This is a genomic window from Nonomuraea salmonea (assembly GCF_042428605.1).
Taxonomy (GTDB): Bacteria; Actinomycetota; Actinomycetes; order Streptosporangiales; family Streptosporangiaceae; genus Nonomuraea; species Nonomuraea salmonea.
Map to the genome: position 1 here is coordinate 55805 of NZ_JBHMCF010000066.1, position 42176 is coordinate 97980.

A 42176-nucleotide genomic window follows, 5' to 3' on the forward strand; every position below is an offset into this window, starting at 1 on the left:
ACGCACGACACCGCCCTGCCGCCGTCGGCACGCGCCTTGACCACCACGTCCGCACCGCCGGCCAGCCGCAGGCCGAACACCATCGAGGTCTGCTGCAACCGGAACAACACGCCCTCGGGCTCGCTGCCGAGCCGGCGCAGACACCAGGCCGGCAACCAGTCCGGCAGATCGTTCATAGACACGGGGAAGACTCTGCCAAATGCGCTGTCCCCCGTGCGAGCTACCCCAGAATGTCCTCCGTACGGTGACGATCGCCGCTTCCTCGATCTCTAGCGTTTTCCTCGTGGCCACAGCGGCCGCTCGGATCTCGGCAGGGAGTCATCATGCGACTGGTCAAGCAGCTCGTGGCCGTGGCGGCCGTGGCCTTCGCGGCCAACGCGCTCGTCGGAGCGGTGTCGGGGAACGCGTTCTTCACGCTGGTCTTCGGGCTGGGCACGGCGGTGCTCGCCGTGTACGTGTACGGCCGGGTGGTGCGCTGGACCGAGAAGCGGGAGCCGGCCGAGGTCGCGCTGGAGGGAGCCCGGGGCCCGCTCGGCCGGGGGCTGCTGATCGGCGTCGCCATCGGGGCGGGCGGCATGCTGGCCGCCGCGTACGCCGCCACCCGCACCCTGTGGCCGCCCATCGGGCTGCACTTCGGCTGGAACTTCGCCGCCGGCATCCTCAGCACCGAGGTCTCCGGCAACGGCGCCTCCGAGGGGCTGCTGCAGGGTGTGACGTCCGGCGCGGCCCTGCTCACCGGTGGCGGCTTCGGTCCCGAGGGCAGCCCGTACGCGGTGGTGTTCGGGCTGCTGCTGACCGGCGTGTTCCTGTACGTGGCGCGCCAGCGCGGCAACCTGGTCCCACGCCGCCGGCGTACCGACGCGACCCTTGTGCGGACCCCGTGAGCGAGGTCCGGCGCAGTCGCTCACCGTGGCGCGAGAAGGAGATCGTGGTGCTCTGCCTGATGCTGGCCGGCGCATGGGGGCTCAGGGGCTGGCTCCGCCCCGACCGCCCCACCGCCGCCCGCCCTACCAACGACAGGCCCGCCAACGACAGGCCCGCCAACGACAGGCCCACCAACGACAGGCCCACCAACGACAAGCCCACCGCCGACCGCCCCACCATCCCCGCCCAGCACCGCCCTGACACCGACGAGCACACCGCGAACGCTCGATGCGCCGGCTCCGACACACTCCGCCCTGCCCAAGGGGCTGCAGCCGGCGGTGAAGGGAAGCCTGAGGCCGTTCCCGCCGCCGAGCGGGCCCGCATCGTCCGCGACCTGCACGACGTCGTGACCCACAACGTGGCGGCGATGATCGTGCAGGCGGAGGCGGCCCGCTACCTGACCGGCGCCCCCGACCGCCTCGACGCCACCCTGACCACCGTCACCGACACCGGCAGGCGCGCCATCGCCGACCTCCGCCACCTGCTCCACCTCCTCACCCCCGTCCCCGGCGACCCCCTGGACGCCGCCAGGACCGCCGCCACGGAGACGCCCTGCGCCGGTGACCTGCACGCGCTGGTCGAGGAGATGCGGCTGGCGGGGCAGCCGGTGGAGTTCGCGGAGGCGGGGCAGGCGGAGCCGGCGTCCAGGGCCGCCGAGATCGTCGCGTACCGGGTCGTCCAGGCGGCCCTGACCGACGCACTGCGGCACGCGCCGGGCAGCCGTACCGTGGTCGAGGTGCGGCACGCCGCGAGCGGGATCACCGTGCAGGTGCGCACCGACGGCGCGGTCTTCCACGCCGCCACCGGCCGCGACCTGGCGGAGGTGCGGGCGCGGGTGGAGGCGCTGGGCGGCGAGTTCCACCAGGAACGCCACCAGGAACGCCACCAGGACGGCACCTTCCTCATCCGCACCCTCATCCCGGCGGGCGCCCTGCGCGACCGGAGCGACCCGGCCGGCGAGTGACGCGAATGCGGCGGTGCGGTAGTGCGGACCCGCACCGCGTGGCGCTTCATCGCACAATCACGCGATGGTGCCCCTCTGATACCGCACCCTGAACTGGATGGGGCCGTCGGTGTTGTCGTCATTCAGATCGGTCCAGGTACGGGACGGGAACCCGTTGGCGCCCTTGATGTAGCTGGTGAAACCGCCGACCCGGCGCCTGTGGCGGTGCTCGCGGCCGCCGGCCGCCACCGCGCCGGGCGGGTCGTACTGGCCGCACCGGTGACGGGGGCCGCCCTGGGGTGACGGCCCTGTCGTCGGGTCAGCAGGGGCTCTCGTAGAAGTCGATGTAGCCGCTGCGGACGCCCCACATGTCCACCGCTCCGTTGCAGTCCTCGTACTTCTCCCCGACCACGGTGGTGCGGGTGGAGTCGCCGTAGTAGATGGTGGCGCACGCGTGGTTGATCTTGCAGGCGCGGGCTTCGGCGGGACTCGCGGTGACGACGGTGACGGCGGCCACGGCGAGCACGGTGGCGGGCAGCAGACGGCGGATCATGGTGCCTCCGGAGGGGGTGGGGGGACGCTGCTTCGATGGTCGGCTCCCACAGCCGCTCGATCAAGAGCCCCCGTCCCGGCAAGCCCTGACAGGCCCCACCGCGCCCAACCCCGCCCAACCCCGCCCAACCCCGCCCGACCAGGCCCGACCGGGCCCGCCCGACCAGGCCCGCCCGACCAGGCCCGCCCGACCAACCCGGCCGACCAACCCGGCCGACCAACCCGGCCGACCAACCCGGCCGACCAACCCGGCCGACCAACCCCGCCCGATCAGGCCCGCCCGCCCCTGCCCGGTTTGGGTCGGGGGGTTAGTAGGGCAGAGGGCCGCAGAAGACCCCCGCCCTGCTGAAGCCGCCCGGTCCGTCCGGGCCGGGCGGCTTGTTCGGTCAGGTGATGGGTTGGAGCCAGATGTTGCGGAAGCGGGGGTTCTCGCCCGGGTCGCCGTGGTCCTGGAGGCGGATGCCGGCGGTGGCCGCGTTCTCCGGGATGCTGTCGCCGGTGCCGCCGTCCACGGCGACGTCGTCGTGCACCACCGTGCCGTTCCAGACGACCGTCACCCGCGCGTCGTCCACCTTGACGCCCGCGCCGGTGAACCGGGCCGCGCGGAACGTGATGTCGTACGTCTGCCACGTGCCGGGCGCGGTCGCCATGTTGCGGTCGGGCGCCCGCTTGGAGTAGATCGAGCCGGCTCCGTCGGCGGCCGGCGTGGTGTCGCCGTACGACTCCAGCACCTGCACCTCGTACCGCTCCTGGAGGTAGACGCCGCTGTTGCCGCGCTGCTGCCCGGTCACCTCGGGCGGATAATCCGGCTCGTACCACTCGACGTGCAGCGTGAAGTCGCCGAACGCGCGCCGGGTGCGGATGTCGCCCCCGTACGACTCCATCGACCCGCCGGCGACCGGCCACGTCGCAGCGCCACCTGACCGGCGCTCCCACGCCGCCAGGCTCGACCCGTCGAACAGCGTGATCCGCTCGGCCTTCGCGACCGTGACGTGGTCAAGACCGAAACCGCCGCCGTCGCCGGCGTCGTAGCGGTAGGTGACGGTGTTCGCGCCGCGCCGGAGGGGCAGCGCGTCGGTCTGCACCTCCCAGGCGTCCCGCCCGCCGGTGGCCGCCAGCCGTACCTGACGGATCTTCCTGCCGTTGACGTGCACGCTCACCGATGTGCCCGCCTCGGCCGCATAGCGCAGCCCGACGTTGTACGTGCCCGCCGTCTCGGCCCGCACGGAGAACGACGTCCTCGCGCCGGGTGCGGTGTACCCGTCGACGTAGCCGGTGCCGGTGAAGCCCTGGCGGGCGGTGCCGACGGTGGCGCCGCCGCGCAGCGTGGCCCGCTCCGCCTCCAGCACCGGCCGGGCGGCCACGGTGATCGCGTCGAGGTTGACGTTGCCGAGGTCGCCGGAGTCGTACCGGTAGGCGATGGTGTTGACGCCCGCCTTGAGCGCCAGCGGCTCCACCCGGGTCGCCCACAGGTCCCACGTGCCCGTGGTCGGCAGCGGCACCTGCCTGACCTTGGTCCCGTTGACGTACACGCTGAGCGACTTGGTCCCGGGCGCGGGGTCGGGGCCGTTGGAGTAGCGCAGCCCCACGTGGTACGTGCCCGCCGCGCCCACCTGCACCGCGAAGCGCGTCGTGGCGCCCTGGGTCCAGTAGCCGTCCACGAACCCGGCTCCCGAGGAGGAGGGGTGGTCGGTGTTCAGCATCGCGCCGCCGCTCTGGGCCGCGCTCTCCGCCTCGTACACCGTCTCGGAGGAGGCGCCGCCGGGCAGCGAGTTGAGCGTGTACCAGGCTTCGGTGCTCCACAAAGGCTCCCCTGACGCCGAGGCGAACGGGCGCGGCGAGCGCAGGTGCACCACCCGGCCCGGCTTCAGCCCCGCGACCTTCAGCGTGACCTTCTTGCCCTTCACCGTGGCCGAGGTGACGGTCAGCGGCTCCTCGTCCACCTTGGGCCCGCCGTAGGTGACGGCGGGGACGTAACGCCATTGGGTGAGCTGGTACCGGCCCTCAAGGGAGCCGGCCGGCAGCGGCTGGGTGTACTCCAGCTCGAAGCCGCCCTCGATCGCCTTCATCTTGAGGAGGTCGAACGCCTTCTCCGCGCCCGGCGTCAGTTTCTGCAGCCCGTACGTGAGCTTGCCCGGCTGCCCCCAGTTGCCGCCCGCGCCCAGACCGCCGGCGTAGACGGCGCCGTCAGGCCCGAGACTGATCCGGTTGACCCCCGCCTCAAGCCCCTGCGTGAACCGGAACACCGCGCCCTGGTAGGCCCCGTTCACCTTCTCCAGGTACGCCCGCTGGATCCCGCCGTACGTGACGTCGCCGAACAGCAGCTGCCCCGCGTACCTGCCGTGCTTCATCAGCAGCGGCGTGCTGGGGGAGTTGGCGATCTCGTTGTGCGGCAGCCACAGCACCGGCGGGCTCACCACGCCCGCGTCGAACGGCCCCTCCGGCGTCGTGTAATGGTTGAAGAAGCGGCCCTTCTCGACGTGCACCAGCTTCGAGGCGGGCAGCCAGCCGCCCTGGTTGTCCAGCACGAACAGGTCGTCGCCCGGCCCCCACCCGATGCCGTTCGGGGTGCGCAGGCCGCCCGCGAGATAGTCGAGTTTCCCCGTCCTCTTGTCGATCTTGACGGTGACGCCACGGCCGGGGGCCGGCTGCGGGACGGTGGTGGCGCCGCCGTAGTCGATGGCCACCGACAGGTTGAGGTAGAAGTGGCCGCCCCGGTAGAGCAGGCCGAAGGCGAACTCGTGGAAGTTCCCGCCGAACGGCCAGGTCGCCACCGTCCTGAGGTCGTCGGCGACGTCGTCCCCGTTCGTGTCGTTCAGCTCCACCAGGCGGGACTTCTCCGACACGTACAGCTTGCCGTCCGCGTACGCGAGGCCCATGGGCTCCTGCAGCCCTTCGGCGATCTTCTTGTACGTCACCCGCGCCGGCGACGTCGCGCCGGTCACGCCGCTCAGCAGGTACACCTCGCCGAGCCTGGTCTCCGAGCCGCCCCAGGTGGTGATCGCCAGCCGGTCATCGGGCAGCCACGCCATCGCGGTCACCTGCGGCTCGAACCCGGCGGGGCGCAGGTCGGTGAGCGTGTGGTCGGGGTGCACGCCCTGCAGCGGCAGCCCGTCGCCGGGCGAGTCGGCGCCGCTCTCGCACTCCTTGCGGCCGGGCGAGGTGACCCGGACGACGTCGGCGTCCGTGCTCAGCGCCTCGGCCGGCACCAGCGTGAACGCCTGCGCGCCCGGAGGCTTCCACTCCAGCCTGAGCTGCTGGCCGTACAGGTGCTCGAAGTGGTCGATGCGCAGCGGGTGGTGCCCGGCGGTGAGCGTGATCGTGCCGTCCACCGGCGTGGGCGCGTGCCGGCCGTCGTTGACGATCACGACGGTGTCGCCGATGCGCAGCCGGGAGCCGTCGTCGCTGGTCAGCCGGAACTCGTACGTGCCCGCGGCCGGGGCCGACAGGTTGCCGGTGACCTCGGTGACGAACATGTCGGTGAGCCCGAAGTCGGCGTCGGACGTCCAGTCGACGGTCGGCATCAGCTTGTCCACATTGGGCGTCTGGCCGGGCTTGAGCGTGCACAGCTTCGACAGCTCGATCTGGACGTCGTAGGTGCGCAGGGTGACGCCGGGCACCTGCGGTGGCAGGTCGGCCCGCGCACCCGCGGGGACGGCCAGGAAGGAGAGCGCGATGATCAGGACAGCGGATAAGAGGGGTAACCTCCGCATGACTCATCCCATCTCGAGAGGGCGCGCCCTGGTGCGGCGCTGGTGGGGGTGCGGCACCGCCGGGCCGGCCGTCGGCGGATGCCGGGTCTCGTGAGCTGGTAAGTACGGGGGGATAACGCCGTTCTGCGCCGTAATATAAGGCGAGATTTTCGACTTGCCCATACTCTTCCGCCGAAAATCGATAGAAGTCGGCACACGGCTCGTTCGAACGGCTAGGCGCTGGGGTCGTCGAGCTGCCCGCCCCGCCCTGGAGGCCACCTCGACCTCGGTGAGCAGACGGTCAGCCGCCGCTGCGCGTGGTCGAGCGCCTCCTCATGCACCCGTAGCCCACGCGGAGCCGCTCGCAGACCCGCGTGACCCGCGCCTCACTGGCCTCGCTCACCATGTGGACGAAGGTCATCACCGGCAGCAGGTCGAAGTCGCGCTGGAAGGAGCCGGCCGTCTCGACCGGACCGAGGCCGAGCAGGAATCGGCGTCAGTTCGCGCCCGGGTCCGGCAGGTCGTGCTGGGTGAACATGTCGATGAGCACGCGCACCGGCAGGCCGGCCTCCGTCGGGTAGCGGAAGTGCGCATCGAGGTTGAGCTTGTACTGGTTGCGCCGGCCCACGCGCTCGATGGTGACGTATCCGGACTGGTGCAGGTCGGAGACGATGCCCTGCACGGCGCGCTCGGTGATGCCGATCCCGGTCGCGATGTCGCGTACCCGGGCCTGGGGATCGCGGGCGATCTCCAGCAGCACGCGGGCGTGATGGGTCAGGAAGGTCCACTGGCGGTTGGACGTGTTCAAGAAGCTTCCCTTCTGCCGGTGTGAGCCGCTCCTGGCGCGGTGCGACCGAGAGCCTCCACTCATGATCACACGAATGATGCTTCCGGTATTGTATTTCGGGCAATATACTTCAGAGAAGAGGAAGCGAACCAGCCCCCGTCGATGTCCCTGAGGAAGTCATGCACGTACACATCGCTTGCCTGTCTGGCGGCGGTCTGAAGTCCGCCGCATCGCCCCTGACCTTGGGATGGCACACATTGGATGACGGCGTGCTGATCAGCGCGAGTGGCGAGGTGGACATCACCAACGCCGCCCGGCTAGAGACCTATGTGCGCCGCCGGATGCTCTCGGGCAGACCGGTGGTGCTCGACCTGACCCTGCTGACGTTCATGGACAGCAACGGCCTGCGCGTCATCGAGCGCCTGCACGCCGCCTGCGCCGAGACGGGCTCCACCTTCCACCTCGCGGGCGTGCGCGGCATCCCGGCCCGGTTGCTGCAGATCACCGGCCTGTGGGACGTGCTCGACATCCACGCCGGCGCCGCCGACGCCGTATCCGCCGCGCAGGCCGGCCGGCTGACCGCGCAACCCTGGGCCTCCGGGGCGGCCAACTGATCATCGTCGCCCTTCTTCCGGCCGCTCCATGGTCGTCCGCCTAACGCGGATGCGCCGGTGACGCTTACACCGTTACGGTGAAGGCCGCGGTATCGAGGGACCCGCGCACACGGGCACCGCGGAAGAGGAGACGACGATGACGAGCACGACCAGACCGGCCACCCTGGCCACCGTCGCCGCCGCGGCAGGTGTGTCCGTGGCGACGGTGTCGAAGGTGCTCAACGACCGCGGTGACGTCGCCCCGGCCACCCGCGCCATGGTGCGGCGGCTGCTGGCCGAGCACGGCTACGTGCCGCGCCAGGCCCGCGCCCGGCGGGGCGCCACGGTGGAGCTGCAGCTCGAAGGCGCGTTGTGCGCGTACTCCGCCGAGATCGTCATGGGGGCCATGCAGGAGGCGGCCGCGTCCGGCGCGGCGCTCGTCGTGACCAGCACCGACCACATGGCCGACGGCCTGTCCTGGGCCCGCGGCCTGGTCGACGCCGGCCGGCACGCCGTCATCACCCTCGTCGCCGAGCCCAGCCCCGCCCAGCTCGACGTGCTGCTGCGCGCCGGACTGCCGGTCATCGTGATCGACCCCATGAACGTGCCCGCCAGCCCCGTCACCAGCGTCGGCCCGACCAACTTCGCCGGGGGCATGTCCGCCACCCAGCACCTGCTCTCCCTCGGCCACCGCCGCATCGCCTACCTCGGCGGGCCCGCGGGCGCCGCGTCCAACCAGGCCCGCATGCACGGCTACCGTGCCGCCATGGAGGCAGCGGGCGTGCCCGTGCCGCCCGACTACGTGCGCACGGCCGGCTTCTGCTACGCCGACGGGCTGCGCGAGGGCGCCGCGCTGCTCGACCTGCCCGAGCCGCCGACCGCCGTGTTCGCCGCCAGCGACGAGAGCGCGCTCGGCGCCATCCAGGTCGCCAGGGGCAGGGGGCTGCGCATCCCCGAAGACCTGAGCGTGGTCGGCTTCGACGACACGCAGATCGCCGCCATGCACGCCCCGGCGCTGACCACCGTACGCCAGCCGCTGCGCGAGATGGGCGCCGTCGCGCTGCGCACGGCCCTGCGGCTGGCGGCCGGCGAGCGCATCGACTCCCGCCACCTCGAACTCGCCACCGAACTGATCGTCCGCGACTCCAGCCGGGCCGCCTGACCCCTCTCGTTCAGCCGCCCTTGACCGAGCAGGCCGCCGCGCCGATCACCGTGGCGACCGCCTCCGGGTGGGAGATGAGGGTCAGGTGCGAGCCGCCGGAGAACGTGGTCACCTTCGACTTGGCCCGCTCGGCCATGGCCTGCTGCGACTGCGGGGTGATGATCTTGTCGCCGGCGCTCACGAAGTACCAGGACGGGATCTTCTTCCACGCCGCCGCCTTCGACGGGGTCTGGAAGGCGTTCGTCGAGGCGGCCCGCTGGGTGGCCCACAGCCGCGTCGCGACGTCCTTGGGCAGGTCGGAGGCGAACGAGCGGACGAACACGTCCTGCTTCAGATACAGATCCTTGGCTCCCTGGGGCGCGCCCGGGTAGGCCGCCATGTCGTAGAGCGACTCCGGAGCGGCGCCGAGCGCGGAGCCCGCTCCGCTGAGCTGCGCGGTCGTCTCGCCGACGTCGGGCATGGCGGCGTCCACGTACACGAGGGCCTTGACGTTCGGCGCCGACGCGGCGGCGTTCGTGATGACCGAGCCGCCGTAGGAGTGGCCCACCAGCACGACGGGGCCGCGCACGGTCTTCAGGAAGTCCGCGACGGTGGCGGCGTCGCCGTCCAGGCCGCGCAGCGGGTTCGCGATCGCGCGGGCGACATGTCCGGCCTTGCGCAGCGCGTCCACCTCGCCGCTCCAGCTTGAGGTGTCGGCCCACGCGCCGTGCACGAGGACGACGGTCGGCTTGGGTCCGGCCTGGGACGGGCAAGGCGCGGGAGAGCTCGCCCGCGCCTCCGCAGGCAGGAGCACGGTCGCGGCCAGCGCCGCCAGGACCGTGGTCCGGATGGTCGTGCCGTTCATCGTCCGTCCCCCTGACCTCGTCCTCTGCAGTGTCGTACGCAGTGGGGGAGTCCTTGCCAGCTACCTCGGACGCGCCGCCGCTAACCTCGGGACCATGACACGTTCGGTGTACGTCGCGGCGGGCGAGGCGGAGAGCAACAAGGGGACCGTCGCCCTGGGCCTGGTCGAGCTGCTGTCGCGGCAGGTGGGCGCCGTGGGGGTGTTCAGGCCGGTGGTGCGGGCGGGCCGCGAGGACGGCCTGATCGCGACCGTGCGCAGCAGGTTCCAGCTCGCGATCCCGTACGAGGCGTGCGCCGGCGTCACCTACGACGAGGTGCACGCCGACGCCGACCGCGCGGCCGGCGACATCGTGGCCCGCTACCGCGCGCTCGCCGGGCAGTGCGACGCGATCGTGGTGATCGGCACCGACTACACCGACGTGGGGGCGCCGACGGAGTTCGGGTTCAACGCCCGGCTGGCCGCCGACCTCGGCACGCCGGTGATCAACGTGGTGAGCGGCAGAGGCCGTACGGCCGCGCAGGTCTCGGCCGCCGTCGAGCTGTCGTCCAGGGAGCTGGCCCACCACCACGCGCGCGAGCTGGCCGTCGTGGTCACCCGCGCCGAGCCGGGCGCGCTCACACCGGCGGGAGCGCCTTCGCCCGCCCCGCCGACGGCGGCGGAGGGGCTCGTGCCGGACCACCCCACGCCGGTGTTCCTGCTGCCCGAGGAGCCGTCGCTGCGCGCGCCGACCGTGGCCGACCTGATGGACGCCTGCGACGGCCGGTTCTTCCTCGGCGAGCGCGACGGCCTGGGCCGCGAGGCCAACGCGCTCATGGTGGGCGCCATGTCGCTGCCCAACATCCTGCTGCGCTGCACCGAGGGCGTCGCCGTGATCATCCCGTCCGACCGGGCCGCCGCGCTGCTGCCCGGCCTCGTCGCCGCGCACACCGCGCCCAGCTTCCCCGCGCTGTCGGCGGTGGTGCTCACCGGCGGCACCGACCTGCCCGCGCCGGTCGACCGGCTGCTGCACGACATGGCGGTCCCGCTGCCGGTGATCGCCACCGACCACGACACCTTCGACACCGCGACCCGGCTGTCGGCGGTGGAGGGCCGCTTCACGCCCGAGGCCACCGGGAAGATCGACACCGCGCTGCGGCTGTTCGCCGCGCACGTGGACGGCCGGCTGCTGCTGGAGCGGCTCGACATCGCCAAGACCGACGTCGTCACGCCGCTCATGTTCGAGTACGAGCTGCTCGACCGGGCCCGCGCCCGCCGCCGGCACATCGTGCTGCCGGAAGGAGAAGAGCCGCGCATCCTGCGCGCCGCCGACATCCTGCTGCGGCGCGGCGTGGCCGACCTGACCCTGCTCGGCGACGCCGAACGCATCCGTACGCAGGCCGCCCAGCTCGGGCTCGACCTCGACGCGGCCCGCGTGCTCAGCCCGTTCGACGCCGAGCTGCGCGAGCGCCTCGCCCGCGAGTACGCCGCCGTGCGCGCCCACCGCGGCATGACCGTCGAGCTGGCCCGCGACACCGTCACCGACGTGTCCTACTTCGGCACGCTGATGGTGCACACCGGCATGGCCGACGGCATGGTGTCGGGCGCCGCGCACACCACCGCCCACACCATCAGACCGGCGTTCGAGATCCTCCGCCTCGGGCTGGTGTCGAGCGTGTTCTTCATGTGCCTGGCCGACCGGGTGCTGGTCTACGGCGACTGCGCGGTCAACCCCGACCCGACCGCCGAGCAGCTCGCCGACATCGCGATCTCCTCGGCGGGCACGGCGGCGATGTTCGGGGTCGATCCGCGGATCGCCATGCTGTCGTACTCGACCGGCGTCTCCGGCGCCGGCGCCGACGTGGACAAGGTGCGCGCCGCCACCGAGCTGGTCCGCGAGCGGCGCCCCGACCTGGAGGTGGAGGGCCCGATCCAGTACGACGCCGCCGTGGACCCCGCGGTGGCGCTGGCCAAGATGCCCGGCAGCACGGTCGCCGGTCGCGCCACCGTCTTCGTCGTGCCCGACCTCAACACCGGCAACAACCTCTACAAGGCGGTGCAGCGCAGCGCGGGCGCGGTCGCGGTGGGCCCGGTGCTGCAGGGGCTGCGCAAGCCGGTCAACGACCTGTCACGCGGCGCCACGGTCGCCGACATCGTCACGACGGTCGCGGTCACGGCAGCCCAGGCCGAGGACGACCCCACTCCCCAGAACCAGGCACCACAGAAGGCAGCGGCCCGCTCATGAGTCGCCGGCCACGCCGACCTCGGCTCCTGGGCCTTCGCATCATGAGGCGGTCACCAGGGCCAGGGTCTGGTGGGCGATCTCGCCTTCCTCGTCCGTCGGGATGACCAGTACCGCGACCTCGGCTCCGTCGGGTGAGACGGCGCGTTCCTCGTGGGAGGCGGCCTCGTTGCGGGCCGGGTCCAGGGTGATGCCGAGGCGGGTGAGGCCGGTCAGGGATTCGGCGCGGGTGGCGGGGTCGTTCTCGCCGACGCCGCCGGTGAAGACGACGGCGTCCACCCGGCCGAGGAGCGCGTAGTAGGCGCCGACGTACTTGCGGATGCGGCGGGTGTAGACGGCGAGGGCCAGGCGGGCGTCGTCGTCGCCGGACCTGGCGCGTACCTCGCGCATGTCGCTGGACCCGGCGAGGGCGAGCAGGCCGCCGCGGTGGCTGAGGGCGTGCTCCACCTGCTCGGCGTCCAGCCCCTCCGCGCGGGCGAGATAACCGGCCAGGGCGGGGTCCACGTCGCCCGAGCGGGTGCCCATCACCAGGCCCTCCAGCGGGGTCAGGCCCATGGAGGTGTCGACGCTGCGCCCGCCCTCGACGGCCGTGGCGCCGGCGCCGTTGCCGAGGTGCAGCACGATGAGGTTCGGATCGTCGCGGCCGAGCAGGGCGGCGGCGCGGCGGGAGACGTACGCGCAGGAAGTGCCGTGGAAGCCGAAGCGCCGCACGCCCCACTCCCGCGGCACCGCGTACGTGTACGCCTCAGGCGGCAACGTCCGGTGGAACGCCGTGTCGAACACCGCCACCTGCGGCACCTCGGGGAACACCTTCTGGGCGAGCCGGATCCCGGTCAGGTTGACCGGGTTGTGCAGCGGCGCGAGCGGCGCCAGCTCCTCGATGGCCGCGATCACCTCGTCGTCGACCAGCACGGCATCGCCGAACCGGGTGCCGCCGTGCACCACCCGATGCCCGACCGCGACGGGATCCAGCTCAGGCCCGGCCGAGGAGAACGCGGCCAGCACCGCCGCCAGCCCTTCGCCGTGGTCGGGAAAGGGCTGCTCACGCACGTAGGGAGGCCCGTCGCCGGCGCGGTGCGTCAGCCGCCCCCGCTCCTGCCCGATGCGCTCGACCAGCCCCCGCGCCGAGCGGGCACGGGTGCGCGGGTTGATCAGCTCGTACTTGATGGACGATGAGCCGGTGTTGAGGACGAGAACGGGTTCGGACATGCCCACGAGCCTCTCACCCCTTCAACCCCGACCGCGAGATGCCCTCGATCACCCACCGCTGCGCCACGAAGTACAGCACCAGCACAGGCACGCTGGCGATCACCGCGCCGGTCATCAGCAGGTCGTACCTGATGCTGTTGGCGCCCTGGAAGTTGCCCAGCCCGGCGGGCAGCGTCAGCGACTCGGGGCTGAGCAGCACGTAGATCGGCCACAGGAAGTCGTTCCAGTTGGTCAGGAACGACAGCAGGAACAGCGTGGCCAGGGCGGGCCGCGACAGCGGCAGCGCGATCGAGGTGAAGATCTGCCACCGGTTGCAGCCGTCCAGCTCGGCCGCCTCCTCCAGCTCGCCCGGCAGCGTGAGGAAGAACTGCCGCAGGAAGAACACCCCGAACGCGCCGGCCGCGCCCGGCACGATGACGGCGGGCAGGCTGTCCACCCAGGCCAGCTCGTTCACGATGAGGAAGTTGGGGATCAGCAGCACCACGGGCGGCACGAACAGCGTGGCCACCACCACGGAGAAGATCGGCGTGCGCAGGCGGAAGCGCAGCCGCGCCAGCGCGTACGCCGCAGGAGCCGCCGTCACCAGCACCAGCGCGGCGTGCCCGGTGGCGGCGAGCAGGCTGTTCAGGAACCAGGTCAGCACGGGGCTGTCGGTGCTGGTCAGCACCTCGCGGTAGGCGTCGAGCGTGAACGGGTCGGGGATCCACTGCGGCGTGGTGGACTGCGCGGCCTCCCGCGTCTTGAACGAGGTGACCAGCATGTAGAGCAGCGGGCTGAGGTAGAGCGCGGCGATCACCGCCAGCACCAGGTGCAGCAGCGTCCGCCTGAGCTTGCGCAGGTCCCCGTTCATCGCGCCCGCCTGTTCCTGAACGCGCCGAACACCAGCCCGCTGGCCACCATGAGGAAGGCCGCGAGGATGAAGCTCATCGCTGAGGCCGTTCCCATGTCGAACTGGCGCAGGCCGGTCTCGGCGATGAGGTAGATGGCGGTCTTCGTCTGGTCGGCGGGCGCGCCCGAGGTGATGAGGTACGCCTGCCCGAACATGTTCGCCGAGGCCAGGATCGTCGCGTTCACCACGAACACCATGACGGGCCGCAGCCCCGGCAGCGTCACCGCGAGCAGCCGCCGCCAGGGGCCGGCCCCGTCCACCATGGCGGCCTCGTGCAGCTCGCGCGGGATGTCCTGCAGCCCGGCCAGGAAGATGACCGCGTTGAGTCCCAGCGTCCACCACACGGTCACGCCGACCAGCGCGATCCACGCCGGCGGCACGTCCGTGGTCCACTGCACCTCGAGGCCCAGGTAACGGTTGACCAGGCCGATGTTGCCGTCCAGCAGGAAACGCCAGAGCAGGCCGACCACGGCGACGCCGAGCACGTACGGGGCGAAGTAGACGGCCCGGTAGACCGTGCGGCCCTTGAAGCGGCCGTTCATCAGCAGCGCCACCAGCAGCGGCAGCACGATGAGGAGCGGTACCGAGGCCCCCGTGAAGATGCCGGTGGCCCGCATCGCCGTCCAGAACCGGCCGCCGTCCACGCTCGCCGGGTCGAACAGCTCGGCGTAGTGCGCCAGGCCGACGAACGGCTTGGCCGGCAGGTTGATGTCCCACTCGTGCAGCGACGTCCACAGGCCGAACCCGATGGGCAGCACCATGAACACCGCGAACAGCACCAGGTACGGCGCCAGGAACGCGTACGGCGTCCACCACCGCATCCGCCGGGCGTGGCTCACTGGGCGTACTTCCGCTTGTTGTCGGCCAGCAGCTGGTCGGCCGTCGCCACGCCCTCCTTCAGCGCCTCGGCCGGGCCGCTCTGCTTCAGCACGGCCTTGGCCACGGCCAGCTCCAGTGCCTTGCTCTGCACGTCGCCGACGCCCGCCAGGGCGGGCAGGAAGTGGAAGGCGGTGAGGTCGCGCGCCAGCCCCACCTGCGGCAGCCCGGCGACCTCGGGGGCCTGCCTGGCGGAGTTGCGGGCGGGGATCATGCCGGCCTTGGCCCACTCGGTGGACTGGCGGCTCAGCGTGTCGATGAAGACCTTGGCGGCCTGCACCTTGTTCGGGTCGCGGCCGGCCTGGGAGGTGAGCACGAAGTTGTGCGAGGCGCTCCAGACGGCCGGGGTGCCGCCGATGTTCGGGATGGGAGCGAGGCCCCACTTCAGCGAAGGCGCGTTGGTCTTGAGGTCGTTGATCTGCCAGATGCCGTCCCAGGTGAGGCTCACCTTGTCGTTCTTGAAGGCGGCGTACTGGCTGTCGAGGGCGACCTTGGCGGGGCTGAAGCCCTTGTCGATCTGCTCCACCATCCAGCTCAGGGCCTGCACGCCCGGCTCGGAGCCCCACAGCGCCTTCGTGCCGTCCGCGTCGTAGAGCTCGCCGCCGAACTGCCACAGCAGGCTCATGAACATCAGGTGCGCCGGCCACTTGCTGGGCATCCAGAACGGGGTGCTCGTCCCGGCCTTCTTCAGCTCGGTGAGCGCGTCCTCGTACGCGGCCCGCTCGGTCGGCGCCTCCTTGAGCCCGATCTTCTCCAGGTGCGCGGTGTTGTAGTAGTCGCCCAGGCAGTGCACGTCGAGGGGGACGCTGTAGCGCTTGCCGCCGTACAGGCCCGCCTGCCACACGGCCGGGATGAAGTCGCCCTCGGTGAGCCCCAGCGCGCCCACGACGTCGTCGATCGGGATGAGCACCTTCCTGACGGCGAACGTGCCGATCCAGTCGTTGTGGATCACCGCCACGTCGGGGCCCTTGCCCGCGCTGATGGCGGTGGGCATGGCGGGATAGAGGTCCTCCCAGCGGCGGGTGACGTTGCGCACCTCGATGCGGCCGGCGAACTGCTGGTTGAACGCGTCGAGCATGGCCCGCATGTGGGGGCCGTCGCCGCCGGTGAAGCCGTTCCAGTACTCCAGGGTGACCTTGGGGCCGGTGTAGTCGCTGCCGGTGAACGTCGGCGCGGCGGTGGCCGGGGCGTCCGAGCCCGCGCCCAGCCGGGTGCCGCCGCCGCAGGCGGTGAGCGCGGTCAGTCCGGCCGCTCCGGCGAGGCCGAGGAACGTCCGGCGGGACGGTGGATGACTCATGGCGTACTCCTTTGCCGCGAATCGGACGACTCTTCGGCGGTTGTACAACGCTGTTCCAACGTTGTAAACCAGGAGAAAGCGCCGGTACGGGGCCGAGACCGGGGCGTTACCATCGTGTCCGGCGAAGGAGAGGGGCACGGCCATGGGCGTGCGGCTGCGTGATGTGGCGCAACTGGCCGGGGTGTCGGTCAAGACCGTCTCCAACGTCGTCAACGGCTACGCCCACGTCTCCGCGGCCACCCGCGCCAAGGTGGAGCAGGCGCTGGCGCAGCTCGGCTACCAGCCCAACCTGTCGGCCCGCAACCTGCGCCGGGGCCGTACGGGGGTGATCGCGCTCGCGCTGCCCGAGCTCGACGCGCCCTACTTCGCCGAGCTGTCCAGGTTCGTCATCAGGGCCGCCGCCGAGCACCGCTGGCTGGTCGTCATCGAGCAGACCGACGGCAGCCTCGAACGCGAGCGCGCGATCCTCGACGGCGTCAGGGACCACCGGGTGGACGGGCTGCTGCTCAGCCCCATCTCCATCGGCGCCGACGAGCTGGCCGCCCGCACCGACGCCACCTCGCTCGTCCTGCTCGGCGAGCGCATCTACGACGGGCCCGCCGACCACGTGGCCATCGACAACGTACGCGCGGCCCGCGACGTCACCGAGCACCTCATCGGGCTCGGCCGCCGCCGGGTCGCCGCCTTGGGCGTGCAGCAATACTCGATCAGCGGCACCTCGCCGCTGCGGCTGGCCGGCTACCGCCAGGCGCTCGCCGCGCACGGGCTGCCCGAGCTGACCGCCGAGGTCGAGCGCTACCACCGCGCCGAGGGCGCCGCCGCCATGGCCCGGCTGCTCGACTCGCCTGCCCCGCCTGACGCCGTCTTCTGCTTCAACGACCTGCTGGCCCTCGGCGCCATGCGCACGATCCTGTCCTCGGGGCTGCGCGTCCCCGAGGACATCGCGGTCGCCGGCCTCGACGACATCGAGGACGGCCGCTTCAGCACCCCCACCCTGACCACGGTCGCCCCCGACAAAGCCCAGCTCGCCCGCGTGGCAGTGGACCTTCTGCGGCTCCGCATGGACGGCCCCGACCGCCCACCGCGCGAGGTGAAAGCCGACTACCGCCTCATGCCCCGCGAAAGCACCCTCGGCCGCACGACCTGACGAAACCCGCGCCCCGCGCCCGTCCGCGTCTTGGGCGCCGCCACGAACCCGCCTCCTCCTCGGAACGCCTGCCCTCGCTCGCTCGAACCCCCAGCTCAGGGGGTTTTCTGGGATTTGGGCCTTGTGTGAGGGAGGGTGTCAACCTATGCTGCGCCGCAAGTTAAGAAACTTTCCTAACCTGAACGGAGTCGTTCGTGAGGAGAAGCGCACGTGCGGGCATCGTCGCGGTCCTGGCCGCGCTGACGCTGCCGCTCTCAGCGCCGTCGGGCGCGGCGACGGCGGCCGATCCCCTGGTGTCGCAGGGCAAGACCGCGACGGCCTCCTCCGTCGAGGCCACCGGCCTGGAGCCGGGCAGGGCGGTGGACGGCAGCACCGGCACGCGGTGGGCCAGCGCCGAGGGCGCGGACCCCCAGTGGATCCGGGTCGATCTCGGTCAGGCGCACACCGTCTCCCGGGTACGCCTGGTCTGGGAGACCGCCCACGCCACCGCGTACCGGATCCAGACCTCGCCCGACGGATCCAGCTGGAGCGACGTCTACGCCACCACGACGGGCGACGGCGGAACCGACGACCTCACGGTCAGCGGCACCGGCCGCTACGTCCGCGTCTACGGCACGCAACGCGGCACCCCCTGGGGTTACTCGCTGTGGGAGCTGGAGGTGTACGGCGCGCCCACGGGCGGCGGAGGCGGCGGCACCCCGGTCCAGGCCAACGGCCAGCTGCACGTGTGCGGCATCAAGCTCTGCAACGAGCACGGCAAGCAGATCCAGCTGCGCGGCATGAGCAGCCACGGCATCCAGTGGTACCCGCAGTGCCTCAACGACGCCTCGCTCGACGCGCTGGCCGGCGACTGGAAGGCCGACGTGCTGCGCATCTCGATGTACATCCAGGAGGACGGGTACGAGACCAACCCCCGCCTGTTCACCGACCGGGTGCATGCACTGATCGAGGCGGCCACGGCCCGCGGCATGTACGCGATCGTCGACTGGCACATGCTCGACCCCGGCGACCCCATGTACAACCTGGGCCGCGCGAAGACGTTCTTCACGGAGATCGCCCAGCGCCACAACGGCAAGAAGAACGTGCTCTACGAGATCGCGAACGAGCCGAACGGCGACGCCGTCACCTGGAACGTCATCCGTGACTACGCCCACCAGCTCATCCCGGTGATCAGGCAGCAGGACCCGGACGCCCCGATCCTGGTCGGCACCCGCGCGTGGTCGTCGCTCGGCGTCTCCGCAGGCGCGAACGAGAGCGAGATCGTCAGCAACCCGGTGAACGCGTCCAACATCATGTACACGTTCCACTTCTACGCGGCCACGCACGGCACCGACTACCTGAACACCCTGTCCCGCGCCGCCGACCGCCTGCCCGTCTTCGTGACGGAGTTCGGCACGCAGAGCGCCTCCGGCGACGGGGCGAACAACTTCTCCAGGTCCCAGCAGTACCTCGACCTGCTGGCCCAGAAGAAGATCAGCTGGGTGAACTGGAACTTCTCCGACGACTTCCGTACGGGCGCGGTCTTCACCACCGGCACCTGCCCGAACGGCCCGTTCGCCGGGACGAGCAGGCTCAAGGAGGCCGGCGTCTGGATCCGCGACCGCATCCGCACCCCCGACGACTTCTGATCGGCCCTCGACCGCGGGCCGTTGGGTCCTGTCATCCCAGGCGTTATTGAGGTGCGATGGGAGGTGACCGAAGGAGGACGAATGATCATCGTTGGTGTGGACGGCTCGGTCGCCTCCCGCGCGGCCGTCGAATGGGCCGCGGACGACGCCTCCCGCAGGGGCTCACCGCTGCGGCTCGTGCACGCGGCCGACACCTCGTGGTACCTCGTCGGCGCCCGCCCCGGCAAGGCGCTGTCCGAGACGGTGCTGCGTGAGGGGCGGCGGGTGCTGGAGGAGGCGGCGGCCCTGGCCCGCGAGCGCCGGCCGTCCGTCGAGGTGGACACGCGGGCGGCGGAGGGCAGGCCAACCGCCGTCCTGCGCGACGCGGCCGAGGACGCAGCCGAGGACGCAGCCGAGGACGCGGCCGCGCTGGTCGTCGGCAGCCGCGGCCTCGGCGGGTTCTCCGGCGCGCTGCTCGGCTCGGTCAGCGACGGCCTCGCCGGGCACGTCCGCTGCCCCGTCGTCGTGGTACGCGCGCGGGATCAGCAGGAGCACGGCGAGGTCGTCGCCGGGGTGGACGACTCGCCGGAGTGCGAGCCCGGCCTCGCCTACGCCTTCGAGCAGGCCGCCCTGCGCGGCGCCACGCTCAGAGCCGTCCACGCCTGGCAGCTGCCCGGGCACCTCCTCGCCCCCGAGGCCACGTACGACCTGGATGAGGTGCGTACCGCGCAGCACCAGGTCGTGCGGGACCGGTTGAAGCGGCTCAAGGACGCCCACCCGCAGGTGACGGTCGTCGAGGACGTGCGCAGCGCGCATCCGGTGGACGCGCTCGTCGCCGCGTCCCGGCAGGCGGACCTGCTGGTCGTCGGCTCACAGGGCCGCGGCGCCCTCGGCTCGGCGCTGCTCGGCTCGGTCAGCAGGAGCGTGCTGCACCACGCGTCCTGCCCGGTCGCCGTCGTCCGCTCCTGACCCCGGCGTTCAGCCGGTCGAGGGGCCGTCCTCGTCGAGCGGCGCGGGGTCGTCGACGAGCGTGCAGGGCTGGACGGGGGAGCCCGCCTCGGCCCGCCAGGCGCCGAGCTGCCACGGCCGCCGCGACGCCGGCCGCCGCGAGCAGTCGCGGCGCGGTGAAGACCGGCCTGGAACCGCCGAAGGCGCGCCGGCGGGCGGCCGGGGCCTCGATGCCGCGCATCAGCCTCAGCTTCAGCAGGGCGCCCGCCGGCGGCCGGTTGACGGCCAGGGTTTCGACGCCGTCCTCGACGAGCGCTCCCGACACCTCGCCGGGGTGCACGCCGGTGCGGACGTAGGCCCGGTAGAGGCTCGTCTCGGTGCGCCGGTGGCGGCCGATGACGTTGGAGGCGATGCCGAACAGCCAGGGGGCGGCGTCGGGGCGGGCGCGGTCGTGGTCGCCGCGCCGCTGGAAGGCGATCAGGAAGGTCGTGGCCGTCTACTGTTGCCGCGCCGGAGCGACATGGTTCGCGGCTTTTCTCACTGATGTGAAGAAGTGTCGAGTACGCCGCGCAGGGGGCGCAGGCCGTCCTCGACGTACGCGGCGATGGGGCGCTCGCCGCCGTCGAGGTACCACTGCTCCAGCGCGGCGAAGTAGCCGAACGCGAGGGCGTTGGCGATCACCCTGGCCTGCGTCTCGTTGACCCCGCCTCGCTCGGCGATGACCGGGGTGAGGCGCTGCCCGGCCCGGTCGAGGGTGGCGCAGACGGCCATGCGGACGGACGGCTCGGCGAAGAAGTAGCGCACCCGCCGCCACGGGCCCTTGCCGGCCTGCGGGCCGTCGCCCGGCGGTCCGTCTCCCTGTGGGGCCTCGTACGCGCGCACGGCCTGCACCAGGCTGCCGACCGGGTCGGCCGGGTCGAAGATCCCGGCGAGCGCCTCGGGGCTCATCGCGTCGAACTCGATGTCGGTGACCACGATGCCCTCCTTCGTGCCGAAGATCCGGTAGACCGACGACGGCGAGACCTCGGCGGCAGCGGCGACCTCCTCGATGGTGACGGCGGCGAAACCACGCTCGTCGAACAGGTCGAGGGCACGTTCCTGGATGGCGCGCATGGCCTTGAGCCGCCAGCGCTCGCGAAGCCCGCTCATGGCGACCACCGTATCAGCAAGTCACTGTCTCAAGGAATTGACTGTCTCGACGACCTCTGCCTACAGTCACTCTCTCCAGACAGTCACTTTCTGAAAGGGGTCACCTCATGACCACGCCAGGCAACCGGGCCGTCCCGGTGCTGCTGTACACCGGCGCGGCGCTCACCACCGGCGCCGCCCTGTTCCCGTTCGCGGACAGGGCCGTGCTCGCCGGCCACGTCAGCGCCGGCTACCCCTCCTACGCGCCCGGCGAGATCGACGCCGCCGTCAGCGCGTACCTGATCATCCTCAGCGCCGTCGGCCTCCTGGGGCTGGCGGGCTGGCTGGGCACGGTCTGGGCGGTCCGCGCCGGCAAGCGGTGGGCGCCCTGGCTGGCCGGCGGGCTGCTGGTGAGCGCGATCCTCATCGCGGTCGCCGCGCTGACCATCAAGGACACCTCGGGCGACGTCGGCCTGGCGCCGCTGCTCGGCTGGCTGCTGGTGCTGCCGTGCGTGCCGGGGGCCGCCGCGGTCGCCTTGTGGAGAAGGGCGCGATGACGGGTGCCCGTCTGGCGCGGGCGGCCGGGGCGCTCAAGCGGGCGATGTACCGGGGCGGTCGGCCCAACGCGTTCATGCGGCTCGTGAACAGGCTGGACGCCCTCGCGTACGGGGCCGGGTGGTTGTCGCCGCGCCAGGCCGCCGTGCTGAAGGTGGCGGGGCGGCGCAGCGGGGCCGTCACGTCCGTCCCCGTCGCGGTCGCCCGCCACGGCGGCGGGGAGTTCCTCGTCTCGATGCTCGGGCCCGAGGCGAGCTGGGTGCGCAACGTGCGGGCCGCCGGGGGCGTGGCCGTGCTGCGCCGCAGGGGCCGCGAGCAGCCGGTCGTCCTGCGCGAGGTGCCGGTCGGGCAACGCGCCGAGATCCTGCGCCGGTACGTCGCCGTCGCCCCCGGCGCCCGGCCCCACGTCGGCCTGGGCCCGAGGGCGCCGATCGCGGCCTTCCGCCGCATCGAGGAGCGCCACCCCGTCTTCCGCATCCGCCCCCGCTCGTGAGCGGCCCCGGGTTCACCGTCGCCGCTTCGAGCCGGCGGCCGGTTGCCCCCGCCCCTGAGGGGCGGGGGCCCGAAGGTCACATGGGGGCGGGGGCGAGGTTACGGCCGCCGCCGAACGCCTTCACGCGGCAGTCGTTCTGGATCTTCTCGATGTCCACGTCGTCGCCGGGGACGCTGCCGTACCGCCAGCCGATCGCGTTCGGGTCGGAGCCAGGGGCAGGGGTCAGGTGCACGTCGAAGCCGTGCGCCTTCAGGCAGGCGACCTCCTTCCTGACGCTCTTGGCGTAGTGCGGGTTCGTCCTGGGGCTGAGTTCGGGCGGCAGCAGCGGCTCCTTGCTCTTGCACGCCTGCCGCGCGGCCCGCTCCGCCCGGTCGTTCCACGGGCCCTTGCTCGGCATGCCGTGCTCCTTGAGGCAGGCGGCGTAGGCGAGGCGATATTTGCGGATCTCGGCGGCGGTGCTGTCCAGGCGGAGCTGCGGCCGCCGCTCCTTCGGGGAGGCGGCAGGGGCGGGGGCGGCACTCGCCTCGGCGGTCGCGGGAGCCGGGGCGGGGGAGGGGGCGTTCGCCGGGCCGGTGGCGGCCGAGGCGGCGCCGCAGGCGGTCAGGAGGCCGCAGGAGAGCGCGGCGACGGCGAGCGCCGCCGCGTCGCGGCGATCACGGAAGGTTCTCATGCCGCAGCAGGATGGTTCCCGGATGTCAGGAACTTGTCAGGAACCTTTAGCGCTCGGATGAGGAACCGGGATCCGGTGGGGAGGCAGCCCGCCGGCCCGCCTACGATCGCCCACTATGGGTGCATACGTCCTGGTGGCCGAGGATGACGTGAAGCAGGCGGAGCTGATCCGCCGCTATCTCGAACGGGAGGGCCACGCCGTCGCCACCGTGCACGACGGCCGCGCCGCGCTGGACGAAGCCCGTACGCGCACCCCCGACCTGCTCGTGCTCGACGTGATGATGCCCAAGGTGGACGGCCTGGACGTGTGCCGCATCCTGCGCGCCGAGTCGGACGTCCCGGTCCTCATGCTGACCGCCCGCGCCACCGAGGACGACCTGCTGCTCGGCCTCGACCTCGGCGCCGACGACTACATGACCAAGCCCTACAGCCCGCGCGAGCTGGTCGCCCGCGTCCGCACGCTGCTGCGGCGAGCGGCCCGCACCGGGCAGGACCGCACCCCCGTGCTGCGGGCCGGAGCGCTCGTGGTGGACCCCGCCAGGCACGAGGTCACCGTGGACGGCGCCCGCGTCGACTGCACCCCCGGCGAGTTCCAGGTGCTGGAACTGCTGGCCGCCCACCCGGGCCAGGTGTTCACCCGCGAGCAGATCCTCAGCCACCTGCACGGCTTCGACCGTTACATCACCTCCAGGACCGTGGACGTCCACGTGATGAACCTGCGCAGGAAGATCGAGCCGGCCCGGCGCCGCCCCGTACGCCTGCTCACCGTCTACGGCGTCGGCTACAAGCTGGCCGCGGAACCCGCCATGGACCCGTGCGATGCGTCGTGAGGTGCCGCTGCGCCGCAGCCTGCTGGTACGGCTGCTCGCCGTGTCCGTCCTGGTCTCGATCGGCTCGATCGCGGCGACCGCCTGGCTGACCGCGCGCAGCACCACCGTGGCGATCCGGCAGGAGCAGGGCCGGGCGCTCGCCGACGACGCCCGCGTCTACGACACCCTGCTCGGCTACGCCGCCACACACCACGACTGGGACGACGCCGGCGACCTCGTGCGCCGGCTGGCCGCCGACACCGGCCGCCGCATCACGCTCACCACCGAGCAGCGCACCCCGCTCCTGGACTCGGACGCCGAGCCGCGCACCGCCGCCCTGCCCAGCCGCCCTTCCGCGGTCGTCGACCCGCTGTCGGCGGACGCGACGCCGGGCCACATTGACCCGCGCGCCGTGGGGCCGTACCGGCTGACCCGCAAGGAGCGGGACGACCTGCGCGCGACGGCCCAGCGGCGCGCCCTGTGCCTGCGGCGGACGTTCGGCGTGGACGCCCAGGTCACCGAGAGCCCCAACGGACGCCCGGCGCTCACCACCGGCGGCGCGCAGCCGTACCCCGAGACCCGGTGCCCCAGCCCCGTCCTGGAGCAGCCGACGACCACCGAACGCCGGGCGCTCGCGGCGCTGGAGAAAGTCACCGGCACCTGCCTGAAACGCAAGGGCGAGCCCGCCGTGCGCGTCAACCCGGACTTCACCTGGACCCGCGAGCCCGCCCCCGTCGCGCCCGGCGCGCCGCGCACGACGGCGAGCACCGGCGGCACCGTCTCCACCTGTCTCGCCGCCGCCCGCCGCGAGCAGCTCGGCCCGTACGTCGCCCCGCCCGCCCTGCTGTTCATCAGCAGCCGCGGCGGCGGCGTGTCCACCGGGTTCGACCTGTCGCCCGCCAACCAGGCCCGCATCGCCGGCGTGGCCGCGCTGGTGCTGCTGTTCACGGTGACCGCCACCGTGGTCGCCGGCACCAGGCTGAGCCGGCCGCTGCGCGAGCTGACCGAGGCCGTCCGCCGCACGGAGCAGGGCGGGGCGCCGCGCGTCGAGGTCAAGGGACGGGACGAGATCGCCCACCTCGCGGCCGCGTTCAACGCCATGGCCGAGCGCCGCGAGCAGCTCGAACACCTGCGCAAGGCCATGGTCAGCGACGTCGCCCACGAGCTGCGCACCCCGCTCAGCACGATCAGGGGCTGGCTGGAGGCGACGGAGGACGGCGTCGTCGCCCCCGACAGGGAGTTGATCTCCTCGCTGCTGGAGGAGGCCCTGCTGCTCCAGCACATCATCGACGACCTGCAGGACCTCGCCATGGCCGAGGCGGGCGAGCTGCGGCTGCGCCGCGAGCCGGTCGAGGTGGCCGACCTGCTGGCCCAGGTCGCGACCGCGCACCGGGCGGGCGCGGAGCAGGCGGGCGTCACGCTGCGCACCCGCGCGGACGGTGGCCTGCGCGCCTTCGCCGACCCCGTACGGCTCCGCCAGGCCGCGGGCAACCTGGTGTCCAACGCCGTCCGACACACCCCGCACGGCGGCGCCGTCACCCTGCACGCCCGCCGCGACGGCGACCACCTCCTCATCGACGTCGCCGACACCGGCACCGGCATCGCCCCCGCGGACCTGCCCCTGGTCTTCGAGCGCTTCTGGCGGGTCGAGAAGTCGCGCAACCGCCGCACCGGCGGCAGCGGACTCGGCCTGCCCATCGCCCGCAAGCTCGTCGAGGCCCACGGCGGCACGCTCTCCGCCACCAGCACGCCGGGCCGGGGCTCGATCTTCACGATTCGCCTGCCCGCCGGGGTTTGCGGCGAAGAGCAGGGGTAGGGGCGCCCTCCGTACGGCCTGCCGTCCTGGCGAACCCCCCCGACGCGACGACGGAGAGCGATGTGACGAGCGTGAAGCCCGGCGGCGAGCCGCTGACTTCGCCGCTGGCCCCGGTCAAGGTACGGCGCACGGGCGCGGTGATCGCGGCCTGGCTGTCGACCACCGACCACAAGGTCATCGGTTACCTGTATCTGATCGCCTCGTTCCTGTTCTTCGCGCTGGCCGGGGTGATGGCGCTCATCATCAGGGCCGAGCTGATGCAGCCCGGCCTGCAGGTGGTCAGCAACGAGGCGTACAACCAGCTGTTCACCATGCACGGCACGATCATGATGCTGCTGGCACTCGACGTACAGCCCGACGCTGGGCGGCGACCTGTGGCTGATGGGCCTCGCGCTGTCGGGCCTCGGCACGATCCTCGGCGCGGTCAACTTCTTCACCACCGTCGTGTGCATGCGGGCGCCGGGCATGGCGATGTTCCGGATGCCGATCTTCACCTGGAACGTGCTGCTGACCAGCATGCTCGTGCTGATGGCGTTCCCGGTGCTGGCCGCCGCGCTGCTGGTGCTGGAGTCGGACCGCAAGCTCGGCACGCAGGTCTTCTGGGCCGAGAACGGCGGGCCCATGTTGTGGCAGCACCTGTTCTGGTTCTTCGGCCATCCCGAGGTCTACATCATCGCGCTGCCGTTCTTCGGGATCATCACCGAGGTCATCCCGGTCTTCAGCCGCAAACCGGTCTTCGGGTACGTCGGCCTCGTGGGCGCGACCATCGCCATCGCCGGCCTGTCGATGACGGTGTGGGCGCACCACATGTTCGGCACCGGGCAGGTCCTGCTGCCGTTCTTCGCGTTCATGACGTTCCTCATCGCGTTCCTGCTGGGCGGGCTGACCGGGATGATCCTCGGCTCGCCGCCGCTCGACTTCCACGTCACCGACACGTACTTCGTGGTCGCGCACTTCCACTACGTCGTCTTCGGCACCGTCGTGTTCGCGATGTTCGCCGGCTTCTACTTCTGGTGGCCCAAGATGACCGGCCGCATGCTGGACGACCGGCTCGGCAAGTGGCACTTCTGGACGCTGTTCGTCGGCTTCCACGCCACGTTCCTCGTCCAGCACTGGCTGGGGGTGGCGGGCATGCCGCGACGGTACGCCGACTACAGCGCCGCCGACGGCTTCACCGACCTGCACATGGTCTCGTCACTCGGCGCGTTCCTGCTCGGCGCCTCCACATTGCCCTTCCTCTACAACGTCTGGCATACCGCCCGAAAGGGCATGAAAGTCTCTGTGGATGATCCGTGGGGCTTCGGCAACTCTCTCGAATGGGCCACCTCCTGCCCGCCGCCCCGGCACAACTTCGTCCGCCTGCCGCCCATCCGTTCCGAGCGGCCGGCGTTCGACCTGCACTACCCCCACACCTCCGGCCGCGAGCGCGGCCCCGCCGAAGACGACTGACCCCGCAGGGCGGTGATGAGCGATGCACCTGTCGGACCGGGAACGCCGGATCCTCGCCGAGATCGAGCTCGACCTGCGCAGGAGCGACCCCGCCTTCGCCCGCCGCATCGACGCGCTCAGCGCCGCCACCCACCGCAAGGGCTTCGGCGCGCGCGGCAGCCGCAGGGAGATCGCGGGCCTGCTGGCCGCGGTCGCCGTGCTGACCACGGTCATGGTGTTCGTGGTGATCCTCGCCGGGCATGCCGCGCCCCCGCCCGCCGGGCCGCAGCTGCCGCCCGTGTCACAGGTGGAAAACCCCTTGGATGAACACGGAAAGTAGTCTTACTCTTACTTTCGGTAATCGAAAGGAAGGGTTTCCATGAGGAAGTTCATCATCACCTCCGCGTTCACCGCAGCCCTCGTCGTGGGCGGCGCGGGCGCCGCCTACGCCTCCCAGTACGTCGCCTACGAGGGCCCCGGGTTCACCGGCAGGAGCGTCGTCATCGACCGGTGCGGCGTGTCCAACATCCCCTACCACGGCTCGTACAAGTGGTACGGCGACGGCCAGAGCGGCCGCATGTACAACCAGCCCAACGCCCAGGGCGTCGCCCACTTCACGCTCGCCTCCAACAGGAACGCCGAGCAGCGCACCCCGGTGGGCTGGAAGAGCATCTTCATCGTCTGCTGACGTCCTGCTCCCCGCGATGAGCCCGGCCTGCTCCGGCCGGGCTCATCGGCGTTCCGGACGGACGTCGGCGCCGGCGTGCGTGTGCCGGGTCAGGTCGTCAGAGCCGTGCCAGTCGAGGCACATGACGCTCGCGTCGTCCTGCAGATGCCCGCCGCAGAGGTCGGACACCGTGGCGGCCAGCGTCCGCACCACGTCGCGCGGATGGTCGCCGGCCGTGGCGCGGATGAGCGCGGACAGGTCCAGCTTCTCCGCCGCGCCTTCCTGCATGCCGTCGGTGTGCAGCACCAGGCGGTCGCCTGGACGCAGCGCGAGGTCCTGAACGCGATGCTCGACGGGAAAGGGGAAGCCGAACGGCGGGTCGATCTCCAGCGTCACCTCCTCCACCTCGCCGTCGCGCAGCAGCAGCGGCCACGGATGGCCGGCGTTGACCAGCTGCAGCCGGCCGCCGTCCAGCGACAGCCGCAGCATCTGGCCGGTGGTCAGCGCGCCCGGCATGTGCTCCAGCAGGGCCTCGTGCGTGTGGCGGGCCTGCTCGGCCAGGCCGAGGGAGGCGCGGCGCGCCTTGCGGGACGCGCTGACGACCAGCGTGGCCATGAGCGCCGAGTCCACCTCGTGGCCCATGGCGTCGGTGATCGACAGGTGCAGCGTGTCGTGGTCGAGTGTGTAGTCGTAGCTGTCGCCGCCCACGCTGTCGGCCGGCACCAGCACGGCCGCCAGCACGAACTGCGCCGCCTCGCAGGTGGGGGAGGACGGCAGGAGCTGCTGCTGGATCTCCGCGGCCAGGTTGACCGCCCTGGTGCGCTGGCCCCAGAGGTAGAGATCGGTGAAGCGGCGGTCGGTGACGACGATGTAGGCCAGCGCGTGGGCGGCCTGGCTGACCTGCTCCAGGAGCTCGGGCCCTGCCTCGGGCAGGGTCAGCTCCAGCAGGCCGATGGCGTCGCCGCGGTTGGTGACCGGCGCGATCACCCGGTACGCGTCGTCCTCAGGGATCAGCGTCAGTCGCTGGGTGCGCAGCGCCTCCTCGTACGGGCTGCCCGCGAGAGGGATGTGCTCGGCGCCGCGGCCCCGGCGCGCGGCGGTGGTCTCGGTGATGCGCACCACCTGCCGGCCCACCAGGTCGAGGAAGAGGAACGACACGCTCGACGCCATGAACCGCTCACGCAGGTCCGCGGCCACTACGGCGATCGACTCGACGGGAGCGGCGTTCTCCGCCGCCGTGAGGACCTCCGCCAGGGGGAGCGACACCTGCGCCATGAATGCCTCCTTGATCTGTACACCGTCCTTCCCGCCCACGGGATGGGCACCCACAAGGGATCGGCTCGGTTGCCGGAAAATCCGCTAATACGAATTATTACTGGGGTATCACCTCTTGACGTGGTGATCAGTGAGGTCCCAGACTCGGCGCTCATGGGCATGACCCGAGGAGTACGACCGTGGCCCGCCGCCTGACCCAGCAGGACATCGCCCGCATGGCGGGCGTGAGCCAGACCACCGTGTCACTGGTGCTCAACAACCGCGCGGGCAACGGGGTGCGCATCTCGCCCGAGACCCGCGAGCGGGTGCTGCGGGTGATCAGGGAGACCGGCTACATCGCCGACCCCGCCGCCCGCCGGCTCGCCGAAGGACGCAACCGCATCCTCGGCGTCTTCACCTACGAGGCGGTCTTCCCCGCCACCAGCGCCGACTTCTACCACCCGTTCCTCGTCGGCATCGAGGAGCGCGCCGAGGAGGCCGGCTGCGACCTGCTGCTCTTCACCAGCGCCCGGGTCTCCGGCCGGCGGCGCATCTTCCATGAGGACAGCCGGGTCCGGCTCGCCGACGGGTGCGTGCTGCTCGGGCGGACGGTCGACAGCGACGACCTGGCCAGGCTCATCGCCGACCAGATCCCGTTCGTGTCCGTCGGCCGCCGCGACGACGCGGGCGGGCCGGTGCCGTACGTCGGCGCCGACTACCCGGCGGCCACCCGCGCCCTGGTGCAAAGGGCCGCCCACCTCGGCCACCGCAGATTGGTCTACGTCGGCACGGGCGAGGGCGCCGAATCGACCGCCGACCGCTTCACCGGCTTCGTCCAGGCGACCACCGACCTGGGCGTCACATTCTCTCGCCTGCCCCCGGATCACCCTGACCTCTTGGGCGCCGTACGCGCCACCGGGGCCACCGCCGCTTTCTTCGAAGAACAGGCCGACGCCGTACCGTTCCTCCAAGCAGCGGCCGAAGGAGACCTCGCCATCCCCGACGACCTATCCGTGATCACCCTCGGCTCAGCCACCCGCCCCGTCCACACGGACACCGACTTCACCGGCTTCCGCATCCCCCGCCGCGAAATGGGCCGCAAAGCCGTCGAACTCCTGACCAAAGTGCTAGAAACCGGCACCACCCCCCAGGAGCTCTTGCCCTGCGACCTGATCGAAGGCTCCACCCTGCGACGCCGCCGTGACGAGCGGAAAGGTGCCTGGCTGTGATCCCCCTGCGCACGCTGGACCCGCGTGCCCCGCTCGACGACCTGACCTGGCTGGACGACGCCATCGACGACGCCCGCGTCGTCGCCGTTGCTCACCGCGGGAGGTGCGCGACGCCGTCAGTCCCAGGTGAGCCGCTGTTCCAGGAGGGCCTGCTGGGCGGGGTTGGTGGTCAGCTGCAGGGCCCGCTCGTCGGCGTCCCTGGCCTCGGTGCGGTGGCCGGTGGCGCGGAGGAGTTCCGCCCGTGTCGCGTGGAAGAGCGGGTAGCGGTCCAGGGGGCCGGCCAGGTTCTTCAGCTCCTCAAGCGCTGCTCGCGGGCCGTGGACGTGGCGTACGGCGACTGCCCGGTGCAGGCGGGTGACGGGGGAGGGGGACAGGTGCAGGAGCAGGTCGTAGAGGACGAGGATCTGGGGCCAGTCGGTGTCGGCGAAGGTCGCGGCCTCGGCGTGGCAGGCCACGATCGCGGCCTGCACCTGGTACGGGCCCGGCCGCCGGTGTGCGCGGGCCGCCCGCGTCAGGAGGGTGGTGGCCTCGGCGATGGCGGTGTGGTCCCAGAGCGAGCGGTCCTGGTCGGGGAGCAGGACCAGGTTGCCCCGGTCGTCGAACCTGGCCGCGCCGCGCGCCCGGTGCAGGCGGATCAGCGCCAGCAGGCCGGCCGCCTCCGGCTCCTTCGGCATCAGGCCCACCAGCAGCGCCGCCAGCCACTCGGCCTCCGCCACCAGGTCGGCCGCCTGCGCCCGGTCAGCGGTGCTGGTCAGGTAGCCCTCGTTGAACAGCAGGTAGATCACCGCCAGCACGTCGTCGAGGCGCTGGGGCAGCTCTTCTGCCGTGGGCATCCGGTACGGGATGCCGGCCTCGCCGATCTTGCGCTTGGCACGGGTGACGCGCTGCGCCACCGTGGGCTCCGGCACCAGGAACGCCGCCGCGATCTGCGCCATCGACAGCCCGCACACCACCCGCAGCGTCAGCGCGATCTGCGCGGCCCGCGACAGGGCAGGGTGGCAGCAGGTGAAGATCAGCCGTAGCCGGTCGTCGCCCGGGGCGGGGCCGGGCCAGGTGAGGCGGGCCAGCTTGGACCGCAGGTTCGACTCGCGGCGCAGCACGTCCAGGCCGCGTCGCCGGGCGACCGTGAACAGCCACGCCTCCGGCCGTTCCGGTACGCCCTCCTCGGGCCAGCGGCGCAGCGCGGTCTCCACCGCGTCCTGCACCAGGTCTTCGGCGGCGGAGAAGTCGCCGAGCAGCGACACCAGCGAGGCGGCCAGCCGGCCGGCATGCTCACGCACGACGGCGGCCAGCACCTCCCGACTCGCCTCGGCACCCGGCTCACAGTGGTGCGGGTTCATGTGAGGGGGCGGATCTCCACGATCGGGCAGGCGGGCCACGCGCGGGCCAGCGCCAGCGCCTCGTCCAAGTCCGCCACCTCGACCTCCGCGAACCCGCTCACGACCTCCTTGCCCTCCACGAACGGCCCGTCCGTGATCACAGGCTCGGGGCGGTCCACCCGTACGGTGGTCGCCGTGTGGGCGGGCGCCAGGTGCGCGTGGTGGGTGATCTTGTCGGCGTGCTCGGCGAACCACCGCCCCACCGCCTCGTACGCGGCCCGCTGCTCCAGCTCGCCCATGGCCTCCAGTTCCTTGGCGAACTCCTCGGTCTCCACGAACATCAGCACATACTTCACGATCCACCCTCCTGTCGTTCGGAACTCACCAACAAGACGATCGGGACGACGCCCCATACGACAGAGCGGCGGTTCCGATACTTTGATCCTCATGTCCCCTGCTTTATCCGTCACCTCTCGCACCGCGTCAGCGGCCCCCGCCCGGCTCGCCTGGCTGGACGCCCTGCGCGGGCTCGGCGCCCTCGCGGTGGTGGGGGAGCACCTGTGCACCTGGGCCATGCCGTGGCTGCGGCCCACCGCGTTCAATCTCGGCGTCTACGGCGTGCTGGTGTTCTTCCTGGTCAGCGGCTACATCATCCCAGCCTCGCTGGAGCGGCACGGTGACGTGCGGGCCTTCTGGATCGGGCGGTTCTTCCGGCTCTATCCGCTCTATCTGGCGATGATCGTGCTGGTGCTCGTGCTCGCCTGGTGGATCCCCGTACGGGCCGAGGTGCCGCGCGACCTGTCCTCCGTGGCCGCGCACGCCACCATGCTCATGGACGCCGTGGGCACCGCGGGCGTGCTGAACACGATGTGGACGCTGTCGTACGAGATGGTGTTCTACCTGCTGGCCGCCGCGCTGTTCACGGTGGGCGTGCGGGACAGGTGGGGGCTGCTGCCCGGCCTGTTCGCGGTGCTCGGGCTGGTCGCGGGGCTGGCCATGATCGCGCCGCCGCTGTCGGGCGGGTGGCTGTCCTGGGTGACGTTCGGGCTGTTCGCGGTCGGGCTCGCGTGCGTGGTGTCGGGGTGGGGCCGTACGGTGGCGGCCTGCGCGCTGGGGGTGATGGCGCTCGCGCTGGTGCTGCTGAGCAGCCGCGTCCCCTGGTTCGGTGCGGCGATCCTGGCGGTGATGTTCGCCGGCACGGCCGTGCACCGGTGGGAACGCGGCGCGGGCCCGCTCTGGCCGGTCGCCGCCACCGGCCTGCTGGTGGCCGCGCTGCCGCTGTGGGCGCGCAACGCCGGCTGGTGGTGGGTGCAGCCGAAGGTGTGGGGCCTGACGATCCTGCTGGCCGTGCTCACGTTCGCCGCCGCCATGGCCTGCCGGTCCCGTACGCTGCCCGCCGCGCTCACCTGGCTCGGCACGATCAGCTACTCCCTCTACCTCGTGCACCTGCCGCTGCTGCTGATCCTCATGCGGGTGGTGGGGGAGCTGCGCGGCGCGCCGGCGGCGGCCCAGCTCGGCGCGGGCGTGCTCTTCCTGGCGCTGCTGCTGCCGCTCAGCTGGCTCAGCCACCGCTGCATCGAGCTCCCCATGCAGCTCGTCGGCCGCCGCCTGGTCAAGGGGCGAGACCGTCCATCAGCAGGTCGAGCAGGCGCTCCGCCTGCTCCCGCTGGCGGGGGTCGCCGGCCGCGAGGGTGACGCCGGCCAGCGCCATGAGGATGTCGCCCGCCGGTACGTCCTCCCGCAGCACCCCCTGATCGGAACCGGCCCGGCGCAACTCCTCGACCGCGGCCGTGAGCTGCTCGCGGGTCTGCGAGCCGAGCTCCGCGTCGCCGCGCAGCAGCGTCTTGAGCGTGTCGGCCATGCCCTGCTTGGTGACCAGGTGGTCGAGGACCTCCGACATCCACGCCCGCAGGGCGCGGTCGGCCGGCAGCTCGGCGAGCAGGGCGGCGGGGCGGTCGGCCAGCCTGGCCGTCTCATAGCGGTAGGTGGCGTCGACCAGCAGTTCGCGGGTGGGGAAGCGCCGATAGAGGGTGGCGATCCCGACGCCGGCGTCCCTCGCGATCTGCTTCAGGGTGGCGGCGGCGCCGTCGCGTGCGAAGGCCGAGGCCGCCGCGGCGAGCAGCTTGTCCTCGTTGGCCCGCGCGTCGGCCCGCATCGGCCGGCCGGACTCAGGCATGGAGTCGTCCTGTCTTCCGAGTTGCTATGTGGAGCCGGGTCCGCTTAGTCTCCGGATAAGCGGACCCGACTCCGCTTATCCGCGACGGTAGCAGACGCCCCGCGGTGCCATCACTCGACCAAGAAGGGCGGTCCCGCCATGCGCTACCGCACGCTCGGAAGCACAGGAGTCCAGGTCAGTACGTTGTGCCTGGGCGCGATGATGTTCGGCCGCTGGGGCAACCCCGACCACGACGCCTCGATCGGCGTCATCCGGACGGCACTCGACGCCGGCGTCAACCTCATCGACACCGCCGACGTCTACTCCGACGGCGAGTCCGAGGTCATCGTCGGCAAGGCGATCGCCGGGCGGCGCGACGACGTCGTCCTGGCGACCAAGGTGTCCAGCCCTATGGGCCCGGGACGCAACGAGCGCGGCGCGTCCCGGCGCTGGATCATCCGGGCCTGCGAGGAGAGCCTGCGCCGTCTCGGCACCGACCACATCGACCTCTACCAGGTGCACCGGCCCGACCCGGCCACCGACATCGACGAGACGCTCGGCGCGCTCACCGACCTCGTCCGCGCCGGTAAGATCCGCTACGCCGGATCGTCGACGTTCACGCCCTCGGCCGTCGTCGAGGCGCAGTGGACGGCCGAGCGGCGGGGCCGTGAGCGGTTCGTCTGCGAGCAGCCGCCGTACTCACTGCTCGTCCGCGGCGTCGAGGCCGACGTGCTGCCGACCTGCGAGACGTACCGGATGGGGGTGCTCGCGTGGAGCCCGCTGGCCGGAGGCTGGCTGACCGGGCGGTGGCGGCGGGACGCGGCGCAGGCGTCCAGCCACCGCACCCGGACGATGCCGTTCAGTCACACCCTGGCCCACTACGACCTGTCCGTACCCGCCAACCAGGCCAAGCTCGACGCCGCCACCGCGCTGGCCGGCATCGCCGACGAGGCCGGCCTGACGCTGATCCAGCTCGCCCTGGCGTTCGTCACCACGCACCCGGCGGTCACCGCGGCGATCATCGGCCCGCGTACCGCGGCGCATCTGCACGACCAGCTCCAGGCCGCGGACGTCGTGCTGACGTCCGACGTGCTCGACCGGATCGACCAGGTCGTGGCGCCCGGCACCGACGTCAACCCGCACGACGCGAGCTACGGCGCCGCCGTCCTCGCCGATCCCCGGCGTCGCCGCCGCGCCGCCTGACCAAGGGGCGGCGCGGCGGCTCCCGGTCAGGAGGCGTAGGTCTCGTACTCGGCGACCCTGGGGGTGCCGTTCGAGCCGGTGATCCGGAACGTCACCTTCTTCAGCGACGTCGGCGTGAAGCTGATCGTGCCCGCCCCGGTGCCGGACTTCAGCACGGCCCCGTTGTCGGCGTTGAGCAGCTGCCACGACCCGATCGCGCCCGTCGCGCCGGACGCCTCGCGGATCACGACCCGGCCGACCGTCGTCGCCGAGCCCCACTTGATCGAGATGTCGCCGGTCGAGCCAGACGGAGACCAGTACGTGCTCATGTTCCCGTCACGCACGTTGCCGTAGCTCGTGCCGCTGCCCTTGCTGGAGCCGTCGGAGCCCGCGCCGAGGCTGAGGTTCGTGCCGCTGGGCGGGTCCGTGGGCGGGTCCGTGGGCGGATCCGTGGGGTCGGTGGGCGGGTCGGTCGGGTCCGTCGGCGGATTGGTCGGGGTGCAGTTGCCGTTCGACACCTGCAGGCCCTTGTTGGCGCCCGCCGTCCTGTTCACGATGTCGGGCACGCAGCTCGCGCCGTCGAGGGCGTAGGAGTAGGGGACGCTCACGCTGGTGTTGGACTGCGGGTTCGGGCCGGCCGGGTTGTGCTCGTCGTCGCGGGCGCCCCAGGTCACGTTGTCGAAGATGTTGCCGCTGACCTGCCAGTAGCCGGCCTCGTCGGTGTAGAAGGTGCCGAGGACGTCCTTGGAGTCCTCGAAGTAGTTGTTGTCCACCTTCGCCCGGGCGCCGGCCCGCGAGTTGATGCCGGACTCGTGCAGGCTCCTGTAGTGGTTGTTGTACATGTGGGCGATGCCGCCGCGCAGCAGGGGCGTACGCGAGTCGATGTTGCTGTACAGGTTGTGGTGGAAGGTGACGTTCCCGTTGGAGCGGTCGCTCTCGCTGGAGCCGATCAGCCCACCGCGGCCGGAGTTGCGCAGGATGCTGTACGACAGCGTCACGTACTGCGTGTTGTTCTTCATGTCGAACAGGCCGTCGAAGCCCTCCGACTCGCCGCCCGACGCCTCCAGCGTGACGTGGTCGACCCACACGTTGCGGACGTCGCTCTCCATGCCGATCGCGTCGCCGCCGTTGGAGGTGGGCGAGCCCGACTTCTTGACGTTCCTGACCGTGACGTTCTGGATGATGATGTTGCTCGCCTCGCGGATGTGGATGCCGAGCTGGTCGAAGACGGCGCCGTTGCCGACCCCGATGATCGTGACGTTGCTGATCTGCTTGAGCTCGATCACGCCGGCCGCGGTGTTGCAGCTGCTGCCGGACACCTTGCTGGTGTTGCCGTGGTTGATCGTGCCCTCGACCTGGATGGTGATCGGGGTGCTGCTGCTGGCCCGGCTGCAGAGGGCCTGGTGGATCGCGGTGCCCGTGGTGGCGCGTACGGTCTGGCCGCCCGCGCCGCCGGTGGTCCCGCCGTTGGCGGAGGCGAAGCCGGTGGCGTTGCCGGCCGCGGCGAGTGCGGCGGCCGGTGCGGCCGACGCCTGCAACATCGGCACGGCCGCCCCGGCCGCCGCGGCCGTGACCGCCGCGGCGAGTGCCGCGCCGACGCGTAACACGACTGCTCGTCTCATGCTCGTCCCATCTTCGTCGTCGATGCCGGGCTGCTGTCGGCAGCCGGGTCCTTGCTGGTCCGGCGCGTACGGGATGACCCGCACGCCGGATTCCCCCCAGCGAGTGCGCACCGCTCACATGAGTGACCACGTCCGTGTCCGTGAGTAGCGCCACCGTAGGAAAGCGCTTTCCCCGTGTCAATGCGCCGTGAAACTTTCATCCAGCCGGTACGAGCGGCGTCACACCCGTTCCGGCCAGCCCTTTCGTTCAATTTCCTGCATGCCATCCGCCTCGATTCCTTGGCTGGAACGGCATCGGGAAAGCAGCGGGATACATTGGGATGACCGAGGACTTTCGGGCGCCGGCGCCTCCCGCCGGCGTCGCCCCAGTCCGACTCAACGGTGGCGCTGACCAGGGGCGACGCCCACGTCCCGGCCGGCCGAGGGGGGAGTTCTCATGAAGGTCATCGACACCGCCCCGCTCGGAGTGGCGGGCCCCGGGCAGCCGACCGTCCTGCGCCTCTACGGCGAGATCGACCTGTTCACCAGTGCGGACCTGCGCGAGCAACTGCTGAGCGCGCTGCACTACAGCACCAGCCTGCTCGTGCTCGACCTGTCCGAGGTGTCGTTCTGCGACGCCGCCGGGCTGGCCGTCCTAGTCGACGTGCAGCAGCGCGCCCGCCCGATGGGCATCACCCTGGCCCTGGCGTCGCCCCGGCCGTTCATGTCGCGGCTGCTGCGCATCACCGGCCTCGACCGGGCCCTGCCCATGGTGGGCGGCACCCCGCCGAACACCGCCTGACCTCTCGGGCCGGCCGCGCCTGTTCCGCCTTGATCGCCGACGCTCAGCGCTGACCCCGCCCTTGGTCAGGCCGCCGAGCGCGCCCCCACCGTGATGACGCCCGCCGCGTGCAGGCTGGTGAGCAGCGTCCAGTCGTCGGCCGGGTCGAGCCAGATCTGCAGTTCCTCAGGCCCCGACGGCCGCGGCAACGTCCCCTCCGGCAAGTAGAAGGACGTCACAAGCACCAGCGGCACCGGCGCCGTCCACTCCGCGAGCGCCGGCGGCTCGTGCCGGCCGCCCAGCAGCACCGCGCGTTCCTCCGGCCCGCACTCGCCCAGCCGTCCTGCCGCCAGCTCCGCCTGCAACCGCACCTGCACGTCCAGCGCGAGACGGATCCGCGCCACCGCCCGCCCGCTGTCATCGCCCAGCTCGCCGTAGCCGGGGATGAGCATCGCGACCAGCTCGGCCGGCTCGTCGGCGTAACCGCGCAGGGCACCGGCGGCGTGGATCATCTCGTAGAGGTACGGCCTGCCGTCGGCGTGGCGCGGCGCGGCCGGCGGCTGCCGCGCGGCGGGGACGTTGCGGACGATCACGTTCATACCCGGACCTCCGGGGGCGGTGGCGGCTCCCAGCGCTCGGGCCAGCGCGTCGCCGCGAACAGGGCGGCGAGCTGCTCCTTGTCGGCGGCCCGCCAGAAGATCTCGTCCATCAGCATGCGGAAGGACAGGCTGCCCGCCTCGGTGAGGTCGGGTGCGGAGCCCAAGGAGCGCAGCCCGGCGTGGGTTCCGGGCTCTTCGCGCACGCCCGCGTTCGGCGGCAGGTCCAGCGCCGCCGTGCGGAACGCGGCCTCCACCACGGCCAGCGACACCTTCACCTGCGCCTGGATGACGGCCGGGTCGAGCGAGCCGTCCCACATGCGGAACTCGATATGGCCCTTCGTGTCCTCGGTCATCCCGCCCATGTTCACGGCCGAGCGGTGGAGGTGATTCTGGCGCACCGCGCCGATCGAGGTGTAGCCGCGGGCAGGCAGTGACTCGAACTGGCAGAACGCCTGTCCCCGGTGGCTCTCCATCGCCGGGTTGTGCCCGAGCCGGTAGAGCGTGTCGCCGTGGTGCTTGATGTATTCGGCCACGCTGACGTAGTTCGCCAGGTGGTGATCGTAATCACGGGTGCTCACGTGCACGTGCCCGCCGGTGTTGACCGTGGCGCTGCCGCCCCAGCCGCGGATGATCTCGCAGGCCAGGAGGATGTTCATCCACGTCGCGGGCTCGTCGTACAGGATCGGTGAGACCAACTCGCCGGATACCGACCTGTCCAGCTCCAGCCGCCACAGACCGCGCCCGCCCTTCTCACCCGAGTGGTATCCGGCCCGGGAGGACGCGTGATATGGGTGCACATCGCCGTCAACGGTCAGGCCGGCGGCGTGCAGATCCCGGGCGATGTTCTTCAGAACGGCCCGGCTGCTGAAGCCGGGCAGCTCGAACTCGATCTCCAAGCCGAACCCGCGCCCGCCGCCGCGGGCACCCAGCCCTGCGGTGGCGTCGTCGTACATGAAGGGGATCGCAGCTTCGTCGCTGCCCGCGCGCCGCACCGCCGCCTCGTACGCCCGCACGTAAGCGGGAAAATCCTGGGTGAACGACACCTCCGGCGCATCCGGCCAGCGCCGCCACGCCTCGACCCGGGCCTGCAACGAGTCGACGTATTCCCGGACCGTCGGAGTGAGCGCCCGATCCAGGTCGGAGCCCGGCTCGACGTAGCCGCGCATCCCGTGATCGCCGAGGTAATCCTCATAGGCCCGAGCGTGCTGGGCGGCCGCGGCGTTCCTGGCCTCCCGTACGTCCGCGGGTGACATGCCGTGCAGGCCGGGCGCGTCCGCACGGGGGTCGGGCGGCGCGAGCGGCTCCGGCCGGCTCAGCGTGTCGACCACATCATGGCGGTCGACCGGTCCGAACAGGTCGAACCCGTTTCGCGCGGCCTCAACCGCGCGTGCCGCCAGGTCCGCCACGTCGTATCCGGAACCGGTCTCGTCGGCCAGCCGGCGCAGCGGGTCGAAGCGCCAGATCGGCGTCGTCGGGTGCGGGCCCGCGAGTTCCGCGAGCCTGGCCGCGGCGCGTACCTCGCCGTCCCGCGTGAGCGGCAGGCCGAGTTCGGTAACGAGCCGCAGGCCGTCCCAAAGGTAGGGGTCGCGCTGCCGATGCGTTGTCAGCATCTCGGTCAGGCCGGTGACGTCCGACATACCGGCCACGTCAGCGCCGTGCTCCTGCGCGTCCAGAGCCAGGCGGAGCAGATGCTCGACCGAGCCCGCCTGGTCGGTCTGGCGGGCCAGCTCCCGCAGCGGCATCGTTTCGGCTCGCGATCCATGGGGCGCGTGCGGGACGAGACCGATCAGGGTGCCGAGCATGCGGCTCGCCGGGCCGTCCAAGTGCGGCAGGTCATACCTCACCTGGCCCTGCAGGCCATACCACCGCGCAGGGTCGTCCTGGTGGAACCGGCTGAGAGCTTCGTGGAAGCCCCCGGGCCCGGGCGTCGCCGGCGGCAGGAGGCCCTCGGCCTGTGCGGCCCGCACGATCGGATACAGCTCCTCGAGACTGCTCATGCTGTATCTCTGGCGCACGGGGTCGATGAACGCCCCGTTGACGGCTGCGTTCTCGGGCGTTCCCATCATGTCGGCCAGGAGCCCGGCCGCGCGTGCCTGCTCCGGCGTCGCGGACGGCATCAGGTAGTCGTACTCGTGCCCGAGCCAGCGGTGACGGTCGGCGGGGTAGGCGCGCTCGAGCACGTCGGCCAGCTCGGTCTCGTCGCGGGCCGTCTCGGGCGCCATGCCCTGCCGCTGGGCGTCCCGGTAGAGCGCGACCAGCGGATCGACGGCCAGGATACTGTCGAAGAACTGTTCAGCCAGGCCCTGGATGGCCCGGTTGGGCTCGTCCGTTCTGAGAATCCTCCCCATCGCCCCTACGGCCGCCGCCGTCGCGTCGTCCTGGTTCTCCACGTACATGCGCCGCATGAGCTCTCGGCCGCTTGCGACCAGGGCGGGATCCAGCGGGGCGGGGACGTCATCGGCCTGGCCGTTGAGCAGCCGCTCGACGCGCGAAGGGGCGTCGAGCGGGTCGCCGGGGGTGGGGTCGGAGCCGGTCCTGTCGGTGCCGCGCGGGTCGTCGGGGACGCCGCGCGTGCCGTCCGGGTTCCAGCGGTGGACGATGGCCGCCGCCTCGGCGAAGTTGCGCGGGCGCGGGTCGGCGATCGGTGAGAACCCGTCGCTGAGCTCCGGTGCCCAGGCGCCGTGCGGCGGCGCGGGCACGGGCCCCGGCTGCGGCCTGCTCGCCGCCGGTGCGGTGGCCGTGGAGGCCGGGGCGTCCTCGGCGGCGACGCGTTCCAGCGCCGTACGGACCTCCGGCCAGGACGCGGCGAAGTCCGGGTGCAGGTTCAGCTGCGCCACCTCGCGCAACGGCACCCACCGTACGTCGATGGACTCGGGGGAGGCCGGCCACGCCTCGGCTCTGTGAGGCAGCTCGGCGATCACCGTGTCGTACGCCCAACCGCCGTGGTCGTCGTGGTGGACCGAGCGCACCCGGACGTCGTCCAGGTTCAGCCGCACCTCCCCGCCCGCCTCGCGCAACGCCGCGGCGACGGGCGCCTCACCGCTGTCGCGCGCCCCGCCGACCGGCCCCCACAGCCCGCCGTGGTGCGTATCCAGCGAGCGCAGCTGCACGAGCACGTGCACCTCGCCGCCTGGCCCGCGGTGGTACGGCAGCAGCCCGGCCTCTCGCTCGGTGCTCCAGTGCCGGTGCCCCTGGGCGCACTCCGTGTACGCGTCGCCCGCCCGCCTCGTACCCAGGCCGCGCGGCAGGCCGGCGAGCGCCGGGTCGGGCGGGACGACGTGCGTCGGCCGCAGCACCGTGACGTCGCCCGGCCCCGCCATCACCACGAACTCGTGCAGCGGCAGCTGGCCCAGCCCCGTCCACGGGGTCGCCAGCACCCGGGACGCCGGGACCACGGCCGCCATGACGGCGCCGTCGCCCAAGCCCGTGTACCGCTTGGCCACGCCCGGCAGCGCCGACCACGACTGCAGCGGCAGGCCGGGCGGAACCGGCACCACGTCCCCGGTCGAGGCCGCCGCCAAGGTCGGCATGCGGTGCACCTCGTCGAAGGCCACGCCACGATAGAGCACGAGTTCCTCGATGCCGTGCCGGCTCAGCTCGGCCTGGGTCTGCTCGTACTGGGTGCGCAGGAAGTCGCGCAGCGCCTCGCCGTGGCGGGCGTAGTCCCTGGCGCCCGTCTGGCTCCTGGAGGCCCCGCCGTACGCCTCGAGGTCGAGGACCCCTTGCAGGCCGAACGCGTCCACCGCGGCCAGGTTCATCGCCAGCCGCGCCGGGAGCAGCTGGCCCCCGCCGCGGCCCCAGGACCTCATCAGCTCCTCGACGCTCAGCCCGCGTACGATGGCGACCGCCTCAGGCGACGCGGCCGGCACCTCGCGCAGGATCCGGCGCCCGGTCACCTCGCCCGAGCCCCGCGTGAACGCCGGCAGGTCGTCGCCGGGGAGGACGTCCCAGCTCCGTCCCTTCCTGCCTGGAATGTGGAACTCGTAGTGCACCAGGACCATCTGGGGGTCGCCGAGCCCCTCCGCCAGATGCTGCTTGCGGGCCGCGGCCAGCAGGTCCTTCGTCGGCGTGGTCATCGTGTCCGCCAGCCGGCGCACGACCGCCTGATCGGCGCTCGACCAGGCATGGACGCTGATCGGCTCGTACGCGCCGTCCTGGCTGAGCAGGTTCGTCACCCGCTCGGCCGGCCCCGCCACACCCAGCTCAGGCCCGGCCGGCACCGGCCGCACCCGCGCGGCCGTGTCCTGCCGGGGTGCGTGCCCGTTCTGGGCGGGGACGCGCTCGGGTTGCGCGGGCGGGTGGGCGTCCGGAGTCTGCGTGCGGGGGCTCTCGGTCCTCGGCGCGGGCGCGTGGTCCTGAGCGGGGAGGCCCGGCAGGTCGTGCGGCCGGGCAGGCGGGACGACCACGTCGGCCGGGCGGTCGCCGTTGGCCTGGCGGGCGGGTGGCGGGGGTGGCGCGGTCGTGTCCGTACGGGGCGGGGCGGCGACCGTCTGCTCGGTGGTCGTGGGGGCGTTCGGGTCCTGCTGGATCTTCGGCGCCGGGTGCGGGGTGTCGGGGGCGGTGTTCCGCTGGGGGTTCGGCGCGGAGTCGGCTGTGGTGTCGGCTGTGGTGTCAGCTGTGGTGTCGGCTGTGGTCTCGCGGACGATGCCGTCCGGCGTGATGTCGCGTCCGGTGGGGCGCTGGGCAGGGGTCGCGTCGGCCTGGTCGGTGCGGGCCTCGGCCGTGCGCTGCTCGGCGGTGACCTGTTCGGCCGGTTCCACGGGGTGGGCGGCCGCGGCGACGGCCGGGACGGTGGCGGGCAGC

General features: G+C 72.1%; 37 protein-coding genes and 1 pseudogene (1 of these 38 cut by a window edge). 20 read left to right on the forward strand and 18 right to left on the reverse strand.

The genetic code is table 11. The annotated features are described in order from the left end of the window. Nucleotides 1-176: the 5' portion of a phosphotransferase gene (locus ACFFR3_RS49965; RefSeq protein ID WP_364382846.1), read on the reverse strand. 739 nt of this gene lie to the left of the window's left edge; the window shows 176 of its 915 coding nt (coding positions 1-176); it begins with the start codon at nt 174-176; its stop codon lies off the left edge, out of view. A 147-nt stretch (nt 177-323) separates the two neighbouring features. Between ACFFR3_RS49965 and ACFFR3_RS49970 the strand changes: the two genes are divergently transcribed. After that, a complete protein-coding gene (locus ACFFR3_RS49970; RefSeq protein ID WP_345385274.1) occupies nt 324-884 on the forward strand; it encodes a CPBP family glutamic-type intramembrane protease in 561 nt (186 codons plus the stop codon). Further along, a complete protein-coding gene (locus ACFFR3_RS49975) occupies nt 881-1888 on the forward strand; it encodes a histidine kinase (RefSeq protein ID WP_379485497.1) in 1008 nt (335 codons plus the stop codon). The genes ACFFR3_RS49970 and ACFFR3_RS49975 overlap by 4 nt, the downstream gene beginning before the upstream one ends. A 298-nt stretch (nt 1889-2186) precedes the next feature. On the opposite strand, the gene ACFFR3_RS49980 is transcribed toward ACFFR3_RS49975, so the two are convergent. The 3 genes from ACFFR3_RS49980 to ACFFR3_RS49990 form a co-directional block, all read right to left on the reverse strand. Then, entirely contained in the window at nt 2187-2420 is a 234-nt protein-coding gene (locus ACFFR3_RS49980) for a DUF6289 family protein (RefSeq protein ID WP_379485498.1), read from the reverse strand. A 385-nt stretch (nt 2421-2805) separates the two neighbouring features. Continuing rightward, nucleotides 2806-6132, reverse strand: a complete 3327-nt coding sequence (locus ACFFR3_RS49985; RefSeq protein ID WP_379485499.1) for a 3-keto-alpha-glucoside-1,2-lyase-like domain-containing protein — start codon at nt 6130-6132, stop codon at nt 2806-2808. A 475-nt stretch (nt 6133-6607) separates the two neighbouring features. Further along, nucleotides 6608-6919, reverse strand: coding sequence for a helix-turn-helix transcriptional regulator (locus tag ACFFR3_RS49990; RefSeq protein ID WP_345385269.1), 312 nt, complete (start codon nt 6917-6919; stop codon nt 6608-6610). Between the two features lie 248 nt (nt 6920-7167). Between ACFFR3_RS49990 and ACFFR3_RS49995 the strand changes: the two genes are divergently transcribed. Together ACFFR3_RS49995 and ACFFR3_RS50000 are read left to right on the forward strand one after the other, a co-directional pair. Beyond that, entirely contained in the window at nt 7168-7512 is a 345-nt protein-coding gene (locus ACFFR3_RS49995; protein WP_345385268.1) for an STAS domain-containing protein, read from the forward strand. 136 nt (nt 7513-7648) lie between these two features. Next, entirely contained in the window at nt 7649-8653 is a 1005-nt protein-coding gene (locus ACFFR3_RS50000) for a LacI family DNA-binding transcriptional regulator (RefSeq protein ID WP_364382770.1), read from the forward strand. A gap of 10 nt (nt 8654-8663) precedes the next feature. On the opposite strand, the gene ACFFR3_RS50005 is transcribed toward ACFFR3_RS50000, so the two are convergent. Further along, nucleotides 8664-9497, reverse strand: coding sequence for an alpha/beta fold hydrolase (locus tag ACFFR3_RS50005; RefSeq protein WP_345385266.1), 834 nt, complete (start codon nt 9495-9497; stop codon nt 8664-8666). Nucleotides 9498-9591: 94 nt separating this feature from the next. On the opposite strand from ACFFR3_RS50005, the gene pta reads away from it, so the two are divergent. Beyond that, entirely contained in the window at nt 9592-11718 is a 2127-nt protein-coding gene (gene pta / locus ACFFR3_RS50010; RefSeq protein WP_379485500.1) for a phosphate acetyltransferase, read from the forward strand. Nucleotides 11719-11757: 39 nt separating this feature from the next. Here the strand turns inward: pta and ACFFR3_RS50015 are convergent, their stop codons facing one another. The 4 genes from ACFFR3_RS50015 to ACFFR3_RS50030 are packed head-to-tail and all read right to left on the reverse strand — an operon-like array spanning nt 11758 to nt 15986. Next, nucleotides 11758-12924 (reverse strand): acetate/propionate family kinase, encoded by a 1167-nt coding sequence (locus tag ACFFR3_RS50015; protein WP_379485501.1) that lies wholly within the window; start codon nt 12922-12924, stop codon nt 11758-11760. Nucleotides 12925-12937: 13 nt separating this feature from the next. Next, nucleotides 12938-13774, reverse strand: coding sequence for a carbohydrate ABC transporter permease (locus ACFFR3_RS50020; RefSeq protein ID WP_345385263.1), 837 nt, complete (start codon nt 13772-13774; stop codon nt 12938-12940). Further along, on the reverse strand, nt 13771-14652 hold the full coding sequence (locus tag ACFFR3_RS50025; RefSeq protein ID WP_379485502.1) for a carbohydrate ABC transporter permease: 882 nt from the start codon (nt 14650-14652) through the stop codon (nt 13771-13773). Before ACFFR3_RS50025 ends, ACFFR3_RS50020 begins: the two co-directional genes overlap by 4 nt. After that, nucleotides 14649-15986 carry an ABC transporter substrate-binding protein gene (locus ACFFR3_RS50030; RefSeq protein ID WP_379485503.1) on the reverse strand — a complete coding sequence of 446 codons (1338 nt, stop codon included), beginning with the start codon at nt 15984-15986 and terminating at the stop codon, nt 14649-14651. The genes ACFFR3_RS50025 and ACFFR3_RS50030 overlap by 4 nt, the downstream gene beginning before the upstream one ends. 142 nt (nt 15987-16128) lie before the next feature. Between ACFFR3_RS50030 and ACFFR3_RS50035 the strand changes: the two genes are divergently transcribed. The 4 genes from ACFFR3_RS50035 (at nt 16129) to ACFFR3_RS50050 (ending at nt 20232) form a co-directional block, all read left to right on the forward strand. Beyond that, nucleotides 16129-17133: a LacI family DNA-binding transcriptional regulator gene (locus ACFFR3_RS50035; protein WP_364382791.1), complete on the forward strand. Its 1005-nt coding sequence runs from the start codon at nt 16129-16131 to the stop codon at nt 17131-17133. A 194-nt stretch (nt 17134-17327) separates the two neighbouring features. Then, nucleotides 17328-18761: a cellulase family glycosylhydrolase gene (locus tag ACFFR3_RS50040; protein ID WP_379485504.1), complete on the forward strand. Its 1434-nt coding sequence runs from the start codon at nt 17328-17330 to the stop codon at nt 18759-18761. Between the two features lie 81 nt (nt 18762-18842). Then, nucleotides 18843-19709 (forward strand): universal stress protein, encoded by an 867-nt coding sequence (locus ACFFR3_RS50045; protein ID WP_379485505.1) that lies wholly within the window; start codon nt 18843-18845, stop codon nt 19707-19709. Between the two features lie 61 nt (nt 19710-19770). Beyond that, nucleotides 19771-20232 (forward strand): hypothetical protein, encoded by a 462-nt coding sequence (locus ACFFR3_RS50050; protein ID WP_379485506.1) that lies wholly within the window; start codon nt 19771-19773, stop codon nt 20230-20232. Here ACFFR3_RS50050 and ACFFR3_RS50055 read toward each other — a convergent pair. Beyond that, nucleotides 20226-20837 carry a TetR/AcrR family transcriptional regulator gene (locus tag ACFFR3_RS50055; protein WP_345385255.1) on the reverse strand — a complete coding sequence of 204 codons (612 nt, stop codon included), beginning with the start codon at nt 20835-20837 and terminating at the stop codon, nt 20226-20228. The genes ACFFR3_RS50050 and ACFFR3_RS50055 overlap by 7 nt on opposite strands. A gap of 107 nt (nt 20838-20944) precedes the next feature. Here ACFFR3_RS50055 and ACFFR3_RS50060 point away from each other — a divergent pair, with 107 nt between their 5' ends. Next, nucleotides 20945-21373 carry a hypothetical protein gene (locus ACFFR3_RS50060; protein WP_379485507.1) on the forward strand — a complete coding sequence of 143 codons (429 nt, stop codon included), beginning with the start codon at nt 20945-20947 and terminating at the stop codon, nt 21371-21373. Then, nucleotides 21370-21864, forward strand: coding sequence for a nitroreductase family deazaflavin-dependent oxidoreductase (locus tag ACFFR3_RS50065; protein ID WP_364382807.1), 495 nt, complete (start codon nt 21370-21372; stop codon nt 21862-21864). Before ACFFR3_RS50060 ends, ACFFR3_RS50065 begins: the two co-directional genes overlap by 4 nt. A 76-nt stretch (nt 21865-21940) precedes the next feature. Here ACFFR3_RS50065 and ACFFR3_RS50070 read toward each other — a convergent pair whose 3' ends face one another. Continuing rightward, the gene (locus ACFFR3_RS50070; protein WP_364382810.1) at nt 21941-22534 is read right to left on the reverse strand and encodes a hypothetical protein; all 594 of its coding nucleotides are present in this window, start codon (nt 22532-22534) and stop codon (nt 21941-21943) included. A 115-nt stretch (nt 22535-22649) separates the two neighbouring features. On the opposite strand from ACFFR3_RS50070, the gene ACFFR3_RS50075 reads away from it, so the two are divergent. From ACFFR3_RS50075 to ACFFR3_RS50095, 5 genes and pseudogenes are all read left to right on the forward strand, one after another. After that, on the forward strand, nt 22650-23363 hold the full coding sequence (locus tag ACFFR3_RS50075) for a response regulator transcription factor (RefSeq protein ID WP_345385253.1): 714 nt from the start codon (nt 22650-22652) through the stop codon (nt 23361-23363). Next, entirely contained in the window at nt 23353-25158 is a 1806-nt protein-coding gene (locus tag ACFFR3_RS50080) for a sensor histidine kinase (RefSeq protein WP_364382813.1), read from the forward strand. Before ACFFR3_RS50075 ends, ACFFR3_RS50080 begins: the two co-directional genes overlap by 11 nt. A 92-nt stretch (nt 25159-25250) precedes the next feature. Next, nucleotides 25251-26607 (forward strand): annotated as a pseudogene (locus tag ACFFR3_RS50085) (cytochrome c oxidase subunit I). 22 nt (nt 26608-26629) lie between these two features. Further along, the gene (locus ACFFR3_RS50090) at nt 26630-26926 is read left to right on the forward strand and encodes a DUF3040 domain-containing protein (RefSeq protein ID WP_345385251.1); all 297 of its coding nucleotides are present in this window, start codon (nt 26630-26632) and stop codon (nt 26924-26926) included. Between the two features lie 39 nt (nt 26927-26965). Next, complete coding sequence (locus ACFFR3_RS50095) at nt 26966-27274, forward strand: MiAMP1 family antimicrobial peptide (protein WP_345385250.1); 309 nt, start codon at nt 26966-26968, stop codon at nt 27272-27274. Between the two features lie 42 nt (nt 27275-27316). On the opposite strand, the gene ACFFR3_RS50100 is transcribed toward ACFFR3_RS50095, so the two are convergent. Continuing rightward, nucleotides 27317-28528, reverse strand: coding sequence for a PP2C family protein-serine/threonine phosphatase (locus ACFFR3_RS50100; protein ID WP_345385249.1), 1212 nt, complete (start codon nt 28526-28528; stop codon nt 27317-27319). A gap of 179 nt (nt 28529-28707) precedes the next feature. On the opposite strand from ACFFR3_RS50100, the gene ACFFR3_RS50105 reads away from it, so the two are divergent. Then, the gene (locus ACFFR3_RS50105) at nt 28708-29736 is read left to right on the forward strand and encodes a LacI family DNA-binding transcriptional regulator (RefSeq protein WP_379485508.1); all 1029 of its coding nucleotides are present in this window, start codon (nt 28708-28710) and stop codon (nt 29734-29736) included. A gap of 116 nt (nt 29737-29852) precedes the next feature. Here the strand turns inward: ACFFR3_RS50105 and ACFFR3_RS50110 are convergent, their stop codons facing one another. Both ACFFR3_RS50110 and ACFFR3_RS50115 read right to left on the reverse strand, forming a co-directional pair. Then, nucleotides 29853-31076, reverse strand: coding sequence for an RNA polymerase sigma factor (locus ACFFR3_RS50110; protein WP_345385247.1), 1224 nt, complete (start codon nt 31074-31076; stop codon nt 29853-29855). After that, nucleotides 31073-31411, reverse strand: a complete 339-nt coding sequence (locus ACFFR3_RS50115) for a YciI family protein (RefSeq protein ID WP_345385246.1) — start codon at nt 31409-31411, stop codon at nt 31073-31075. The genes ACFFR3_RS50110 and ACFFR3_RS50115 overlap by 4 nt, the downstream gene beginning before the upstream one ends. A 91-nt stretch (nt 31412-31502) precedes the next feature. Between ACFFR3_RS50115 and ACFFR3_RS50120 the strand changes: the two genes are divergently transcribed. Further along, nucleotides 31503-32750, forward strand: coding sequence for an acyltransferase family protein (locus ACFFR3_RS50120; protein WP_379485509.1), 1248 nt, complete (start codon nt 31503-31505; stop codon nt 32748-32750). Here the strand turns inward: ACFFR3_RS50120 and ACFFR3_RS50125 are convergent. After that, on the reverse strand, nt 32668-33231 hold the full coding sequence (locus tag ACFFR3_RS50125) for a TetR/AcrR family transcriptional regulator (RefSeq protein ID WP_345385243.1): 564 nt from the start codon (nt 33229-33231) through the stop codon (nt 32668-32670). The two genes, ACFFR3_RS50120 and ACFFR3_RS50125, sit on opposite strands and share 83 nt — an antisense overlap. 138 nt (nt 33232-33369) lie before the next feature. Here ACFFR3_RS50125 and ACFFR3_RS50130 point away from each other — a divergent pair, with 138 nt between their 5' ends. Continuing rightward, nucleotides 33370-34413 (forward strand): aldo/keto reductase, encoded by a 1044-nt coding sequence (locus tag ACFFR3_RS50130; RefSeq protein WP_379485510.1) that lies wholly within the window; start codon nt 33370-33372, stop codon nt 34411-34413. A gap of 26 nt (nt 34414-34439) precedes the next feature. Here the strand turns inward: ACFFR3_RS50130 and ACFFR3_RS50135 are convergent, their stop codons facing one another. Then, nucleotides 34440-36014 (reverse strand): pectate lyase family protein, encoded by a 1575-nt coding sequence (locus tag ACFFR3_RS50135; RefSeq protein ID WP_379485511.1) that lies wholly within the window; start codon nt 36012-36014, stop codon nt 34440-34442. 436 nt (nt 36015-36450) lie between these two features. On the opposite strand from ACFFR3_RS50135, the gene ACFFR3_RS50140 reads away from it, so the two are divergent. Next, nucleotides 36451-36795, forward strand: coding sequence for an STAS domain-containing protein (locus ACFFR3_RS50140; RefSeq protein ID WP_345385240.1), 345 nt, complete (start codon nt 36451-36453; stop codon nt 36793-36795). 65 nt (nt 36796-36860) lie between these two features. Here the strand turns inward: ACFFR3_RS50140 and ACFFR3_RS50145 are convergent, their stop codons facing one another. Beyond that, on the reverse strand, nt 36861-37373 hold the full coding sequence (locus ACFFR3_RS50145) for a hypothetical protein (protein WP_379485512.1): 513 nt from the start codon (nt 37371-37373) through the stop codon (nt 36861-36863). Then, on the reverse strand, nt 37370-42176 hold a 4807-nt coding region (locus ACFFR3_RS50150), incomplete at its 5' end, for an NUDIX domain-containing protein (RefSeq protein WP_379485513.1). The genes ACFFR3_RS50145 and ACFFR3_RS50150, both read right to left, overlap by 4 nt.

Excerpts from the sequence above, each read along its gene's own strand:
- ACFFR3_RS49970 (WP_345385274.1), top strand. The coding sequence starts at position 324 with ATGCGACTGGTCAAGCAGCTCGTGGCCGTGGCGGCCGTGGCCTTCGCG.
- ACFFR3_RS49980 (WP_379485498.1), bottom strand. The coding sequence starts at position 2,420 with ATGATCCGCCGTCTGCTGCCCGCCACCGTGCTCGCCGTGGCCGCCGTC.
- ACFFR3_RS49985 (WP_379485499.1), bottom strand. The coding sequence starts at position 6,132 with ATGCGGAGGTTACCCCTCTTATCCGCTGTCCTGATCATCGCGCTCTCC.
- ACFFR3_RS50000 (WP_364382770.1), top strand. The coding sequence starts at position 7,649 with ATGACGAGCACGACCAGACCGGCCACCCTGGCCACCGTCGCCGCCGCG.
- ACFFR3_RS50005 (WP_345385266.1), bottom strand. The coding sequence starts at position 9,497 with ATGAACGGCACGACCATCCGGACCACGGTCCTGGCGGCGCTGGCCGCG.
- pta (WP_379485500.1), top strand. The coding sequence starts at position 9,592 with ATGACACGTTCGGTGTACGTCGCGGCGGGCGAGGCGGAGAGCAACAAG.
- ACFFR3_RS50015 (WP_379485501.1), bottom strand. The coding sequence starts at position 12,924 with ATGTCCGAACCCGTTCTCGTCCTCAACACCGGCTCATCGTCCATCAAG.
- ACFFR3_RS50020 (WP_345385263.1), bottom strand. The coding sequence starts at position 13,774 with ATGAACGGGGACCTGCGCAAGCTCAGGCGGACGCTGCTGCACCTGGTG.
- ACFFR3_RS50030 (WP_379485503.1), bottom strand. The coding sequence starts at position 15,986 with ATGAGTCATCCACCGTCCCGCCGGACGTTCCTCGGCCTCGCCGGAGCG.
- ACFFR3_RS50035 (WP_364382791.1), top strand. The coding sequence starts at position 16,129 with ATGGGCGTGCGGCTGCGTGATGTGGCGCAACTGGCCGGGGTGTCGGTC.
- ACFFR3_RS50045 (WP_379485505.1), top strand. The coding sequence starts at position 18,843 with ATGATCATCGTTGGTGTGGACGGCTCGGTCGCCTCCCGCGCGGCCGTC.
- ACFFR3_RS50055 (WP_345385255.1), bottom strand. The coding sequence starts at position 20,837 with ATGAGCGGGCTTCGCGAGCGCTGGCGGCTCAAGGCCATGCGCGCCATC.
- ACFFR3_RS50060 (WP_379485507.1), top strand. The coding sequence starts at position 20,945 with ATGACCACGCCAGGCAACCGGGCCGTCCCGGTGCTGCTGTACACCGGC.
- ACFFR3_RS50065 (WP_364382807.1), top strand. The coding sequence starts at position 21,370 with ATGACGGGTGCCCGTCTGGCGCGGGCGGCCGGGGCGCTCAAGCGGGCG.
- ACFFR3_RS50070 (WP_364382810.1), bottom strand. The coding sequence starts at position 22,534 with ATGAGAACCTTCCGTGATCGCCGCGACGCGGCGGCGCTCGCCGTCGCC.
- ACFFR3_RS50075 (WP_345385253.1), top strand. The coding sequence starts at position 22,650 with ATGGGTGCATACGTCCTGGTGGCCGAGGATGACGTGAAGCAGGCGGAG.
- ACFFR3_RS50080 (WP_364382813.1), top strand. The coding sequence starts at position 23,353 with ATGCGTCGTGAGGTGCCGCTGCGCCGCAGCCTGCTGGTACGGCTGCTC.
- ACFFR3_RS50090 (WP_345385251.1), top strand. The coding sequence starts at position 26,630 with ATGCACCTGTCGGACCGGGAACGCCGGATCCTCGCCGAGATCGAGCTC.
- ACFFR3_RS50095 (WP_345385250.1), top strand. The coding sequence starts at position 26,966 with ATGAGGAAGTTCATCATCACCTCCGCGTTCACCGCAGCCCTCGTCGTG.
- ACFFR3_RS50100 (WP_345385249.1), bottom strand. The coding sequence starts at position 28,528 with ATGGCGCAGGTGTCGCTCCCCCTGGCGGAGGTCCTCACGGCGGCGGAG.
- ACFFR3_RS50110 (WP_345385247.1), bottom strand. The coding sequence starts at position 31,076 with ATGAACCCGCACCACTGTGAGCCGGGTGCCGAGGCGAGTCGGGAGGTG.
- ACFFR3_RS50120 (WP_379485509.1), top strand. The coding sequence starts at position 31,503 with ATGTCCCCTGCTTTATCCGTCACCTCTCGCACCGCGTCAGCGGCCCCC.
- ACFFR3_RS50125 (WP_345385243.1), bottom strand. The coding sequence starts at position 33,231 with ATGCCTGAGTCCGGCCGGCCGATGCGGGCCGACGCGCGGGCCAACGAG.
- ACFFR3_RS50130 (WP_379485510.1), top strand. The coding sequence starts at position 33,370 with ATGCGCTACCGCACGCTCGGAAGCACAGGAGTCCAGGTCAGTACGTTG.
- ACFFR3_RS50135 (WP_379485511.1), bottom strand. The coding sequence starts at position 36,014 with ATGAGACGAGCAGTCGTGTTACGCGTCGGCGCGGCACTCGCCGCGGCG.
- ACFFR3_RS50140 (WP_345385240.1), top strand. The coding sequence starts at position 36,451 with ATGAAGGTCATCGACACCGCCCCGCTCGGAGTGGCGGGCCCCGGGCAG.
- ACFFR3_RS50145 (WP_379485512.1), bottom strand. The coding sequence starts at position 37,373 with ATGAACGTGATCGTCCGCAACGTCCCCGCCGCGCGGCAGCCGCCGGCC.